At 75.6% G+C, this 57,312-nt stretch carries 47 protein-coding genes; 17 read left to right on the plus strand and 30 right to left on the minus strand.

Features of this window, described 5'->3' with window-relative positions; translation table 11 throughout:
- Positions 1 to 209: 209 nt before the first annotated feature.
- Both ACWDXC_RS18530 and ACWDXC_RS18535 read left to right on the plus strand, forming a co-directional pair.
- Positions 210 to 1,220 (plus strand): beta-ketoacyl-ACP synthase 3, encoded by a 1,011-nt coding sequence (locus tag ACWDXC_RS18530; RefSeq protein ID WP_449983451.1) that lies wholly within the window; start codon positions 210 to 212, stop codon positions 1,218 to 1,220.
- Positions 1,221 to 1,844: 624 nt separating this feature from the next.
- Positions 1,845 to 2,351 carry a response regulator transcription factor gene (locus ACWDXC_RS18535; protein ID WP_364182549.1) on the plus strand — a complete coding sequence of 169 codons (507 nt, stop codon included), beginning with the start codon at positions 1,845 to 1,847 and terminating at the stop codon, positions 2,349 to 2,351.
- Positions 2,352 to 2,431: 80 nt separating this feature from the next.
- On the opposite strand, the gene ACWDXC_RS18540 is transcribed toward ACWDXC_RS18535, so the two are convergent.
- Positions 2,432 to 3,394, minus strand: coding sequence for an esterase/lipase family protein (locus tag ACWDXC_RS18540; protein WP_449983197.1), 963 nt, complete (start codon positions 3,392 to 3,394; stop codon positions 2,432 to 2,434).
- A gap of 55 nt (positions 3,395 to 3,449) precedes the next feature.
- Entirely contained in the window at positions 3,450 to 5,963 is a 2,514-nt protein-coding gene (locus ACWDXC_RS18545) for an MMPL family transporter (protein ID WP_449983200.1), read from the minus strand.
- A 184-nt stretch (positions 5,964 to 6,147) separates the two neighbouring features.
- Between ACWDXC_RS18545 and ACWDXC_RS18550 the strand changes: the two genes are divergently transcribed.
- From ACWDXC_RS18550 to ACWDXC_RS18575, 6 genes are all read left to right on the plus strand, one after another.
- Entirely contained in the window at positions 6,148 to 6,426 is a 279-nt protein-coding gene (locus tag ACWDXC_RS18550) for an acyl carrier protein (RefSeq protein WP_449983202.1), read from the plus strand.
- Positions 6,427 to 6,467: 41 nt separating this feature from the next.
- On the plus strand, positions 6,468 to 7,754 hold the full coding sequence (locus tag ACWDXC_RS18555; RefSeq protein ID WP_449983204.1) for a WS/DGAT domain-containing protein: 1,287 nt from the start codon (positions 6,468 to 6,470) through the stop codon (positions 7,752 to 7,754).
- A gap of 38 nt (positions 7,755 to 7,792) precedes the next feature.
- The gene (locus ACWDXC_RS18560; RefSeq protein ID WP_449983207.1) at positions 7,793 to 9,523 is read left to right on the plus strand and encodes an acyl-CoA dehydrogenase family protein; all 1,731 of its coding nucleotides are present in this window, start codon (positions 7,793 to 7,795) and stop codon (positions 9,521 to 9,523) included.
- On the plus strand, positions 9,496 to 10,302 hold the full coding sequence (locus ACWDXC_RS18565) for an SDR family NAD(P)-dependent oxidoreductase (protein WP_219513247.1): 807 nt from the start codon (positions 9,496 to 9,498) through the stop codon (positions 10,300 to 10,302). Before ACWDXC_RS18560 ends, ACWDXC_RS18565 begins: the two co-directional genes overlap by 28 nt.
- A gap of 164 nt (positions 10,303 to 10,466) precedes the next feature.
- Positions 10,467 to 11,483 carry a 3-oxoacyl-ACP synthase III family protein gene (locus ACWDXC_RS18570; RefSeq protein ID WP_449983211.1) on the plus strand — a complete coding sequence of 339 codons (1,017 nt, stop codon included), beginning with the start codon at positions 10,467 to 10,469 and terminating at the stop codon, positions 11,481 to 11,483.
- Positions 11,480 to 12,424 carry an ACP S-malonyltransferase gene (locus ACWDXC_RS18575; RefSeq protein ID WP_449983214.1) on the plus strand — a complete coding sequence of 315 codons (945 nt, stop codon included), beginning with the start codon at positions 11,480 to 11,482 and terminating at the stop codon, positions 12,422 to 12,424. Before ACWDXC_RS18570 ends, ACWDXC_RS18575 begins: the two co-directional genes overlap by 4 nt.
- Positions 12,425 to 12,429: 5 nt before the next feature.
- On the opposite strand, the gene ACWDXC_RS18580 is transcribed toward ACWDXC_RS18575, so the two are convergent.
- From ACWDXC_RS18580 to ACWDXC_RS18590, 3 genes are all read right to left on the minus strand, one after another.
- Positions 12,430 to 18,627: an SDR family NAD(P)-dependent oxidoreductase gene (locus tag ACWDXC_RS18580; protein ID WP_449983217.1), complete on the minus strand. Its 6,198-nt coding sequence runs from the start codon at positions 18,625 to 18,627 to the stop codon at positions 12,430 to 12,432.
- A gap of 27 nt (positions 18,628 to 18,654) precedes the next feature.
- Complete coding sequence (locus ACWDXC_RS18585) at positions 18,655 to 19,824, minus strand: geranylgeranyl reductase family protein (RefSeq protein ID WP_449983219.1); 1,170 nt, start codon at positions 19,822 to 19,824, stop codon at positions 18,655 to 18,657.
- An 88-nt stretch (positions 19,825 to 19,912) separates the two neighbouring features.
- On the minus strand, positions 19,913 to 20,374 hold the full coding sequence (locus tag ACWDXC_RS18590) for a MarR family winged helix-turn-helix transcriptional regulator (RefSeq protein WP_449983222.1): 462 nt from the start codon (positions 20,372 to 20,374) through the stop codon (positions 19,913 to 19,915).
- Between the two features lie 63 nt (positions 20,375 to 20,437).
- On the opposite strand from ACWDXC_RS18590, the gene ACWDXC_RS18595 reads away from it, so the two are divergent.
- The gene (locus tag ACWDXC_RS18595) at positions 20,438 to 21,559 is read left to right on the plus strand and encodes an FAD-dependent monooxygenase (protein WP_449983225.1); all 1,122 of its coding nucleotides are present in this window, start codon (positions 20,438 to 20,440) and stop codon (positions 21,557 to 21,559) included.
- 9 nt (positions 21,560 to 21,568) lie between these two features.
- On the opposite strand, the gene ACWDXC_RS18600 is transcribed toward ACWDXC_RS18595, so the two are convergent.
- Positions 21,569 to 22,405 (minus strand): helix-turn-helix transcriptional regulator, encoded by an 837-nt coding sequence (locus ACWDXC_RS18600; RefSeq protein WP_449983228.1) that lies wholly within the window; start codon positions 22,403 to 22,405, stop codon positions 21,569 to 21,571.
- A gap of 100 nt (positions 22,406 to 22,505) precedes the next feature.
- On the opposite strand from ACWDXC_RS18600, the gene ACWDXC_RS18605 reads away from it, so the two are divergent.
- Positions 22,506 to 23,507, plus strand: coding sequence for an aldo/keto reductase (locus ACWDXC_RS18605; protein ID WP_449983231.1), 1,002 nt, complete (start codon positions 22,506 to 22,508; stop codon positions 23,505 to 23,507).
- A gap of 44 nt (positions 23,508 to 23,551) precedes the next feature.
- Positions 23,552 to 24,139 (plus strand): histidine phosphatase family protein, encoded by a 588-nt coding sequence (locus ACWDXC_RS18610; RefSeq protein WP_449983234.1) that lies wholly within the window; start codon positions 23,552 to 23,554, stop codon positions 24,137 to 24,139.
- Positions 24,140 to 24,196: 57 nt separating this feature from the next.
- Here ACWDXC_RS18610 and ACWDXC_RS18615 read toward each other — a convergent pair whose 3' ends face one another.
- The 13 genes from ACWDXC_RS18615 to ACWDXC_RS18675 form a co-directional block, all read right to left on the minus strand.
- Entirely contained in the window at positions 24,197 to 25,705 is a 1,509-nt protein-coding gene (locus ACWDXC_RS18615; protein WP_449983237.1) for a pyruvate, phosphate dikinase, read from the minus strand.
- The gene (locus ACWDXC_RS18620) at positions 25,702 to 26,337 is read right to left on the minus strand and encodes a transcriptional regulator (protein WP_449983240.1); all 636 of its coding nucleotides are present in this window, start codon (positions 26,335 to 26,337) and stop codon (positions 25,702 to 25,704) included. The genes ACWDXC_RS18615 and ACWDXC_RS18620 overlap by 4 nt, the downstream gene beginning before the upstream one ends.
- A complete protein-coding gene (locus tag ACWDXC_RS18625; protein ID WP_449983242.1) occupies positions 26,334 to 27,443 on the minus strand; it encodes a TetR/AcrR family transcriptional regulator in 1,110 nt (369 codons plus the stop codon). Before ACWDXC_RS18625 ends, ACWDXC_RS18620 begins: the two co-directional genes overlap by 4 nt.
- 79 nt (positions 27,444 to 27,522) lie before the next feature.
- On the minus strand, positions 27,523 to 27,945 hold the full coding sequence (locus ACWDXC_RS18630; RefSeq protein WP_449983245.1) for a S26 family signal peptidase: 423 nt from the start codon (positions 27,943 to 27,945) through the stop codon (positions 27,523 to 27,525).
- Complete coding sequence (locus ACWDXC_RS18635) at positions 27,942 to 29,798, minus strand: ABC transporter ATP-binding protein (protein WP_449983248.1); 1,857 nt, start codon at positions 29,796 to 29,798, stop codon at positions 27,942 to 27,944. Before ACWDXC_RS18635 ends, ACWDXC_RS18630 begins: the two co-directional genes overlap by 4 nt.
- Positions 29,795 to 30,430: a peroxiredoxin family protein gene (locus ACWDXC_RS18640; protein ID WP_449983250.1), complete on the minus strand. Its 636-nt coding sequence runs from the start codon at positions 30,428 to 30,430 to the stop codon at positions 29,795 to 29,797. The genes ACWDXC_RS18635 and ACWDXC_RS18640 overlap by 4 nt, the downstream gene beginning before the upstream one ends.
- 22 nt (positions 30,431 to 30,452) lie before the next feature.
- Complete coding sequence (locus ACWDXC_RS18645) at positions 30,453 to 30,989, minus strand: MauE/DoxX family redox-associated membrane protein (protein ID WP_449983253.1); 537 nt, start codon at positions 30,987 to 30,989, stop codon at positions 30,453 to 30,455.
- 86 nt (positions 30,990 to 31,075) lie between these two features.
- A complete protein-coding gene (locus ACWDXC_RS18650) occupies positions 31,076 to 31,279 on the minus strand; it encodes a hypothetical protein (RefSeq protein WP_219510097.1) in 204 nt (67 codons plus the stop codon).
- A gap of 117 nt (positions 31,280 to 31,396) precedes the next feature.
- Positions 31,397 to 31,918, minus strand: a complete 522-nt coding sequence (locus ACWDXC_RS18655; RefSeq protein ID WP_449983256.1) for a TlpA disulfide reductase family protein — start codon at positions 31,916 to 31,918, stop codon at positions 31,397 to 31,399.
- A 219-nt stretch (positions 31,919 to 32,137) separates the two neighbouring features.
- Positions 32,138 to 32,524, minus strand: coding sequence for a VOC family protein (locus tag ACWDXC_RS18660; protein ID WP_449983259.1), 387 nt, complete (start codon positions 32,522 to 32,524; stop codon positions 32,138 to 32,140).
- Positions 32,521 to 32,814, minus strand: coding sequence for an ArsR/SmtB family transcription factor (locus tag ACWDXC_RS18665; RefSeq protein ID WP_364182618.1), 294 nt, complete (start codon positions 32,812 to 32,814; stop codon positions 32,521 to 32,523). Before ACWDXC_RS18665 ends, ACWDXC_RS18660 begins: the two co-directional genes overlap by 4 nt.
- A 41-nt stretch (positions 32,815 to 32,855) precedes the next feature.
- Positions 32,856 to 33,524: a response regulator gene (locus ACWDXC_RS18670; protein WP_449983263.1), complete on the minus strand. Its 669-nt coding sequence runs from the start codon at positions 33,522 to 33,524 to the stop codon at positions 32,856 to 32,858.
- Entirely contained in the window at positions 33,521 to 34,630 is a 1,110-nt protein-coding gene (locus ACWDXC_RS18675; protein ID WP_449983265.1) for a sensor histidine kinase, read from the minus strand. Before ACWDXC_RS18675 ends, ACWDXC_RS18670 begins: the two co-directional genes overlap by 4 nt.
- 112 nt (positions 34,631 to 34,742) lie before the next feature.
- Here ACWDXC_RS18675 and ACWDXC_RS18680 point away from each other — a divergent pair, with 112 nt between their 5' ends.
- Both ACWDXC_RS18680 and ACWDXC_RS18685 read left to right on the plus strand, forming a co-directional pair.
- Positions 34,743 to 35,678, plus strand: a complete 936-nt coding sequence (locus ACWDXC_RS18680) for an ABC transporter ATP-binding protein (RefSeq protein ID WP_449983268.1) — start codon at positions 34,743 to 34,745, stop codon at positions 35,676 to 35,678.
- Positions 35,675 to 36,439, plus strand: coding sequence for an ABC transporter permease (locus ACWDXC_RS18685; protein ID WP_449983271.1), 765 nt, complete (start codon positions 35,675 to 35,677; stop codon positions 36,437 to 36,439). Before ACWDXC_RS18680 ends, ACWDXC_RS18685 begins: the two co-directional genes overlap by 4 nt.
- A 5-nt stretch (positions 36,440 to 36,444) precedes the next feature.
- Here the strand turns inward: ACWDXC_RS18685 and ACWDXC_RS18690 are convergent, their stop codons facing one another.
- Positions 36,445 to 37,428: an endonuclease/exonuclease/phosphatase family protein gene (locus ACWDXC_RS18690; protein WP_449983274.1), complete on the minus strand. Its 984-nt coding sequence runs from the start codon at positions 37,426 to 37,428 to the stop codon at positions 36,445 to 36,447.
- A 64-nt stretch (positions 37,429 to 37,492) separates the two neighbouring features.
- Positions 37,493 to 38,410, minus strand: coding sequence for a glycoside hydrolase family 16 protein (locus ACWDXC_RS18695; RefSeq protein WP_449983276.1), 918 nt, complete (start codon positions 38,408 to 38,410; stop codon positions 37,493 to 37,495).
- A 133-nt stretch (positions 38,411 to 38,543) separates the two neighbouring features.
- Here ACWDXC_RS18695 and ACWDXC_RS18700 point away from each other — a divergent pair, with 133 nt between their 5' ends.
- Complete coding sequence (locus ACWDXC_RS18700) at positions 38,544 to 39,014, plus strand: TspO/MBR family protein (RefSeq protein WP_449983279.1); 471 nt, start codon at positions 38,544 to 38,546, stop codon at positions 39,012 to 39,014.
- 9 nt (positions 39,015 to 39,023) lie between these two features.
- Here ACWDXC_RS18700 and ACWDXC_RS18705 read toward each other — a convergent pair whose 3' ends face one another.
- The 5 genes from ACWDXC_RS18705 to ACWDXC_RS18725 are packed head-to-tail and all read right to left on the minus strand — an operon-like array spanning position 39,024 to position 51,643.
- Entirely contained in the window at positions 39,024 to 39,944 is a 921-nt protein-coding gene (locus tag ACWDXC_RS18705; protein ID WP_449983280.1) for an alpha/beta fold hydrolase, read from the minus strand.
- On the minus strand, positions 39,941 to 40,912 hold the full coding sequence (locus ACWDXC_RS18710) for an NAD-dependent epimerase/dehydratase family protein (protein WP_449983283.1): 972 nt from the start codon (positions 40,910 to 40,912) through the stop codon (positions 39,941 to 39,943). The genes ACWDXC_RS18705 and ACWDXC_RS18710 overlap by 4 nt, the downstream gene beginning before the upstream one ends.
- Entirely contained in the window at positions 40,909 to 42,564 is a 1,656-nt protein-coding gene (locus ACWDXC_RS18715; protein WP_449983285.1) for a fatty acid CoA ligase family protein, read from the minus strand. Before ACWDXC_RS18715 ends, ACWDXC_RS18710 begins: the two co-directional genes overlap by 4 nt.
- Positions 42,558 to 43,577, minus strand: a complete 1,020-nt coding sequence (locus ACWDXC_RS18720; RefSeq protein ID WP_449983288.1) for a 3-oxoacyl-ACP synthase III family protein — start codon at positions 43,575 to 43,577, stop codon at positions 42,558 to 42,560. The genes ACWDXC_RS18715 and ACWDXC_RS18720 overlap by 7 nt, the downstream gene beginning before the upstream one ends.
- An 11-nt stretch (positions 43,578 to 43,588) precedes the next feature.
- Positions 43,589 to 51,643, minus strand: coding sequence for an SDR family NAD(P)-dependent oxidoreductase (locus ACWDXC_RS18725; protein WP_449983291.1), 8,055 nt, complete (start codon positions 51,641 to 51,643; stop codon positions 43,589 to 43,591).
- Between the two features lie 257 nt (positions 51,644 to 51,900).
- Between ACWDXC_RS18725 and ACWDXC_RS18730 the strand changes: the two genes are divergently transcribed.
- Positions 51,901 to 52,497 (plus strand): DUF6230 family protein, encoded by a 597-nt coding sequence (locus tag ACWDXC_RS18730; RefSeq protein ID WP_449983294.1) that lies wholly within the window; start codon positions 51,901 to 51,903, stop codon positions 52,495 to 52,497.
- A 2-nt stretch (positions 52,498 to 52,499) separates the two neighbouring features.
- Complete coding sequence (locus ACWDXC_RS18735; RefSeq protein ID WP_449983297.1) at positions 52,500 to 53,360, plus strand: DUF6114 domain-containing protein; 861 nt, start codon at positions 52,500 to 52,502, stop codon at positions 53,358 to 53,360.
- Here the strand turns inward: ACWDXC_RS18735 and ACWDXC_RS18740 are convergent.
- From ACWDXC_RS18740 to ACWDXC_RS18750, 3 genes are all read right to left on the minus strand, one after another.
- On the minus strand, positions 53,347 to 54,372 hold the full coding sequence (locus ACWDXC_RS18740) for a zinc-dependent alcohol dehydrogenase (protein WP_449983299.1): 1,026 nt from the start codon (positions 54,370 to 54,372) through the stop codon (positions 53,347 to 53,349). The genes ACWDXC_RS18735 and ACWDXC_RS18740 overlap by 14 nt on opposite strands.
- Positions 54,372 to 55,220 (minus strand): fumarylacetoacetate hydrolase family protein, encoded by an 849-nt coding sequence (locus tag ACWDXC_RS18745; RefSeq protein ID WP_449983302.1) that lies wholly within the window; start codon positions 55,218 to 55,220, stop codon positions 54,372 to 54,374. The genes ACWDXC_RS18740 and ACWDXC_RS18745 overlap by 1 nt, the downstream gene beginning before the upstream one ends.
- Before the next feature lie 95 nt (positions 55,221 to 55,315).
- Positions 55,316 to 56,182 carry a tryptophan 2,3-dioxygenase gene (locus tag ACWDXC_RS18750; RefSeq protein ID WP_449983305.1) on the minus strand — a complete coding sequence of 289 codons (867 nt, stop codon included), beginning with the start codon at positions 56,180 to 56,182 and terminating at the stop codon, positions 55,316 to 55,318.
- 147 nt (positions 56,183 to 56,329) lie between these two features.
- Between ACWDXC_RS18750 and ACWDXC_RS18755 the strand changes: the two genes are divergently transcribed.
- The gene (locus tag ACWDXC_RS18755) at positions 56,330 to 56,776 is read left to right on the plus strand and encodes an Lrp/AsnC family transcriptional regulator (protein ID WP_449983308.1); all 447 of its coding nucleotides are present in this window, start codon (positions 56,330 to 56,332) and stop codon (positions 56,774 to 56,776) included.
- Positions 56,777 to 56,911: 135 nt separating this feature from the next.
- On the opposite strand, the gene ACWDXC_RS18760 is transcribed toward ACWDXC_RS18755, so the two are convergent.
- Positions 56,912 to 57,289, minus strand: a complete 378-nt coding sequence (locus ACWDXC_RS18760; protein WP_449983311.1) for an SgcJ/EcaC family oxidoreductase — start codon at positions 57,287 to 57,289, stop codon at positions 56,912 to 56,914.
- Between the last annotated feature and the right edge of the window lie 23 nt (positions 57,290 to 57,312).

The raw sequence follows: 57,312 nt of genomic DNA on the forward strand, positions 1-57,312 counted from the left end.
GAATAAGGACTTGGTTTAGCGGAAGAAATGCCGGAAATGTGCTGGAGGCCAAAGTCCCTCCGGGCCCGCGAAGTCGCCGGTAGTCCCGGTGCACAGGGACTTTCTGCACTTGTCACGCTGTCGAAAGAGTTCCAGAATCACATCAGGAACGACGTGTTATCCATCGGCAGGAGGTAGTCGTGACGGCCGAATCGGTCCCGAAAGGCGGCATGCGCGGATCGCGAATAGCCGCGGGTCCCAGGCTCGCCATTCCCGCGCGTATTCTCGCGGTGGGCGCGTACCGGCCCGGGCGAGGTGTCGCCAACGCCGAACTGAGCCGGACCCTGGACACCTCCGACGCCTGGATCGTCAAGCGGACCGGCATCCGCCGCCGGTGCGCCGCCTCGCCCGGCGAGACGGTCGTGACCATGGGGGCCGCCGCGGCGGAGAAGGCCCTGGCGGCGGCGGGCCGGAGCGTGGACGCCGTGGACTGCGTCGTGGCGGCCACCATGAGCTACACCGGGCAGAGCCCGTCCGCCGCCGTGCAGATCGCGCGAGAGCTGGGCGCGAGGCGCGTCGGCGCGTTCGACGTCTCCGCGGCCTGCGCCGGCTTCAACTACGCGCTCGACGTGGCCAGGTCGCTGATCGCGGGCGGCTCGGCCAGGCATGTGCTGGTCGTGGCGAGCGAGCGGATGTCGGACCTGATCGACCCCGGCGACCGCACCACCGCCGTGATCTTCTCCGACGGGGCCGGCGCCGCCCTCGTCGGCGCGTACGGGGAGCCGGGCATCGGGCCGATGGCGTGGGGGAGCGACGGCTCGCTGGCGAGCGTGGCGGGACAGGACCTGACCTGGGCGCACTTCCGCGACACCCCCGGCTGCCGGGGGCCGTACTTCCGGATGCGGGGGCCCGAGCTCTACCGGTGGGCGATCAGCGAGATGCCCGCCGTGGCGCTGCGGGCCGTCGACGCGGCGGGCCTCGACCTGGCGGACCTGGCGGCGTTCGTCCCGCACCAGGCCAACCTGCGCATGATCGAGGCGATCGCCGACCGGCTCGGCCTGCCCGGCCATGTGGTCGTGGCGCGTGACGTCGAGGACCAGGGCAACACCTCGGCGGCCTCCATCCCGCTGGCGATCTCGCGGCTGAAGGAGGAAGGCGCCGTGGCGTCCGGGGCTCCGGCGCTTCTGCTCGGTTTCGGCGCGGGGGTCGCTTACGGGGCGCAGGTGATTCGACTGCCCTGACTCATCCATTTACTGGCGGTAAATCATCAGAGTTGGCAGCTTATGCCGTATTTCAGGCAGTGGGGATCGGCCGGACACAAAAGCATCTCGAGCCTCACGGGTTCTCTGGCCCGCGCCAGAACCGCGATGTTAAATGCAGTGGGTGGTCTGCCAGGCGTTTCTCGGCGCGGGGGCTAACGGGGCGCGTGCACGCCACCCGGATTGGAGCCGCATGAGACGACGTCACCATCGCACGGACAAACCCGAAGCGACCGCCGCCCGCATGCCCCGCGCGATTCCGTACGGCAGGATCGGACCGGACTTCCGGAGGGACCCCCGGGAGCGCTCCCGCCGGTCCCCCCGGCACCACGAGCGCGCCCGCCGCGGGATCGCGTACGCGACACGGTGCGCGCCGGCGATAGCGCGGGCGCGGGCCCGCAGGCGACGCCGCGCCGCCGCCGGCGGCGCCCAGCGCCCCACGCGGGCGCCGGAGGTGGGGCCCGGGAGGATGGCCGGGCGACACCCCCGCCCGCGTGGCCCGCCTCCCCGGGCGACCGGTGACCGCGCCCGCCCGCGGATCGCCTGAGGTGGGGCATCGGTACGGTCCGTCGTCCCCCCGACGGGCACAGACGAGAAAGCAGCCACATGACAGAGAACCAGAGCGCCAGCAGACGCGTGCTGAGCGGCTTCGCGAAGGTGAGTCCTTTCAGCGGGGCGCCAAGTGTCTCCTGGTCCCGGTCATCGGCCATCAAGGACATCGAGGAAGCGATCGAGTTCGTGCGCCACGGTCTGACCCGCCAGCGGGAGGCTCTGCGGATCCTGGAGCGGACGCGCGAGCAGATGCTGCACGAGGGGCCCGCCGCCGGGCCCCGCCAAGCGCGCCAGCACGGGAGCCCGGCGCCTACCCCGGTGGCAGGAGCCGAACGGCACGGGCTCACCAGCCAGGAGATCAGGGTCCTCTCACTCATCGGAAGGGGCATGTCGAACAGGCAGATCGCGGGCGCCCTCGACATCGCCGAGAAGACGGTCAAGAACTACGTGCACGCCATCTTCCGCAAGCTCGACGTGCGCAGCCGCACCGAGGCCGCGCTCTTCGCCCTCAGGGAGGGATGGGTGATCGCGGAGGAGTCACGGCTGCGCGACTCCGGCTAGCGGTCGCGATCCGAGCGGGGGCGAGGTCACCCGGGACCTCGCCCCCCACCCGCACCCGGTCCCGTCCTTCCGTGCCCGGCTCAGGGGGTGAGCGGGGCGCCGGCGACGGGCACGACCGGCAGGCAGACCGGGGCGCCGCCGCTGCCGGGCGACAGCGCCTCCTTGACGTAGTGCAGCGCCCTCGGGTCGTAGATCATCGCCAGGTGCTCGGTCAGGTCGATCGCGCACCCGTCCTGCAGCACGATGTTGCGCACCTCGGCCCCCGGCCCCGCCGACAGGAACGTCGACCTGAACGGCGTGGCGATCTCGTCGTAGCGCGTCGCCAGCACCGTGTAGCGCACCCCGGGCATCGTGTCGCCGCCCCGGTTGAGCTGGATCATGAACTCCGACCCGGTCGCCTGCTGCACCGCGGCCCGGCTGATCGCGGCGCCCGCCAGATGCCGCACGCCGAGGACGTCCAGCGTGCTCATCACGCCGGACGCCGTCGTGCCGTGATGGGTGGCGGCCAGCGACACGAGCTTCGACACCTTGTTGCGCCAGGGCCTGCGCGCGTCGGCGCCGCCCTCGTAACGCAGGTACCAGCGCGGCATCATCCCGCCCTGCGAGTGGCCGACCAGCGCCACCCGGCGGGCGCCCGTGGCCGCCAGCACCCGGTCGACGAACCGGGCCAGCTCGCGCGCCGAGCGCCGGATGTCGCCGGTGCCCTTGAGCGGGCTGCCGGGCGGCGCGCCGTAGTTGATCGCGAAGACGCAGTGGCCGGCCCGCCTGAGCTCGGGCGCCATGTAACGCCAGGAGTCGTACGCGTTGCCGAACGTGCCGTGGACGAGCACCACGGGCTCGGGATGGCGGCGCGACGGGCGGCACGACCAGTCGTTGGCGCCGGGCGGCGGCCGGTCCGGGTCGGTCAGGGAGAGTGCCAGGTGGACGGGGAAGACGCCCCGCAGGTCCGCGGCCCGGGCGGGCGCGGCGGAGAGGGCGGGCACAGCGGTGACGGCGGCGGCGGTCGCCGCGGCGACCAGGAGCACGGTGAGGCCGAGGCGCATGACAGGTCCCGGGAAACTCGACGGTTACAAAAGGTAGGTGAATGGTAACCGTACGTCAAAGCCGGGGTGGCATCAGCGCGGCCAGCACCCGCCGGACCGCCGTGGGCCGGGGCGGCGGCCCCGCCGGCGGGCCGGACTCCGAGACGCCGAAGCGCGCGTGCAGCCGGGCCAGCGGCGCGGGGGCCCACCAGTTGGCCGTCCCCGTGAGCCGCATGAACGCGGGCACCAGCAGGCCGCGCACCAGCGTCGCGTCCACCAGCACGCTGAGCGCCAGGCCGACCCCGATGATCTTCAGCACCGTGTTCGTGGAGAACGCGAGCACGCCCGTCGACACCGCCACCGCGAGCGCCGCGACGCTCACCAGCCGCCCGGTCCCCGCTATGCCCCTGACCACCGCCGCCGTGTGGTCGCCGGTCGCCAGATGGTGCTCCCGGATGCGCGACAGCAGGAACACCTCGTAGTCCACCGACAGCCCGAACGCCACCGTGACCGTGAGCAGGATGGACACCACCTCCACCTGGTGCGTCATCGTGAAGTCGCCGAGCAGCCCGCGCAGGTGGCCGTCCTGGAAGATCGCGACCAGGGCGCCGCAGCTGGCCGTCAGGCTCAGCGCGCCCACGGCGACGGCCTTGACCGACACCAGCACGCCGCCGGTGAACAGGAACAGCAGCATCAGCACCGTGGCCGCGATGAGGCCGCCCGCCAGCGGCAGCCGATCGCGCAGTGCCCGCAGCGTGTCGACGGCCTGCGGCGTCGGCCCGGCGACGAGCCGCCTGCCCGGCGAGCGCACGTCGCGGACCCGGTCGAGCAGCTTGCGGGCGTCCGCCGACTGGGCGTCGTGCGGGCTCGACACGCTGACCAGCGTCGCCGCGCTGCCGTGGTAAGCCCCGGCGAGCGCCTTCCCGGCCTCCGTCTTCTCAGCCTCAGCCTTCTCGGCCTCCGTCTTCCCGGCCTTCTCCCCGGCCGCCGGCTCGGCCGCGGACGGGCAGGGGGTCTTCTTCAGCGCGTCGCCTCGGTGGTGGACGCCCGTGGCGGTCCGCACGGCGGTCACGTCCGGCAGCGCCGCCAGCCTGCGCGCGTACGTCTCCAGCCGGCGGCACCCGGCGGGCCGCGAGCTGTCCAGGTACGGCAGGACGACGTGCAGGTCACGGTCGAACGGCTGGGCGAAGTCCTGGTGGATGCCGCGCGCCGTCCGGTGGGACTCGGTGCCGGCGGGCAGCACCCGCTCGTCGGCGATCCCGAAGCGCACCCACAGGAACGGGGCCGCCATCAGCAGCAGCACCAGCGCGCACGCCCCGCCGACCAGCACCGGCCGCCGCGTCGACAGCGCGGCCACGCGCCGCCAGGCCGCGCTCTCCGGCACCGCGCACCGGTGCCGCGAGCGCCGGAACGCCACCCCGCGCAGCGCCTCCCCGCAGTGGGCGCACCGCTCGGCCCCCGGCCCGAAGCCCAGGACCGGCCGCCGACGGCCGTTGCGCGCCCTGGCCCGCCGCGCGCGTCGCAGCCACGCGATCGGGTCGCCCGCGGTGATGCGCTCGCCGACCACGGCCAGCAGCGCCGGCAGGATCAGCATCGTCGCGGCCGCCGCCATGAGCACCACGACGATCGTCGTCATCGCGAGCGACCGCAGCACGCCCAGGGGCAGCACCAGGAGGTTGGCCGTGGCCAGCGCCACCGTGAGGGCCGAGAACAGCACCGTGTGCCCGGCGCTCGCCATCGCCCGCTCGACCGCCTGCCCCACCGTGCACCCGCGGGCCAGCTCCTCCCGGTAGCGAGTGGTGATGAACAGGCTGTAGTCGATGGCGAGCCCGAGCCCGAGCGCCGTGGTGAGGTTCGGCGCGAACACCGAGACGGGAGTGAACTCGCTGAGCAGCACCAGCGCCGACAGCGTGGCCACGATCGTCAGGCCGCCGATCGCCAGCGGCAGCAGCGCCGCGTGCACCGACCGGAACGCCAGCAGCAGGATGAGCAGGAGCAGCGGCACGGTGACCAGCTCGGCCCGGTGCAGGTCGTCCTTGGCCAGCCGCAGGAACTGCACCGACGCCCACGCCGGCCCGGTCGCCTCCACGGTGAGCGATCCCGCCCGCTCGGCCAGCGCCGGCACGATCCGCTCGGCCGTGCGGGCGGCCCGCGCGTCGTCCCCGGACAGGTCCACCCGCATCAGCGCCGACCGGCCGTCGCGGGCGCGCAGCGCCGGATCGCGGGTCGTCCAGTACGACTGCACCCCCGCGACGCCGGGCCGGTCGGCGAGCCACCGGTCGAGCCGCGTGGCGGACCGGGCGACGGCCGGGGCGTCGACGTCCTCCTTCGCGCTCACCCGCAGCACGAGGTCGGCCGGCTTCACCGGGAAACGCCGCGCCATCACCGCCTCGGCCCGCGCCGCCTGGGTGCCGCGGACGGTGTAGCCGCCGTTGGACAGCCGGTCGTCGAGCTTCATGGAGGCCAGCCCGAGGACGACGGCGAGCAGCAGGGCGAACGACAGCATGCGGCCCCGGTGTCTCACGCACCAGCGGGCGTAGGCGGCCAGCGCGCCCGCCCGGGGCGGCACCCCCGGCCGCCTCGCCGTCATCGGCCGTGAAGGGAAGCGACTGTGGGTGCTCAAACGTGCCCTCCGGATTTCGGCGGAAGCGGGCCGCACGCCTTTTGCGGCGACAATTAATTCTCCCCGCCGGGCCCGGAAAAGCGACAGGAACAAAGACACCGGGACTTTCGGCAGAATGGCCGGGCCAGGTCACGGATCATAAACTGCGGCCATGACCGAGGAATTCACGCTGGACCGGCTCAACCGAATCGTCGGGGAGGACTCCGACGTCCTGATCTCGCCGGAACAGGCGGGCGCCGCCTTCGCTGACCTGGGCCTCGACTCCCTGGCGCTGGTCGAGCTCGCCGAACGTCTCGTCGACGAATACGACGTGCCCGCCCCCGAGGACGTGTACCGGGACCTGGGCACCCCGGAGCTCGTCCTCGACTATGTCAACCGACATCTCGGAAAAGGCAGGCAGGCCGGTGACGAAGAATTCGCGTGCACCTAGCGAGTCGATTTCACGCGGACACGGAAGGGGCGCGTAAAGACGTGAGCACCATTTCTGTCAAGAACGAGGACCGCGAGGTGCCGATGGGCCCCGTCGACCGGTTCTTCGTCTCCGGTCTCGGCGGGCAGGTCACCGACGAGACGACCATGTACATCGGCGGGATCGTCCGCATCCCCGGGACCCCGCCCGGCGTCGGCGACCTCCGCCGCCTGGTGGCCGCCCAGACCCGGCGCGTCCCCGTGCTGAGCTACCGCGTGAACCGCGAGAAGCGCGCCTGGACCGTGTGTGACGGCTTCACACCCGGCGACCACGTGGTGGAGTGCCGGCTGCCGCCCGGGGCCGACGTGACGTCACAGGCCCTGGAGCTGATGGCCCAGCCGTTCCCCGCCGACCGGCCGCCCTGGCGGCTGGCGCTCATCCACGGCTACCCCGAGGCGGGGGAGGAGGAGCAGTACACGCTGTGCTACGCCGCCGATCACGCCTTCCAGGACGGGATGTCGATCAGCGCGACCGTGCACGCGCTGTTCGGCGGCGGCGCCCTGCCCGTGCCGCGGGCCGACGAGTACTTCACCGCGATCCGCCCCCGCCGCTGGCCCGCCCCGTCGGACCTCGCGGTGCCCCTGCGGCGCGTGCCGGTCCTGGAGCAGTTGCGCGGCCCGTTCACCGGCCGCCGCGAGATGCTGACCTTCCGCTTCGACCAGGACGCGCTCAACGCCACCGCCAAGGTGACCGGGGCGACCCGCAACCAGGTGTGCCTGGCGGCGCTGACCGGGGCGCTGCGCGACTGGGCGCCCGCCGAGTGGGCCGCGCCGGTCGGCCCGGGCCGCCGCCGCGGCCTGCCCGTCGCCGTGCCGCTCAGCCTGCGCGCCGGACGCGGCAGCGGATGCCTCGGCAACCAGGTCACCGGCCTGCACATCCACCTGCCCTGCCACCGGCCCTCGCCGGTCGAGCAGCTCGACCGGATCGTCGCGCAGACGAACATGGAACGCCTGCAACGCCACCGCGAGCTGCACCGCGCGCTCCTGCCCCGGCTGCCCTACGCGGCGGTACGCCCGCTCCTGGCGAGGCTGTTCGACCCGCACTACACCGCCATGTTCATCACGACCGTGCGGATGGGCCCGCTCCGCCTCGGCGACCTGCCCATCCGCGACGTCTGGGGCATCCCGCCGCTGCTGCCCGCCCAGCCGCTGATGATCGTGCTCTTCCAGTACCGGGACGGGATCATGCCGTCGCTCCTGTTCGACACCGCCGTGCCGGGCTGCGACCGGCTCGCCGAGCTGTGGAGCCGCCACGTGGGCGTCCTGCACGACGCCGTCACCGCGCCCTGACGGCGACCCCGTACTGACGAACCCCCAGAGGAGTCACCGTGGATCTGATCACGTTCGTGCGGGGCGGTCTGCCGGACGAGCCGCACGCGCGGCTGCGCGAGGCGATACCCGCCGCCTTCTTCGGCTACCCGCGCGTCCTGCCGCCGCCGGACCGCCACGCCCTCACCTACGAGCGCTTCCGGCACGCCGGCACCGCCGCGCCGCCCGCCCGGGAGCTCCTGGAGGACCCGCGGGCCCTGTGCGCGCTGCTGGAACGGGCCGCCGTCGCCGACCCGGCGCTCTTCCACGTCATGCTGCTGCACTACACGCTGACGCTGGTGCCGGTCCTGCGCTTCGGCGACGAGCGCACCGAGCCCGTACGGCGGCAGCTCGAGGGAATGGAACGCTTCGGCGTCGTCGCCATGACCGAGGCCGGGCGCAGCAACAGCCACCTCATGCCCGCCACCGTCGCCCGCCTCGACGCCCGCGACGGCTCCTTCGTCCTGACCACCCCCGACCCGGCGGCCGTGAAGTTCCCCACCACGGCGGGCCACCCGGCCGTCCCCAAGCTCCTCACCGTGTACGCCCGCCTGGTCGACGACGGCGGCGACCGGGGCGTCTTCCTCTTCCTGGTGCCGCTCGGCGACGGCTCCGTGCCGGAGGGCGTCACGGTGCTGCCCGCCGCCGACAACCACGCGCTGCCCCTGGACTGGGCGGCCGTGCGCTTCGACGGGCTCCGGCTGCCCGCCGGATCGTGGCTGGCGGCGGGCGCGCGCGTCACCGACGCCGGCGTCGTCCACGACCCCCTGGCCGCGACTCGGCCCGCGCTGTCGATGTGCGCGGCCCCGTACGTGTGGCGTGGCGTCATCGCGGCGAGCGCGGCCGTCACCCGCGCCGGCGCCGCCGTGCTGACCCGGCACTCCGCCGGCCGCCCCACGCAGGGACGGCTGGCCCGCGGCCGCCCGCTCATCGAGCACCGCAACCAGCAGGAGGCCGTGCTCACCACGCTGTCCAGGGCGTACGCGCTGACCGCCGTCGCCAACCGCGTCAAGACTGGCGTGACCTGGACGGAAGGCGGCGCCGAGTCCGCCCCGACCTGGGCCCCGTGGGCGTCCGTCGACCTGATGCTGCCGCTGCTCAAGGCCGCCGTCACCGCGCTGGCCGAGGAGACGGCCGGCCTGTGCCGCACCCACTGCGGCGCGCCCGGCTTCGTCGCCTCCGGCAGGCTCAACGGCTACCGGGGACTCGCGCACGGCTACATCAGCGCCGGAGGGGACAACCAGCTCATCCTCTTCGACGTCGCGCGCGCCATGGTCGAACGCGACCGCTACGACCCCCCGGAGCCCGCCCAGGGCGCCCTCGACCTGTCGCTCGGCGGCTGCCTCGACGCCGCCCGCGCCCTGGAGACCCGCCTCCTGGACGACCTCGCCGCCCGCGTCGGCGCCCCCGGCCCCTCCGGCGGCTGGGACCCGCACCTCCCGCAGGCCGCCAGGACCGCGACCGCGCTGGCCGACCGCGTCGTCCTGGAGATCCTCCAGGACGGCCCGCCGCGCCTGCGGCCGCTGCTGAGCTGGTACGCCCTCGACTGGGCGGACCGCCGGGCCGGTCTCCTGCTGGACGAGGGGATCGCCACGCCCCCGCTCATGTCCCGGATCAGGGCGGCCCGCGACGAGCTGCGCGCCGAGCTGATGCCGCTGACCTCCGAGCTGGTCGACGCCTTCGAACTGCCCGAACTGCACGAACCTCCCCTTTGGAGCACCGCATGGACCTCACCGGCAAGTCAGCGCTGATCACCGGCGCCTCGCGCGGCATCGGCCGGGCGATCGCGCTCCGCTTCGCCCAGGCGGGCGCCGACGTCGCCCTGCTCGCCCGCGGCGCGAGCGCGCTGGAGGACGTCGCCGCCCTGGCCGGCAAGCACGGCGTCAGAACCCTCACCCTGCCCTGCGACGCGAGCTCCGTCAGCGCGATCGACGCCGCCTTCGCCCGGGCCGTCGACGGCTTCGGCCACCTGGACATCCTCGTCAACAACGCCGGCTCCGTCGGCGGCGCGGGACCGTTCCTGGACCTCACCGACGAGGACTGGCAGCACGTGCTCGCCGTCGACCTCACGGCGGTCGCCCGGTTCCTGCGGCTGTTCGGGAGGCACGCCACGGCGCGCGGCAGCGGCTCCGTCGTCAACGTCTCCTCCGTCGCGGGGGAGCGGGGCTGCCCGATGCTGTCCCACTACGGGGCGGTCAAGGCCGCCGTGAACTCCCTCACGCGCACGCTCGCCGCCGAATGGGCCGCCTCGGGCGTACGGGTGAACGCGATCCAGCCGGGCTGGGTGGCCACCGACCTGACCGCGTCCTTCCACGGCGACCGGCAGGCGTCCGAGGCGCTGATGCGCGCCGTGCCCGCCCGCCGCTGGGCCACCCCGGAGGAGATCGGCGACGGCGCCCTCTACCTGGCCGGCGACGCCGCCTCGATGGTGACCGGGACGATCCTGACGATCGACGGCGGCATGACCGCCTACAACGGCGGCCCCGCCCTGATCGACCTCCTCGCCCTCGGCCGCATCGACATGCCCTGACCCCCGGCCCCCCTCCGAAACCCCTGCCTTTCCCCGAGGCGCCCCCCTGAAGCCCTGCCTCCCCGGAGGCGCCCCACCCCCCTGAAAGCCCTGCCTCCCCGGAGGCGCCCCACCCCCTGAAGCCTTGCCTCCCTCTGGAGGCGCGTATGAGAGAGGTGAACGGCTTGATCTCCCAACCGGGAATCGGCGTGCTCGGCACCGGCGCCTACGTCCCCGACGCGGTGCGCACCAACGAGGAGGTCGCCGAACGGGCGGGCGTGCCGCCGGAGTGGATCGCCGAGCGGACCGGCGTGCTCCGGCGGCACGTCGCCGCCCCCGGCCAGGCGAGCTCGGACCTGGCCGCGCACGCGGTGCGGGCGGCGCTGCGCGACGCCGGGCTGGAGCCGGGCGACCTGGACCTGCTGATCCTGGCGACGTCCACGCCGGACGAGCTCGGCCCGTCGACCGCCTGCCGGGTCCAGGCGGCGCTCGGCGCGGAGAACGCTGTCGCGTTCGACGTCTCGGCGGCGTGCGCGGGCTGGCTGTTCGGCGCCCGGGTCGCGTGCGACTGGCTGCGCGCCGAGCCGAGGGGACGCCGTGCCGCCGTCGTCGGCGTGGAGACGTACTCGCGCTTCCTCGACACCGGCGACCGCGCGACGGGGGTGCTGTTCGCGGACGGGGCCGGAGCGGCGATCCTCGGCCGGGTGCCCGGCGGCCACGGGTTCGGCCCGATCACGCTCGGGTCCGACGGCACCCGCGCCGGCGACGTGCTGATCCCCGGCGGCGGCAGCCGGTTCCCGGCCTGCCGCGAGACGCTGGAGCGGGGCCTGCACCTGATCCACATGGACGGCCGGGCGGTGCGCAAGTTCATCCTGGAGATCTTCCCGCTGGCCGCCGCCGAGGCGCTGCGGAGGTCGGGCCTGACCAGGGACGACATCGCGCTGGTCGTCACCCACCAGCCCAACCCGGTGCTGCTCCGGCAGGCGTGCGCCGAGGCCGGGTTCGACCCCGCCCGGCTGGTGATCGTCGCCGACCGGGTGGGCAACATCGGCGCCGGATCGCTGCCCTACGCCCTGGCCGACGCGCACCGGCAGGGCAGGCTCAGCCCGGGTGACCGGGTGCTCGTCGTCGCGTTCGGCGCGGGGCTGACCTGGGGGAGCGGCGTGCTGACCTGGTCCGCCGACGGATCGGGGTCGCGTTGACGCGGGCGGCGCAGGCGGGGCCGGTGTTCCTGGTCCCCGGCCAGGGCGGTGACCCGCGCGGCGCGCTGGCGGACGTGCACGACGCATCGCCCGCCGTCCGCGCGGCCTGTGACCAGGTGCTGGACGAGATCGAGGCGGTGATCCCGGATGCCGGGGCGGGGCTGCGCCGGGTGCTGCTCGACCGGTCGAGGTCCGTGCGGATGGAGCCGGGGGTGCCGCAGCTGGCCGGGTACGCGGTGTCGGTCGTCGTGGGCCGGGCGCTGTCGGCGCGGCTGACCCCGTACGCGATCGTCGGGCAGAGCTTCGGCGAGATCGCGGCGCTCGTCTGCGCGGGCGCGTTCGACGTCGCCGACGGCGCCCGCGCGGTGCGCGCGCTCAACGCGGCGTTCCGGCAGGTGGAGGGGCGCGGGGCGATGGTCCTGCTGCCGGAGCTCGGCGAGGAGGCGTGCCTGCGCCTGCTCGACCGCGCCCGCCTGCCCGAGCTCCGGCTCGCCTGCGTCAACGCGCCGGACCAGACGATCGTGAGCGGCCCCGTCGAGGCGGTCGAGGCGCTGCTGGCGTTCGGCGGGACGCCGATGACCCGGCTCGCCGTCCCGTACGCCTCGCACCATCCCGCGCTGGGCGCGGTCGCCGGGCGTTTCCTGCGGGGGCTGCGCCCGCTGCGGCAGCGTCCGCTGCGGGTGCCGGTCCACTCGCCGGTCCACGGGCGCGCGTACGACGACGGCGAGGACCTGCGCCGGGCGCTGGCCGGCTGCGTGACGCAGCCGGTGCGGCTCCCCGAGACGCTGCGGCGTCTCGGCCCCGGCCTGCGGTACGTCGAGCTGAGCGCCGGGGACGCGGTCACCCGCTGCGTGCGCGCGACCCTGCCCGGCGTCCGCGCGTTCGCCCCGCTGGCCGGTGACCGGGACTGGCTGCTGGCCACGGCCGCCACGGGAGGCTGACCGGCTCACCGCCCCCCGGCGAGCAGCCCGTCCAGGTGCGCGGCCAGCCGGGCGGCCGACGGGTGGGCCCAGACGGCGGCGGGCGTGAGCGTGATGCCCAGCGCCTTGGCCAGCCGGTGCGCCAGCGCGACCGCGAGCAGGGAGTCGAGCCCGAGGTCGGTGAACATCGCGTGCGCGGGCACGGCCGGGGCCTGCGTGCCCAGCAGCGCGGCCAGGACGCGGACCACCACGTCCTGGACGAGCTGCGTCCTGGCGGGCCCGGGCGGGTGCGCCAGGACGGACCCGGCGTCCGGCTCCGCGGCCTCCCGCCCGGCGCCCAGCTCGGCCAGGAGCGGGGCCTGACCGGCGGCGGGGAAGAGCCGGAACATCAGCTCCGGCTGGTAGACGAACATCCCGGTGTTGACCCGGCCGTGGCGCAGCAGCTCGCCCAGCGCGGCGAATCCCTCCTCGGTGCCGATCGTCGCGAATCCCCGCCCGGCCAGGTCCGTCGCCCGCCCGGCCTCGCCCCACGCGCCCCAGTCGACCGAGAGCGCGGGCAACCCGCGCCGGTGACGCCAGTGGGCGAAGGCGTCCACCCACGCCCCGGCCGCCGCGTAGCTCGCCTGTCCCGGGTTGCCGAGCATGGCCGCCATGGAGGAGAAGATGACGAACCAGTCGAGCGCGGCGCCGGCCGTGGCCTCGTGCAGGTTCTTCACGCCGGTCACCTTGGGGTGCCACACGCGTTCCAGCCGCTCGGGGGTGAGCGAGGTCAGCGGCGCGTCGTCGAGGACCACGGCCGTGTGCAGGACGCCGCGCAGGCGCTCGCCCGCAGCTGCGACCAGGCGGCGCGCGGTGGCGGGGTCGGCGACGTCGCCCCGCACCACCTCCACCTCGCATCCGGCCGCGCGGACCGCCGCCACCGTCGCGCGCTCGCGCTCGCCGAGCTCGCCCCGCCCGCCGAGGACGACCCGGCCGGCCCCCGCCTCCGCCAGCCAGCGCGCCGCCTCCAGCCCCAGCCCCCTGGTGCCGCCGGTGACGACGTACGCGCCGCCGCGCCGCACCACGTCGTCCCGCTCGGGCGCCACGACTCGCACGCGCCGCCCGGGCTCGGGGAAGGTGAGCACGATCCGGCCGATGTGGTCGCCGGAGGCCAGCCGCTTCATCGCGGCAGCCGCCTCCGCCAGCGGGAACGTCGTGATCTGCGGCAGCGGCAGCCGCCCGGCGGCGATCTCGGCGATCGCCTTGACCGCCGGGTCCCGGATGGCCGCCGGCCGCTCGACCGCCGCCAGCGCGACGTCGACGGCCGCGTACGTGTTGCCCCGGCGGAACGTCCTCAGGTCGACGCGGGCGCCCTCGTGCAGGTCGCGCTTGCCGATCTCGACGAATCGCCCGCCGGGCGCGAGCAGCGTCAGCGACGCGCGCATGGCGTCGCCGCTGAGCGAGTTGAGCACCACGTCGACGCCGCGCCCGCCGGTGACGCGCAGCACCTCGCCGGCGAAGCCGAGGCCGCGGGAGTCGAAGACGTGCTCGACGCCCTGCCGCCGCAGGTGGCGGCGCTTCTCCTCGGTGCCGGCGGTGGCGATGACCTCAGCCCCGAGCAGCCGCGCCACCGCGACCGCGGCCTGCCCGGTGCCGCCCGCCGCCGAGTGCACGAGCACCGTCTCCCCGCGCGCGAGCCGCGCCACGTCGGCCAGGCAGTGCCACACCGTGCCGTACGTGGCGGCCACCGGGGCGAACGTGACCGGGTCGGCGTCGGCCGGCAGGCGCACGGCCAGGTCCGCGTGGACGAGGCAGTGCGAGCCGAGCGAGCCGGTCCCGTGCGGCGTCAGCGCCGAGATCCGGTCGCCGGGCCGCAGGTCCTCGACGCCCTCGCCGACGGCCACCACCACGCCGGTGGCGTCGGAGCCGAGCTCCGGCGTGCTGCCGTCCTCGGTCGGGTAGACGCCCAGGGCGATCATGACGTCGCGGAAGTGCACGGTCGCCGCCTGCACCCGCAGGAGCACCTGGCCGGGTCCCGGCGAGGCGGGCGGCTTGCCGGTCGCCACCAGCCGCACGCCGTCGAGGCCGCGCTCCGGATCGGCGCGCAGCGCGTACTCCTCCCGCCCGACGACCGCCTCGACGGTGCGCGAGGGCGGCGCGGGCCGCGCGCCCAGCGGGGCGGGCACGAGCCGCGCCACGTACCGCTGACCGGCACGCCAGGCGACCTCGGTTTCGTCGCCGCCGGCCAGCACCTCGGCCGCTACGGCGGCGAGGCCGCCGAGGGGGCCGCCGGCGGTGTCATCGGTGTCCACCCAGCTCACGGCGGCGTCGGGCTGCTCGAAGGAGGCGACGCGCAGCAGGCCGCGCAGCGCGCACACGTCGGGGTCGACCGGGTCGCCGTCGAGCACCGGCCGGGCCAGGCGGCTCACCAGCCACAGGCGCGGCGGGCTGCCGGTCCGCGCGAGCGCGCCGAGCAGCGTGGTGACCTCGGCCAGCCTGTCCAGCCCGTCGAGCCGCCCGGTGGCGCACCAGACGACGGCCCGCGCGGCCGGATCGACGTCCTCGCCCGCCGGGTGCACGCTCACCGTTTCGGGGCGTCCGCGCGACAGGGCCTCGGCCAGGCGTTCGGCGGTGCGGTCGGGGTCGCCGGGCTCGCCGATCACCGCCCACCGGCCCGTGGCCGCCTTCCTCGCGCCGGGCGGGTCGGCCGGGCGCCAGGCGAGCTCGACCAGCTTCCCGTCCAGCGTCCGGGCCCGCGAGCCGCCGGAGGCCCGGACGAAGTGCAGGCCCTCCAGCGCGCCCACCCAGCGGCCGTCCTCGGCGTACAGGTCGGCGCGGCCCGTCGCCGTGTCGCCATCCGCCCGCACCTCGGCCCGGACCCAGGTGATCAGGCCGGGCTCGTCCGGCAGGACGATCGCCGCGACGCGGTCGGGCAGCCACGGCCGGCCGGGGCCCGCCGCGCTCTCGCCGTCCTCCACCAGGCCGACGGCCGCCGACAGGATGCAGCCGTCGAGCAGCACCGGGTGCACCCGGGGCGCCCCGGCGCGGATGACGGCCTCGCCGGGCACCCGCAGCCGGGTCACGCCGTCCGGGGTGACGGCCGCGATCGAGCGGAAGGCGGCCCCCGACCCCAGCCCCATGCGGGAGAGCGCCTCGTACAGGGCCTCCGGCTCGTCCTCCGCCACCACGGGCGGCACGAGCGGCGGCCGGTCGCCGGGCGGCCTGGAACGGACGACGGACGCCGACGCGACGAGCTCCCACGTGCCGCCGTGCCGCCGGGAGATCTCCACGTGCGCCCGCTCGCCCGAGACCGTCGCGCTGACGTGGACCGGCACGCTGGCCCCGAGCGGCAGCAGGCGCTCGAACCGCACCTCGCTCACGCGCAGCCGCCCGGTCGGGCACTCCAGCAGCTCACCGGCGGCCGACAGGACCAGCTCGACGTACGCCGCCCCGGGCACCACCGGGCTGCCGTGCAGCGTGTGCTGGCCGAGCCAGCCGACCCGGTCCGTGCCCAGGTCGGCCTCCCACACGTGCCGGGTGCGGTCGCCGGCGTCGGGGTCGTGCACCGCCACCCGCGCGCCCAGCCACATGTGGCCGGAGGCCGCGCGTCCGCCGCCGGCCGGCTCCCAGTGGCGCGCCCGGTCGAACGCGGTGGGCGGCAGCACGACCGGCGCGCCACCGCCGTTGACGGCGTCCAGGTCGACCGGGGCCCCGGCCAGGTGCAGGGCCGCCGCCGCCCGGCACATCGCCGCCCGCCCGTCGCGGTCGCGCTCCAGGGACGCCACGGTGGTCACCGGCGCGCCCATCGCGGCGGCGGTCTCCTCCACCGCCTGCGTCAGCAGCGGGTGCGGCGACACCTCCAGGAACAGCCGCCGCCCGTCCTCGATCAGCGCCTGGCACGCCAGGTCGAAACGTACGGGATTGCGGAGGTTCGCGGTCCAGTAGGCGGCGTCGAAGACGACGGTACGGCGCGGGTCCTCGCTCGTGGAGTAGAACGGCACCTCCGGGGCCGCCCCCGCCAGCCAGGACACCTCCGCCGCGAGATCGTCGAGGATCGGCTCCACCTGCGGCGAGTGCGCCGCCACGACCACGGCGATCCGCCGGCAGAACACGCCGCGCTCCTGCCAGCGGCGCATGAGGTCCCGGGCCGCGTCGGCGCGCCCCGCCACGACGGTCGAGGACGGGGCGGTCACCACCGCCACCGACACCCCCGGCACCCCTTCGATCTCGGCGGCGACCTGGTCGGCGGGCAGCGCCACGCTGACCATGCAGCCGCCCGCCACCCGCTGCAGCATCGCCGACCTGATCAGCGTGATCCGCATGCCGTCCTCGGGCGGCAGGATGCCCGCGGCGACCGCGGCGGCGGCCTCGCCCATGGAGTGCCCCACCACGGCGGCGGGCCGCACCCCCCAGCGCCGCCACATCGCGGCCAGCCCGGTCTGCACGGCGAACACCAGCGGCTGCACCTCGTCCATCCGCTCGCCGCACTCGCCGGAGGCCAGCCGCTGCCGCAGCGAGAACCCCGCCTGCGCGGTGACCAGCGGGTCCAGGCTGTCGATCGTCTCGGTGAAGGCGGGGTCGCGGTCCAGCAGCGGGCGCGCCATCCCCGCCCACTGCGACCCGTGCCCCGAGAACACCCAGACCGGGTCGCCCGCGTGCCCGGCCGCTCCCGTCAGCACCCGGTCGTCGTCGCGCCCTTCGGCCAGCGCCCGCAGCCCGGCCACGAGGTCGTCCCGGCCCTCGGCGAGCACGCAGGCCCGCCGGGCCAGCGGGCTGCGCCGCACCGCGAGCGTGTGCGCCACGTCCGCCGGCTCCGGGGCGTCCTCCGGGGACGCCTCCAGGTGGTCGGCCAGGCGGGCGCTGGTCGCGGCCAGGCCGCCCGGGGTCGCCGCCGACACCGGGTGGACGCGCGTACGGGCGGGGGCGGCGGGCCGGCGGGGCCGCCGGGCGGGGGGCTCCTCGACGACGACGTGCGCGTTGGCTCCGGTCACGCCGAACGCCGACACGGCGGCGCGGCGCGGCCCCGGCGCGTCCTCCCACGGCGTCGTCTCCGTGGGCACGTAGAACCGGGTGCCCTCGGCCCGCACGGCGGGGTTCCACCGCTGGAAGTGCAGGTTCGCCGGGATCAGCCCGGTGTGCACGGCCGTCGCCGCCTTGATCAGCCCCAGCACCCCGGCCGCGCTCTCCGGGTGCCCGATGTTGGTCTTGAGCGAGCCGAGCGCGCACGGCCGCTCGGCGGCCCCGTAGACGTCGTCGACCGCGGCGAACTCGATCGGGTCGCCGACCGGCGTGCCGGTGCCGTGCGCCTCGACGTACTGCACGTCGCCCGGGGACAGCCCGGCCACGCGCATCGCCGTGCCCAGCACCGCCCGCTGCGCGGCCCGCGAGGGCTGCGTGATGCCCCGCACCCGGCCCGCGTGGTTGATCGCCGTGCCGGTGATCACGGCGAGGACCCGGTCGCCGTCGCGCACGGCGTCGGGCAGCCGCTTGAGCACGACCATCCCGCAGCCCTCGCCCCGGACGAACCCGTCGGCGCTCTCGTCGAACGCCGCGCAGCGGCCCCGCGCCGACAGCGCCCCGGCGCGGGCGAACCCGATGATGCCCGCCCACTCCAGCTGGATCGTGACCCCGCCCGCCAGCGCCAGGTCGGTCTCGCCGTCGTGCAGCGACCGGCACGCCAGGTGCACCGCCACCAGCGAGGACGCGCACGCGGCGTCCACCGCCAGCGAGGGCCCGTTGACGTCGAGGAAGTACGAGATCCGCCCCGGCGCCCCCGACGTGACGGCCGAGATCCCCTGGTAGATGTCCACGTCGTGCAGGGTGAACCGCTTGGCGTAGTCGGTGCTGGAGATGCCGACGAACAGGCCGGTGGCCGAGCCGCCGAGGGAGCGGGGCGCGATCCCGGCGTTCTCCAGCGCCTCCCATCCGGTCTCCATCAGCAGCCGGTGCTGCGGGTCCACGGAGGAGGCGTCCTTGACGGGGATGCCGAAGAACGCGGGGTCGAACAGCTCGATCCCGTCGAGGAACGCGCCGTTGCCGAGCATCCCGGTGGCGGCCAGGTCGGCGGGGACGACGCGCTCGTGCTCCGCCCACCGCGGGCCGGGCTCGGACCCGGCCACGGCGTCGCGCTTGTCCAGCAGCAGGCGCCACAGGCCGGCGGCGTCGGTCACGCCGCCCGGCGCGCGGCACGCGGTTCCCACGATGGCGACCGGGACCTGCCGGCGGTGCTCGTTCGGCGGGCTCACATGCGTGTCCTCTCTGTCGGCGGGCGTTCAGGCCAGGCGGCCGAACGCCCGCAGGGCCGCGCGGGCCACTGGATGGCGGACCAGCGCGGGGATCGTCGTCTCGCCGTTGACGTAGCGGTCGAACATCCGCCAGACCGGCGGCACCCTGGTCAGAGCGCCGTGCACGAGGCCGGGACGCCGCATGAACAGGTTCATGACCTGCCGGGAGGCCGCCATCTCGGCGCCGAGCGTGGCAGTCACCGTACGGGTGTAGTCGTCGGCGGCCCGGGTGACGGCGGCGTCGTCGTCGGCGGCGGCGATCAGCGCGGCCGCCTCGCCCGCCCAGGCGCCGGAGCGCAACGCGAACGAGATGCCCTCGCGTGACCAGGGGTCGCACAGTCCCGCCGCGTCACCGGCCACGACGACGCGGCCCCGGGCGAGCGGAGAGTCGGGGTGGCGGCAGCGCGTCAGGTGGCCGGTGTCGTGCAGCGGCTCGGCCTCGGCGAGCCCGTGGCGCGTGAGGAAGTCGCGCAGGTAGGCGCGGGTGGCCTCGCCCTGGCCGCGGGAGGCGACCACGCCGGCGGTGCAGATGTCGCCCTTGGGGAACACCCAGCCGAACGAGCCCGGCAGCGGCCCCCACTCGATGAGCATCCGCCCGCGCCAGCGGGCCGCCGCGTCGTCGCCGACCGGCACCTCGGCCTCCAGCGCCAGGTCGATCTGCTCGCAGCGCACCCCGACGTGCCCGGCGATCCGGCCGGCGCTGCCGTCCGCGCCGACCAGGGCCCGGGCGCGGATCGTCTCACCCCGCGAGGTCCGTACGCTGACCAGCCCGTCGTCCTCCAGCCCGGCGATCGGCGTGCCGTCGCGGACCTGGGCGCCCGCGTCGGCGGCGGCGACGGTGAGGGCGGCGTCCAGCTCGTCGCGGAACACCATCTGGATCGGCTGCTCCCCGGCGGAGGTGAGCGCGCGGCGCCTGCGGCCCTCCCAGGTGAACTCGAACGTCCGGGCGACGTCCCGGACCCGGACCGGCAGGCCGTCGGGCAGCGCCGCCCGGGCGCCGCCGATCAGGCCCCCGCCGCACGTCTTGTAGCGCGGGATGGTGGCACGTTCCAGCAGCAGCACCGCGCATCCCGCCTCGGCCGCCACGCGGGCCGCCGTGGCGCCCGCGGGACCGGCGCCGACGACCACCACGTCCCAGACTCCGTGGATGGCGATCACCCCCTCCTTCCGGACGGTAACCGTCCGTGAGGAGCCGCCGGAACGCCCGGGAAGGCGAAGGGTTGATAACCGGAGAGTGACGAATTGATTACGGAGAGTGTTCGATGCCCTCGCGCAGCTCCCTGGTCGCCGAGCGGTAGGCGCGGGCGACGCCGCCGAGCATGCCCAGCATCAGTGGCACCTGCTCCGGCGAGTAGTGTGCGGCGATCTTCTCCAGGTGCCGCTCGGAGGCGATCCGGGTGGCGTGGTAGGCGGCCATGCCCTCCTCGATCAGCTCCACGGTGACCGTGCGGCGGTCGCGGCGGCCGCGCACCCGCCGCACGTAGCCGGCCTTCTCCAGCCGGTCGATGAGCCGGGTCGTGGAGGCGGACGGCAGGCCCAGCTCCTCGGCGATCGCCCCGACCGCGAGGGGGCCGCGCATCTCCAGCAGGATGAGGGCGGCCACGTCCGCGTGGTGCACGCCGAGCCGGTCGGCGACGGCCTCGATGTGCAGCATGACCGCGATCAGGAACTCGCGGAAGATGTCCTCTTCTGGATGCTTGTCGGTCACCCGGCCCAATGTACTTCACATCGATGTATCTTTGAATCGGAGAGATTCCGGTTTGGAGAGATAATGGACGTTCTTGTCATCGGCGCGGGAGTGGGCGGCCTGGCCGTCGCCCGGAGCCTGCTGGCCACCGGGCACCGGGTGCGGATCTTCGAACGGGCCGAGTCCATGCGGACCGGCGGGGCGGGGCTGAGCATCTTCAGCAACGGCGCCGCCGTGCTGCACGACCTCGGCGTCAGCCTCGACGGCGCGGGCGGGAGGTTCGACCGCATCGACGCGATGACGTCGGACGGCCGGCTCCGCCTCCGCTCCGACATGGCCCACGCGGAGGCGCGCTACGGCTTCGCCAACAAGTCGGTCTCGCGCCGCGTCGTGCTCGAACGCCTGGCCGAGGGGCTGCCCGGCGACCTGATCCGTTTCGGCACGGGCTGCCGCGGCGTCACCCAGGACGCCGACCGGGTCACCGCCGTCTTCGACGACGGCTCGACCGCCACGGGTGACCTGCTCGTCGGCGCCGACGGCCACCACTCCGTCGTCCGGCGCGAGCTGTGGGGAGACGTGCCCATCCGGACGGCCGCCTTCGGCACCTGGCAGGCGCTCAGCCGGATCGACATCGACCTGGCCCGCACCCACGTGCACCTCATGATCACCGGCCGGGAGGGCGCGTGCGGGCTCATCCCGGCGGGCGACGGGAACCTGCAGTGGTGGTTCGACGTGCGGTGGAAGCCCGGCGACCCGCGCCCCGCCGCGCCGCTCGCCGAGCTGAGGCGGCGCTTCGGCCACTGGGCCTCGCCGGTGCCCGAGGTGCTCGCCCAGGCGTCCGAGTCCGACCTGGACTTCTTCGGCCACCACTGGCAGAAGGTGCGCCGCGAGTGGGGCAAGGGCCGCGTCACCCTGGTCGGCGACGCCGCCCACCTCATGCCGCCGACCCTCGGGCAGGGCGCCAACCAGACGTTCGAGGACGCCTGGGTGCTCGGGCGCGAACTCGCCAAGGGCGGCGACGTGGCGCAACGGCTGCGCGCCTACGAACGGGCCCGCTACAAGCACGTCTCCCTGGTGTCCAGCCTGGCCCGGCGCAGCCCGGCCAACTGGCGGATCCCGCCGGTGATCGGGCGGCTGTTCTCCGAGACGTCGCAGAGCGGGATGCTCGCCCGGTTCAGCAACCGGCTCACGGCCGCCGCCCCCTGAGCGCCGCCGTCACCGGGCCGGTCGCAGGTCCTGCGTCCCGATGACGCGCAGCAGGTCGAGCTTCTCCTTCGCGTCGGTGCCCTCGGTCGGGAAGAACGCCAGCACCTTGAGGTCCGCCTCGGGAGTGAGCAGGACCTCGCACGTCAGGTGCAGCAGCCCGACCTCCGGGTGCGCGAACCGCTTGCGGTCGAACCGGCGCACCGCCACCTCGTGCCGCTCCCACAGCTCGCGGAACTCGGCGCTGCGCCTGAGCAGCCCGCGCACCAGCCGGACCACGTCCTCCTCGCCGGCGCGGCGCGCGTACGTCGCCCGCAGGTCGGCGACGTGCGCCTGCGAGTGGCGCGGCCAGTCCTCCTCCGGGAAGCGGTCGCGCGCACCCGGCTCGGTGAACCACCGCCAGATGATCTGCGCCTGCCCGGGGTGGCGCGGGCCGAGCACGACGTCGGCGAGCGCGTTCTGCCACAGGACCTCGTTCAGGTCGGTGCAGATGCACACCGGCACGTCGGTGAGCCGGTCGGCCAGGCTGATCAGGCCGGGCCGGATGTGCCGGCCGGCCCGGCGCGCCGGGGGAGCGAGCCCGGCCAGATGGTAGAGGTGGTCGCGCTCGTCCAGGTCGCAGCGGAGCGCCCGCGCCAGCGAGGCCACGATCGGCTCCGACGGGTTCGCGCCGCGCCGCTGCTCCAGCCGGGCGTAGTAGTCGGCGGACATGCCGGCGAGCTGCGCCACCTCGTCCCGCCGCAGCCCCGGCGTCCGGCGCCGCACGCCGGCCGGCAGGCCCACGTCCGCGGGGCGCAGCAGCTCGCGGCGCCGGCGGAGGAAGTCGGCGAGCCCGGCACGGTCGATCACGCCTCCAGTCTAGGGACGAGGCCGCGCCCAGCCAGGGACGGCCTGTCCCTGGCTGGGCCGTGCCTGGCTGCGCCGCGCGGCGGTGCGCACAGTGGGAGGCATGACGACGAAGACCCAGCTCACCTCCCGCCGCCTCGGCCGCACCGGCCCCGCCGTCTCCTCGCCCGGCCTCGGCGCGATGGGCCTGTCCGGCGCGTACGGGCCCGTGCGCGACGACGACGGCGTACGCGTCCTGCACGCCTACCTGGACGCCGGCGGCACCCTCCTGGACACCGGCGACTTCTACGGATCCGGGCACAACGAACTGCTGATCCGGCGCGCGCTGGCCGGGCGGGACCGGGACGAGGTCGTGTTCTCGGTCAAGTTCGGCGCCCTGCGCGGCCCCGACGGGAGCCACGCCGGGTTCGACGCCCGCCCCGCCGCCGTGCGGAACTTCCTGACGTACTCGCTCCGGCGGCTCGGCGTCGACCACGTCGACGTCTACCGCCCGGCCAGGCTCGACCCGGCCGTCCCCGTCGAGGAGACCGTCGGCGCCATCGCCGAGCTGGTCGAGCAGGGGTACGTGCGGCACGTCGGCCTGAGCGAGGTCTGCGCCGCGACCATCCGCCGCGCCGCGGCCGTCGCCCCCATCTGTGACGTGCAGCTGGAGTACTCGCTGTTCAGCCGGGGGATCGAGGACGAGATCCTGCCCGCGTGCCGCGAGCTCGGCATCGGCGTCACCGCGTACGGGGTGCTGTCGCGCGGCCTCATCGGCGGCGGGACCACCGGCGGCATGCGGGCGGCGTCGCCGCGCTTCCAGGACGGCAACCGCGAGCACAACGCCGCGCTGGCCGCGCGGCTGGCGGACCTGGCCGCCGCGAAGGGCGCCACGATCGCGCAACTGGCGATCGCGTGGGTCGCCTCCCGCGGCGAGGACATCGTGCCCGTCGTGGGCGCGCGGCGCCTCGACCAGGTCGGCGCGCTGGTCGACAGCGTCCGCGTCTCCCTCGGCGATGACGAGCTCGCCCGGATCGAGGAGCTGATCCCGCGCGACGCCGCCAAGGGCGACCGCTACCCCAGCAGGCACATGGCCGACCTGGACAGCGAACGACCGCTAGGATGATGCCATCATCTGAATGTTGACAGCATCGGAAAAGGCGGGCGGGCATGGCGACAAGGCATCTGTACGTGGCGAGACACGGGTCGGCGGACGCGTTCGGGACGCTCACCGACGTGGGCCACCGGCAGTCCGAGCTGCTGGGGGACCGCCTCGCCGCCCTGCCGGTCGACGCCGTGTGGCACTCGCCGCTGCCACGCGCCGTCCGGTGCGCGGAGATCGTCGGCGGGCGCCTGCCCGGCGTCCCCGTACGCGAGGCCGCCGAGCTGGTGGACCACGTGCCGCACGTGCCCGAGGAGATGCCCGCCGAGTGGGCGGGGTTCTTCGACGGGTACGACCCCGCCGAGGCGGCCGAGGGCGCGAGGCTCGCGGCGGCGCTGATCGGCCGGTTCGCCAGGCCCGCCGAGACCGAGACCCACGAGGTCCTGATCACGCACGCCTACCAGGTGGCCTGGCTGGTGCGGCACGCCCTCGACGCGCCCCCGGCCCGCTGGCTGGGCCTCAACTGCGGCAACGCCGCGCTCACCGCGATCGACTTCCACGACCGCGCCGCCCCGGCGGTGCTGCTCTACAACGACATGGGCCACCTCCCGCCGGACCTCCGCTGGACCGGCTTCGGCCCCCGCATCCGCCCCTGAGCCCGCGCGCCCCCGGCGGGGGCCGGGGGGCTCAGGGCGTACGGGACCGGCCGGCCCTCAGGGGGTGCGGAGGGCGGCGTGGGCGGCGGCGAGGCGGGCGGCCTCGTCGCCGGCGGGGTCGCCGCCCGACACGTCGTCCGCCCAGGCGAGCAGGCGGCGCAGGTGGGGGCCGGCTTCGTCGGTGGAGACCGGGGCGGAGCCGAGGGCGACCTCGCCGCCGGAGCCGTCGATCGTGACGAGCGCGCCCTCCTCGATGACCCGGCCCCCCGCCGTCACCGACCCGGCGCCGACGACCAGCCCGGCGACGCCGACGACGGCGGGCTTGCCCATCGACCGGGCGACGACCGCCGCGTGGCTGGCGGGCCCGCCGCGCGCGGTGACGATCCCCGCCGCGGCGGCCAGGCCGCGCATGTCGTGCGGCGACGTCTCCGGCCGCACGAGGATGACCGGCCCCGAGGCGGCCATCCGCACCGCCGCCTCGGTCGACGTCGCCACCCTCCCGGCCGCCACGCCCGGGCACGCGCCCACGCCCCGGGCCACGACGGCGGCCCGCGCCGAGGCCGCCAGGCGCGGCGTGCGCACGTGCCGGAGCTGCTGCGGCGACACCCGCAGCAGCGCCTCCCGCCGGCTGATCAGCCCCTCGCCGGCCAGCTCGGTGGCGACGCGGACGGCGGCCCCGCCGGTGAGCCCGCCGGGCCGGACCTGCAGCATCCACAGCTCCCCGGCCTGGAAGGTGAACTCGGCGTAGCACGCGTCCCGGTAGTGCCGCTCGACCCGGCGCAGCGCGTCGGCCAGCGCGGCCCACACGGCGGGCTCCCGGCCGGCCAGCTCGCGCAGCGGGAGGGTGAGCGACCGGCCGGAGACGACGTCCTCGCCCTGGTGGCCGAAGAGCACGTCGCCGAACGGGGTGTTCTCGCCCGTGGTGGGGTCGCGGCTGAAGGCGACCCCGGTGCCGCTGCGGCCGTCGCGGTTGCCGTACACCATCGCCTGCACGATCACGGCCGTGCCGAGGTCGTGCGGGATGTCGTGCAGCTCACGGTACGTGCGCGCCCGCGGCGTGTCCCACGAGGCGAAGACGGTCTGGACCGCGAGCTCGAGCTGCGCGGCGGGGTCGCCGGGGATCGCCAGGCCCGCGTCGCCGGTGGCGGCGGCGAGGCTCGCCAGGAACCGCCGCCGCGAGTCCTCGGCGAACCGGACGTCGCCGGTCTCGGCCGCCAGCCCGGCCGCCGCCTCGGCGGTGAGGCCCAGGTTGAGCACGGTGTGCATCATGCCGGGCATCGACACGCCCGCCCCGGAGCGCACCGACACGGCCAGCGGGATCCCCGGCCCGCCGAACCGGCGTCCCGTCGCCGCCTCCAGGTCGCGTACGGCGCTCGCGAGCTCGTCGGCGAGCCCGACGGGCAGCCGGCCGTCGCGCAGGAACGCCCGGCACGCCTCGGTGGTGACCACGAACCCGGCGGGGACCGGCAGCCCGAGCCGGTGCAGCGTCACGAGGCCGTGCGCCTTGGCGCCGATGACGGCGGCGCTCTCCCCGGTCCGCGCGGAGAGCGGGCGGATCCACCTCATCGGGGGATCCCCAGCGTCACGAGCAGGTCCTCGTGCAGCTCGGCCCACACCGCGTGGTAGGAGGCGGTGCCGTCGGCCAGGTAGCGCCGTTCCCCCGCCCGGGCCCGGCCGAGCGCCTCGGCGAGCCGGACCCGGTAGCGGCCGAAGCGCGGCAGCGCCCCGGCCAGGTCGGCGCAGACGGCCTCGGCCCGCCGGTCGAGGTCCTCGAACCGGGCGACGACGCGGGCGTCGTAGGACGGGTCGCTGTGGTCGTTGGCGGCCAGGACGCCGTCGACGGGCCGGAGCTGCCAGGCGGCGCAGAGGTCGAGCAGCTCGGGGTTGAGCACGAGGAAGCGCTCGAACGCGGCGAGCAGCGCGGGACGGGTCCCGGCCGACTCCAGCTCGGCGGCGATCCGCTCGGCGTTCGCGGCGCGGCCGGCGTCGGTCAGCCCCCACGCGGCGAAGGCGCCGGACGTGCGCGTGACCAGCCCGGCGACGGCGAGGTCGATCAGCTCGGACTCGGTGGTGGCCTCGTCCAGGCCGGTGGCCGCGGCCAGCCGCTCGACGGCGCACCAGCCGGCGCAGCGCAGCGTGTGCAGCAGCACCGCGCCGTGCTCGATTCCGGGGAGCCCGGTCCCGTGGAGCCCGCTCATGCGCCGGCCCCCCGAGGGTCGTGCGCGCTCTCGCCGGTGGCCGCGGCGTAGGCGGCGCCCCGGCCCTGGCTGCGGGCGACGACCATGCCGTCGCGGACCCGTACGGCCGCTTCCGTCTGGTCGTCGTACCCGTTCACGCCGAGGGCGGCGGCGGCCACCGCGCCGTCGCTCACGATCAGGCGTACGTGCCCCCACGCCTCGGGCGTGAACACGCGGCGCAGGCACGCGGCGAGGTCGCTGACCCGGAGCCGGACGAGGCTGCCGGTCTCGGCCGGGTCGGCGGTGACGACGGCCACCGTGACCTGCTCGCCGGGCCGGGCCGAGCGCACGGCCTCCTCGGCGGCCGACAGGCGCCGCGCGCCCAGCGCCACGACGAGGCCGTCGGCGCCCAGGTCGGCGGGGCTTCCGGTGAGGTGGTCGAGCAGCCCGGTGGGCGGGTCCCACGGCTCCCGGCACCGCTCGGCGAGCCCGACGAAGGTCAGGTACGGCGGGTCCCAGGTGTCGCCGAGGCCGCGCTCGCCCGCCAGCCCGGCCAGGTGCTCGCAGGCGAGCGCCCGGTCGAACGGGTCGCCGAAGCCGGGCGCCAGCTCGGCCATGAGGCCGGAGCCGTTGAGCATGGTCAGCACCAGCTCGGCCAGGCGGACGCGGCGCGGGGCGCGGGGGTCGGACTCGCACGACTCCAGGCCGAGGGCGAGCAGCAGCGCCTCCAGGCGGGCGAGCTGCGCCAGCACGGCGCGGCCCGGCTCGTCGTCGACGACGCCCACGAGCGAGCGCAGTTGCAGGCGGCCGCCGGCGGCGGGGTCGTCGACGAGGGGCAGCCGCTCCAGCCACGTCCTGGCGAACGCGCCGAGCGCGCCCGGCAGCGACGCGGCGGGGCTGGGCGCGGCCGGGGGCGCGTTCTCCACCAGGTCGACGAGCACGGCCAGGTAGAGCGCGCGCTTGCTGGGGAAGTTCGAGTAGACGGCGCCGCGGGTGAGGTCGGTCCGCTCGGCGATCCGGTCGACCTTGGCCGCCGCGTAACCGTGCTCCACGAACTCCTCCCGCGCCGCCGCCAGCACCGCCGCGCGCGTGCGCGCCTGCTGCTGGGCGCGTGTCAGCCGGACCATCGCCACACCTCTCCTCCGACGACTGCAATCCAAATGTTCATGCAATCCAGATGATAGCGTCATCCGAGATGTGGTGGGGTCATCGTGACAGCCGTAGCAGCATCACCCCGTACATCAGCTCCGCCGGGCAGAGCCCCCACTGCTTGGAGTCCTCCGAGCCCGGATGCTCCCCGAGCAGCACCAGTGCCCCCGGCGGCACCCGGTCCGGGAGCCCGGCAGGCGCCCACGGCGGCATCGGGTCGCCGGGCGCCGCGGCGACCCGCTTGACGTACCAGCCGGCCCCGGCGGTCCCGGCCCAGCCCGTGCCCGGCGCGGGCCGTCGCACGACCACGATCCGGCCCGCCCGCACCCGGCGACGGCCGCGCAGCACCAGCAGGACGTCCCCGTCGGACAGGACCGGCGACATGCTGCCGCCCCGCACGGTCACCGTGGACAGCAGCAGCCGCGCCGCCACCGCGCCCCCGGCCAGCAGGACCACCGCGCAGGTCAGGAACAGGCTCACTCGGCGGCCACCGGGTCCTCGCGGTAGCCCGCCGCCTGGGTGCGGAACAGCCGGGCGTACGCGCCGTCCGGCGACGCGGTGAGCGAGGCGTGGTCGCCGCTCTCCAGCACGCGGCCGTCCTGCACGACGACGATCCGGTCGGCCCGGCGCACGGCGCTCAGCCGGTGGGAGACCAGCACGCTCGTGGAGCCCGCGCGCAGCTCCCGCAGCCGGTCGTGGACCGCCGCCTCGGCCTCCGCGTCGAGGCCGGAGCTGGGCTCGTCCAGGATCATCAGGTCGCGGCCCTGCCGCATCAGGCCGCGCGCCAGCGCCAGGCGCTGCCACTGCCCTCCCGACAGGTGCACGCCGCTCGCCGGGCCGTCGCCGTCGTCCTCCTCGCCCGCGTGGAAGACCCGGCTCAGCAGCGTCCCGTAGCCCGACGGCAGCCGTTCGACGACCTCGTGGACCCCGGCCCGCCGGGCGGCGGCGCGGATCCGGTCCCGGTCGCCGAGCGCGGCCAGGTCGCCCAGGCCGATGTTCTCGGCGGCGGTCAGGTCGTAGTCCATGTAGTCCTGGAACACCGCGCCGATCCGCTCGCGCAGCCGCGCCACCGGGACGTCCCGCACGTCCACGCCGTCCCACAGGATGCTGCCGCGCTGCGGGTCGTAGAAGCGGCAGAGCAGCTTGACGAGCGTGCTCTTGCCGGCGCCGTTCAGCCCGACGATCGCCACGCTCGTCCCGTACGGGATGGTCAGGCTCAGCCCGCGCAGCACCCACGGCGAGTCCTCGCCGTAGCGGAACCACACGTCGCGCAGCTCGATCCCGCGCGCGAGCGGGGCGAGCCCGCGCGGCCGGGCGGGCACGGGCAGGTCGTCCGCGACCCCCGTCACCGCCAGGTAGTGGTGGAAGACCAGCGCCGACTGGTGCCCGGCGGCGATGCCCTGCACCAGGGCCGCCAGCCCCGACTGGACCCCGGCCAGCGACGCGATGAAGATCGACACGTCGCCGACGCCGATGCTCCCGCCCGCCGCGGCGTGCACCGCCCACACCAGCCCGCCGGCCGACAGCAGCGCGCCGAGCACGGCGAGGGACACCTGGACGCGCACCACGCCGCCCTCCAGCCGGTCCTCCGCGCGGTTGGCGGCGCGCAGCTCGGTGAGCATCCGGCCCTTCAGGAAGCCGCCCAGCCCGAACAGGCGCACCTCCTTCGCCGCCTGCAGATCCGTGAGCAGCATCTGGTAGAAGAGCTTGCGCCGCATGCCGGGGCTCGTCCGCCACATCAGGCCCGCCCGCCGCCTGCTCAGCGCCAGGTGGGCGGCCATCGCCGGGGCGGCGGCCAGCACCGCGACCCCCGCCATGACCGGGCTGATCGCCACCAGCGCGCCCAGGAACCCGAGGACGCCGAGCGCCCCCTGCACCGTGGCCAGGCCCATCTGGACGAGCTGGTCCGGGGCGTGCTCGGCCGACTGCTGGGCCAGCCGCAGCCGGTCGTGGAAGCGCGGGTCCTCCAGCCGCGCCAGGCCGCTCATCCCGTTGACGGCCTCGAACAGCCGGTCGTGCGACCGCAGCCCGATGGCCCGCCGGGCGCGCCCCTGCGCGTACGCGGTGACGGCGGAGGTCGTGGCCAGCGCCACACCCAGGGCGCCGATCCCGGCCGCCACCCACACCAGCGCGCCCGCCCTGGGGAAGGGGGAGGCGAGCTCGTCGAGCGCGACCTTGGTCAGCCAGGCGGCGGCCACCGGGGCCGTGCCGCCGACCACCGCCGTGACGCCCTGCACGAGCAGCATGCCGGGGCAGGACCGCCAGGCCAGGGCGTACGCGGCCGCCATCGCGCGCAGGATGGAGACGCCCTCCGCGCCGTCGCCGCCCCTCACCGCGCCGCCGTCTCCCCGTCCCGCATGTCCATCCGTACGCCGTCCCGTAAGTCCCGTACGTCGTCCAGCGCGGCGAGGCCGACGCCGGCCGTCACGGCGATGCCGTCGGCGTCGTAGTGGGCGAACCCGGGGTAGTAGCGTGCCCCGAACCGGGCCCCGACCGGCGCGTCGAGGAACTCGGGCACCACGTGGTCGGCGAGGTCGCGCAGCCGGGCGGCCAGCTCGCTCCCGGCCGCGTCGACGCCGACGACCGTGGCCAGCACCCGGCCGCCCGCCTCGCGGACGCGCCGCGCGCGCTCGGCGAAGGCGGGCAGGCTGTCGTCGCAGCCCGAGCAGTCCAGCGACAGGAACGCCACCAGCACGGGCCGGCCGATCAGCGTCTCGCGGGTGACCGCCGAACCGTCGGCGGCGACGGCGGAGAACGCGGGCATCCGGCTGCCCGGCGCGATGCCCAGATCCGGCGCGCCGTCGTGGCCGTGGTGATCGTGGTGGCCATGGTGATCGTGGTGGTCGTGGGCGTCCGGCGGGGAGCTCGTCAGGCTCCGCCAGCGGCGTACCAGGGCCAGGGTAAGCACCGCGTTCAGCGCGGTGATCGCCGTGACCAGGACGAGTCCTGCGGCAAGGTGTTCCACGGAGGTCCCTTCCGGCGCCGCCTCAGCGGCCCCCGGCCGACGAGGGAGAGGCGAAGAGCGAGGCGAGGTCGTCGACGAAGACGATCAGGGCGGTGAGCACGCCGGCGGAGACCACGGCCAGCACGATCCCGGGCACGCCGGACGGCACCCCGCCGCCCGCCGGGAGCGTCACGGCCGCGCCCGTGACCGCCGCCGCCAGGAGCACCGCGTTGCGGGCGATGTGCCGGACGCCGAGCGGCGCCTGGCTCGCGCCGAAGCAGGCGCAGGTCACCCGCTTGCCGCGCGCCACGACCAGCACCGGGACGGCCGTCAGCCCGAGACAGAGCGCCGTCGCGGCCACGAACCCCGCCGTGACCGTGGGCGGCAGCGCCAGCAGGAGCGCGACCAGCAGCTCGGCGGCCGGGACCAGCACGGCCAGCGGCCCGCGCAGCCGCGCCGGGACGACGTCGAAGCCCGCCAGCGAGGCGGCGAACACCCGCGGGGAGCGCAGCTTGGCCACCGCCGCGAGCGCCAGCACCGCCACCAGGGTGAGACGGCAGGCGAGCGAAACGTACAGCACGAAAGCTCCAGGAAGCTCCGGGAAAGGGGGCACGCGCGCGGCCGCTCTGGCGGGTGCGGCCGCGCGCGTTCAGCTCACGCGGGGGATCAGCAGTAGTTGTGGCTGTAGCTGTACCAGGCGCCGCAGTGCTTCACGCAGGCGCCGTTGAGCGAGCAGGTGCGGCCGAAGCACACGCCGCCCTGGACCTTGTACTCCATCCACGACTCGGGGGTGCATCCGGCGTCGGCGGTGGCCTTGGGGAGCAGGGTCTCGACCGCGCGGGTGACACGCCGGGTCAGGCTCTGGATCATGCCTCTCCTCTGGGGTGAGTGGATCGGTTCTCCGCACGCGGGCTCCGGACCACGGATAGGGGGTGTTCACCGTGGCCGGCAGCCCGCGCGGGCTTGGGGGGCGGCCTCCGGGAGGCGCTAGGGGGCGACCAGCTCGGTCCGCAGGGCGGCGACGCCCGCGCCCGCCGTGGTGACCACGCCGTCGGGTCCGTACCACGCGTAGGTCGGGTAGTTCCTGGCGCCGTAGCGCCGGGACAGCTCGGCGCGCGCGTCCTCGGCGATCACGAGGTCGACCGTGTCGCGGAGCATCGCGGCCAGCTCGCTGCGGGCCGCGTCGTCGCCGTGCACGACCGCCAGGGAGATCCCCCCGGCGGCGCGCAGCCGCTCGGCGTGCGCGGCGAACAGCGGCACCGCCGTGACGCACGCCTCGCACGTGAGCGAGAAGAATCCGACCAGGGACTCCTTTCCGAGCAGCGTGCGCTCGGTCACCGTGGCGCCGTCGAGGGCTTCGGCGGAGAAACTCGGAATTCGATCGATGGTCCGGACGATTCCCCGGCCGCCCGCGCCTCCGGCCGGTCCCAGCTCGCGCCACCGGCGGAGCAGGACCAGCAGGATCGCGAGGTTGACCAGGCCGATCACGCCGACGAATACCAGTCCCACGACAGCGAAAATCACGACAGGCGTCCTCCGAGCCTAGGGGCATCGGTGGCGGGGGCCACGCGTCGATGATCTATCAAAAAGAACGTGACCGCAATGCCCAGTTTGGGGTGGAGTTTCCGCCTGTCAAATGCGGAGTTTGGATATCGGGGACGAGTGGGTAAGAAATCTTTTCCGCATTTACGCCTGCCGTCGCCCGGCCGGGGGAGGCCGGGCGCGGGGTCACTTGCTGTGCGCGATCTGGATGAGGTTGCCGCAGGTGTCGTCCAGGACGGCCGTGGTGACCGGGCCCATCTCCAGGGGCTCCTGGGTGAAGGTGACGCCGAGCGCGCGCAGCCGTTCGAACTCGGCGGTCACGTCGTCCACGGCGAACGACGCGGCCGGGATGCCGTCGGCGGCCAGCGCCGCCTTGTAGGGCTTCACGGCGGGGTGGCCGTCGGGCTCCAGCAGCAGCTCGGTGCCGTCGGGGGCCTCGGGCGAGACGACGGTGAGCCAGCGGTCCCCGCCCAGCGGCACGTCGTTCTTCTTCACGAAGCCGAGCACGTCGGTGTAGAAGCGCAGCGCCTTCTCCTGGTCGTCGACGAAGACGCTCGTCAGGTGGATCCTCATGGGTTCTCCTCAGGTGTGCGGGGCTTGAGCCATCGGGTCATGGCGCGCTCAAGCGGTTCGGTGTCGAGGTCGTGGAACTTGTAGCGGCCCTGGCGGCGCGTCCGGACCAGGCCGGCCGACTCCAGGACGGCCAGATGCTGGCTGATCGCCTGGCGGGTCAGGCCCGATCCGTGCTCGGTCACCAGGCGCGCGCAGATCTCGAACAGCGTCTGGCCGTCCCGTTGCACCAGCGCGTCGAGGATGCGCCGGCGGGTGGGATCGGCCAGGGCCTTGAAGACATCATCCGCCATGCGCCCCACAATAGGCAAGTCGCCACTTGCCTATCAAGCGGTCAGCCGAGGAGGTCGGCGTGCAGGGCGCGCAGCACCGCGTTCGTCCGGTCGCGCGCCCCCAGCTTGAGCAGCACGGTCGAGACGTGGTTCTTGACCGTGCCCTCGGCCAGGAACAGCGCCTGCGCGATCTCCCGGTTGCTGTAGCCCTCCGCGACCAGCCGCAGCACCTCCAGCTCCCGCTCGGTGAGCGGCTGGACGGCGGGCAGGCCGGCCCCGTCCGGCGGACGGCGGCGGCGCACCGCCCGCATGAGCCGGTCGGTGATCGACGGCGAGATCAGCGTCCCCCCTCCGGCCAGCACCCGGATGGCCCCGGTCAGCCGCTCCAGCGTCACGTCCTTCAGCAGGTAGCCGCCCGCGCCCGCGCGCATCGCGTCCAGCACGAGCGTGTCGTCGTCGAACGTGGTCAGCACGAGCACCGGCGGCGCGCCGCCCGCCCGCTCGCGCAGCGCGTCGAGCGTCCAGAGGCCGTCGTGACGCGGCATGCGCAGGTCGAGCAGGACGACGTCCGGGGCGTGCTCCTCGATCGCCGCCAGCGCCGCCATGCCGTCGTCGGCCTCCCCGGCCACCTCGATGTCCTCGGTCAGGTCGAGGAGGCTGCGGATGCCATGCCGGACCAGCGTCTGGTCGTCGACGACGATCACCCGGATCACCTGGGTCACCCCGGTCACCGCCCCGGCACCGTGGCGGTCACGCGGAACCCGGAGCTGCCGTCGAACCGCACCTGGCCGCCCACGGCGTCGACGCGCTCGCGCAGGCCGCGCAGCCCGTTGCCGAGCCGCAGCAGCGGGCTGCCGCGCCCGTCGTCGGCCGAGGTGAGCCGGACGCCCCCGTCGGGCGCGCTCTCGATCCGGACGCGCAGCGAGGTCGCCCCGGCGTGCCGGATCGTGTTGGTGACGATCTCCTGCACGACGCGGACGAGCGTCAGCGTCACCTCCTCGCAGGGCCGCACGTCGTCGTCGATCCGCAGGTCGACGTCCAGCCCGGGGATGTCGCGCACCACGGCGCGCAGCGACGCGCGCAGCTCGGGGGCGTCGGCGCGGAGCCGGCCCACGGTGGCGCGCACGTCGCTCAGCAGCGTGCGGGCCACCTCGCCGGCGCGTTCGACATGGGCGCGGGCGGCGTCGCCCTCCTGGTGGCGGGCGACCTCCAGCTCCAGCGTGAGCGCGGTGAGCTGGTGCCCCATGAGGTCGTGCAGCTCGCGGGAGATGCGCAGGCGTTCGTGGGCGCGGGCGGTGTCGGCCAGGATGACGCTCGCCGCGCGCAGCTCGACGTGCGCCTCGGCCAGCTCGCGGCGCATCCGCTGCTCCCGGAGGATCGACAGCGAGCTGAGCAGCCCCGCCACCTGGATCAGCAGGTAGAGCAGCGTCTGCAGGCCGATGGAGGTGGCATCGGCGCCGGCCAGGCCCGCGGTCACGGCGATGACGACGCTGTTGAGCGCGATCACCGCCGGGGCGGCCCAGGGCGGGGCCACGTACGCGCCCATGGTCGCGGTGCAGACCAGCAGGATCGGCAGCCATCCGGCGTTCGGCGCGGTCAGCAGCGTCAGCCAGCCCAGCACGATCGACGCGCCGTAGCAGGCCCGCGACAGCAGGGGGCGGCTGTCCTCCCAGAGCGCGGCGCCCATCAGCGTGGCCAGCAGGAGCGCGAACTGCACCCCCCACACCGGCAGCGGGACGCGCGTCCCGGCCGCGCCGAGCAGCGTCGGGCTGCCCACCGCGACACACACCAGCAGCATCGCCAGGCCCGCCCACGTGTCCGGCTCGATTCGCCGCATGACGCCACTGTAATGGCGACTCCCGGCAGGCCGGGGGTGCCGAAAGTCATGGCCGCCGATGCTGACGATCGGCACGGGCGCCGGTGGGCGGCCCCCGCCTAACGTCCGGGACATGTCATCAACGCCCGCCGTCGAGGCGGAACGACTGCACAAGCGCTACGGGCCCAAGGTCGCCGTCGAGGACGTCAGCCTGACGATCGACGCCGGGGAGATCTTCGGCATCCTCGGACGCAACGGGGCGGGCAAGACGACCACCGTGGAGCTGATCGCCGGGCTGCGGCGGCCCGACCGCGGCGCCGTCCGCGTCCTCGGCCTGGACGCCCGGCGCGACCGGGCCCGGCTGCGCCAGGTCCTCGGCGTCCAGTTGCAGGACGCCACCCTGCACGCCGCGCTCACCGTGTCCGAGCTGGTCCGCCTGTACGCGACCTTCTACCGCGACCCGGTGCCGGCCGGGGAGCTGATCGAGTCGGTCGGCCTGACCGCCTCGGCCCGCAACCGGTTCGAGAGCCTGTCCGGCGGCCAGCAGCAGCGGCTGTCGATCGCGCTCGCCCTCGTCGGGCGGCCCCGCGTGGTGATCCTCGACGAGCTCACCACCGGGCTCGACCCCGAGGCGCGCCGCCAGATGTGGTCCACCGTCGAGCGGATGCGCGACTCCGGCGTGACCATCCTGCTCGTCAGCCACGCGATGGAGGAGGTCGAGCGGCTGTGCGACCGGGTCGCGCTGCTCGACGCGGGCCGGGTCGTCGCCCTCGGCTCGCCTGCCGGGCTCGTCGAACGCGCCGGGTTCGCCCAGCGGATCACCTTCCACGCGGCGACGCCCGTACCGGAGGGCCTGCTGGAAGGGGTTCCCGGCGTCGAGCGGGTGCGCGCCGACGGCGGCCGGGTCGTCGTCGAGGGGCACGGCGAGCTGCTGCAGGCCGTCAGCGTCGCGCTCGTGCGCGCCGGCGTCGTGGCCACCGGGACCCGCAGCGAGCGGGCCGGGCTGGAGGACGCGTTCGTCGCGCTGACCGGGCACCGGCTCGGCGCCGAGGAGGAGGACGCCCGATGACCGACGTCACCGCGCACCGGCCGGGCCCGCGCGCCTTCGCCACGCTGCTGGTCTGCGAGCTCAAGATGGTGGCCCGCGACACCGCCGGGCTGATCGTGCCGATCGGCCTGCCGATGCTCATCCTGGTGATGAACGCCTCCGCCGCCGGGGGTCAGAGCGTCGGCAACGGCCGCACCGCGCTCGACGTGTACGTGCTGCCGCTGGTGTTCACGATGGTCGCGGCCACCACCGGCGTCGTCAACATGCCGAGCTTCCTGGCCTACTACCGGCGCAGCGGCATCCTGCGCCGCCTCGGCGTGACGCCCGCCTCGCCGCTGATGGTGCTGGTCGCGCAGGGCGCGGTCGGGGTGGCGCAGATCGCCGTGGGCATCGCCGCCGCCTGGGTGCTCGCCCTGCTGGCCTTCGGCGCGAACCCGCCCGTGCGCGCGGGCGCCGCTGTCGGCGTGCTGGCGCTGATGGTGGCCGCCATGTACGCCGCCGGGCTGATCGTCGCGGCGCTGTCGCCCACGCCGAACTCCGCCGTGGCGATCGGCCTGACCCTGTTCTTCCTGCTGGGGGCCACCGGCGGCATGTTCGGCGGGCGCGACAGCCTGCCGGGGCCGGTCGCCGCGGTGGGGGAGTGGCTGCCGTTCGGCGCCGGGGTCGAGGCGCTGTCGGCGGCCTGGGCGGGCGCCCCGGTGCAGGGCGCCCACCTGATCGGCCTGGCCGGCTGCGTCGTCGTGGGGACGGCCGTCGCCTCAGCCTTCTTCCGCTGGGACTGACCCGCTCACGGCTTGCTGAGCTTGATCAGGAGGGCGTCGTGGTCGGTGTGCGTCATCCCGAACGTGGAGCGGCCGGTGAAGGCGAAGTCGTTGCTGAAGATCACGTGCTGGACGTCGCCGTCGCCCTTGCGGACGTTGCCCGCGGGCACGCACTTCTGGACGTTCTCCGGGTCGGAGGTGTCGTACTCCAGGTTGAAGTCACCGCCGACGACCGTCTTGCCGGAGATGCCCTCCTCCGACCTGATGTACGGCACGGCGTCGAACATCAGCGCCCGGCACTGCGCCAGCGCGATCGCCTCGCTCGCCGCGCTCAGGTGGGTGGCGCACGACAGGTGGTCGCCGATCGCGTACGCGCAGGCGAACGTGCGCGCCTCGTTGCCGCTGTCCTGCGTCGTGTACTGGCCGGCCCAGCCTTCGGCCCCCTGCCACAGGTCCGCGGGGACCCGGCCGAGCACCGCGTTGCCGTACGTGCCGCCGTTCGTGCAGGTGATCGGCTGGCCGGTGGCCTTGTTGAGCGCCGGCTGGAAGACGGAGTACGTCCAGTCGTCCGGCCACGCCTCGGCCAGCGACGGCTGCAGGTAGTCCGGCAGGTCGACGGAGCAGATCTCGTTCAGCGTCACCAGGTCGGGGGCCAGCACGTAGATCAGGTCGCCGCCCTCGAAGACGGCCTGCCCGTCGGCGTAGCAGGCGGCCTTGCCGCTGTTGCACAGGTTGAGCTGGAGCTCGTGGAACGCCCGCGCGGCCCGCGCCCGCTGCGGCGAGGCGGTCCTGGCCGTGCCGCCGCGGGCCTTCGCGGTCAGCTCCGCGGCCTTGGCGCCCATCGGCGGGAGGCTCGTGACGGCCAGCGGCTCCACCTTCACGGGCGCGGCCCCGGCGGCGCCCGCGGCGCCCGGCGAGGTCATGGCGAGGACCAGCGCGGACGCCGCCGTCAGGGCGGTCACCAGGCGGCGGGCCAGTCGGCGGGCGGGTCGGCGGTGTGCGAGTTTCACGAGCACTTCCTCCATCTGTCGTGTGACGTGGCGGGAAATGACGGTGATGATCGGACCGGTGCCGCTACCAGGCGCGGGTGCGCCCCACCCACACGTTCCGGGCGCGCAGCAGGGTGTCGCCGGTGGGCCCCGGCAGCTGGTCGGCCCAGCCGGCGTCGCCGGGCCCGTCCAGCCCGGAGGCGTACGAGCCCATCTGCAGGTTGATGATGAGGCGCTGCGGGACGCCGGCCCAGTTCCTGCCCCGGTGGGTGGCCACCCACGTGCCGTCGAGGTAGTAGTCGATCATGACGTCGGGGCCCTGCTTGTACATCCACACCCGGTACGTGTGCCAGGCCGCCGGGTCGGCGACGGGGACCTTCGCCCGGGTGACGAAGTGGTCGCCGCCGGACTCCTCGCCCTCGTCGCCGCTGGAGGTCTTGTTCCAGGTGTTGAAGAGGTTCGTGGAGTCGCCCACGTACTCCAGGATGTCGCTCTCCGGCGGCCACGCCGGCCACTCGCCGGTCGTCCAGAACGCCGGCCAGACGCCCGGCCCGGTCTGCGCGCTGAACTCGCCCTCGATGTCGTACTCGGGGAACTGGTCGTCGACCAGGATCAGCTCCTTGGCGTGGACGGCGCCCGAGCGGTACCAGAGCGGGGCGTGCGGCGCGTGGGGGCTGGTGCCCTGAGCCGCCGCGAGCCGGGTCGCCGTCAGGGTGAGCACGCCTCCCGACAGCGCGATCTGGTCGGCGTGCATCAGCGCGGCGCCGTTGTGCGTGTCCGCGTCGCCGTCCCACGGGTAGAGGCGGTTCCACTCCTGGTCGAACGCGGCCCAGCTGCTGAAGGAGGACTTCTCGATGATGTTCTCCCACGTCGCCTCGGCGCGGCGGGGCCGGGGGCCGGGCGGTGAGGCGGCGGCCCGCGCCCCGGTGGGGAGGGCGGCCAGCCCCAGGGACAGGCCGCAGACGGTCAGGAGCCGACGCCGGTCGATGCCACGCTCAGCCATGGTTCCCTTCACCGGGGGTCAGTGATCATGGTCAACCGGCATAAGTATGCCCCAGGATGTGCGGTTCCGCGAGAGGGGGATCGCCGGCCCCTGACCGAGGTGCGGGAGCGCGGTCCGAGGGCAGGAGGTCGCCATGAGAGGGAAACTCCTGCTGAAGACCGCACTCGGGGTCACCGCCGCCGCCGTCGCCGGAACGCTCGCCACCGACGCGCGCTCCGCCTGGTACCGGCGGCTGGCGAAACCGTCGTGGCAGCCCCCGCCGCAGGCGTTCGGCCTGGTGTGGACGCCCCTGTACGGGCTCATCACCTACGCCGGCGCCCGGGCCCTGTCGAACGGGCGGGAGGAGGACCGGCGGGCGTTCCGCGGCGCGCTGGCCGCCAACCTGCTCCTCAACGCCGCCTGGCCGGCCCTGTTCTTCCGGGCGCACGCTCCGCGCGCGGCGCTCGCCGAGATCGCCGTGCTGAACGCCTCCAACGCGCTGCTCGTCCGCCGGGGCTGGGCGGCCGACCGCCGCGCCGGGCTGCTCCTGCTGCCCTACGCCGGATGGACGCTGTTCGCCACCGCGCTCAACGCCGCCATCGCCCGCAAGAACCCCGGAGCCTGAACAGCCGGGTCAGGCGGACCCGGTCAGGAACGCGCGGATCTCGGGGACCAGCTCCTCGTGCGCGTCCTCCAGCACGTAATGCCCGGCCCGAGGGTAGACGCGCACCCGGGCCGCGGGCAGGCGGCGGCGCCACTCGGCCAGCACGGCCGGGTCGAACACCGGGTCGCGCAGCCCCCACCCGACGAACGCGGGCAGTCCGGCGAACAGGTCCAGCCGCCGGGCGGTCCCCTCCAGCAGCGGCCACGCCGGATCGCCCGGCCGCAGCGGGATGTCGTGCACGAACCGCTGCACGGCCACCCGGTGCGCGGGCCGGTCGTACGGGGCCAGGAAGGCCGCCCGCACGTGCGCGGGCATGCGGCGGCGCACGCCGAGCGGACGCCAGGTGGCGGCCCGCGCGAACAGGTTGTGCCGCAGGAACAGCCGCGCCCCCAGCCGGGTGCGGCGCAGCACCCACAGCGGCGCCCGCAGCGGCAGCCGGACCCGCTCGCCGTGCGGGTTCGGGAAGGCCGCCGTGTTGAGGATGACCAGGCGGGCGACCCGGCCCGGGTGGCGGCAGGCCCACGCCATGCCGATCGGCCCGCCCCAGTCGTGCATGACCAGCGTCCACCCCCGGCCGGGCGCGCCCCGGCGGGCGATGAGGTGCCCCACCAGCGCGTCCAGGTCGTCGACGCGTGAGGCGAGCGTGTGCTCGTACTCCTCGGCGGACGGCTTGTCCGACAGGCCCATGCCGAGATGGTCCGGCGCCACGCAGCGGAACCGGTCCCGCAGCGCCGCGACCGGCCGCCGCCACAGGTAGCTCCAGGACGGGTTGCCGTGCACGAACAGCACCGGCGGCCCCGCCCCCTCGTCCACGTAGTGCTGGCGCAGCCCGCCCCGGGACGGATGCGCGTACCAGTGGGACGTGAACGGGTAGCCGGGGAACCGGGTCACGGGGCCTCCGAAAGGTGCGCGGCCAGGCGGGCCAGCCCGTCGGCCATGCTCACGCGCGGCCGGTAGCCGAGGTCGCGGCGCGCGGCCGAGATGTCGAACCAGTGCGCGGTCGACGCCTGCTCCACCAGGAACCGGGTGAGCGGCGGCTCCCAGCCGTCCCGCACCCCGGCCAGCCGCTCCAGGACGAAGGCCGCCGCCCGCGCCGCCCGGACCGGCAGCCGCCGCCGCACCGGCGGCAGCCCGGCCGCGGCCAGCAGCGCGTTCACCCACTCGCCGAAGCCGCACGGCTCGCCCTGCGTGACGAAGTACGCCCGCCCGCACAGCGGCGACCCGGGCCGCAGCCGGTCCAGGGCCAGCACGCAGGCGTCCGCCGCGTTGTCCACGTAGACGGTGTCGATCGTCCGGTCCTCGCGGCCCAGCAGCCACAGCCGCCGCCGGTTCGCCACGAACCCGGGCAGGAAGTGCGGATCGCCCGGCCCCCAGACCAGGTGCGGGCGCAGCGCCACGGCCGGGACGGGCCCGGCCAGCACGATCCGCTCGGCCATCGCCTTCGTGCGCGGGTAGGCGGCGGTGAACCGGGTGGCGTACGGGACGGACTCGTCGACGCCCTCCAGATCGCGCCCGTCGTGGACGACGCTCGGCGACGACACGTGCACCAGCCGCGCGCCGGCGGCCGCGCACGCGTCCAGCACGTTGCGGGTGCCGTCCACGTTGACCTCGCGGAAGTCCCGGTACGCGCCGTACGCCCCCGTCATGGCCGCGCAGTGCACCACGGCCTCGCAGCCGTCCACGGCGGCGCGCACGGCGGCCGGGTCGCGGACGTCGGCCAGGCGCTGGGTGACGCCGAGCGCGTCCAGCCCGGCGTGCCGGCGGCGGTGCAGGGCGCGCACGGTGTCGCCGCGCCCGGCCAGGAGGCGGCACACCGCCAGGCCGAGGAAGCCGCCGCCCCCGGTCACCAGGACGTTCACAGCCGCCGCCCGGCCCAGACGCCGAGCAGGTCGCGGCGGATCTTGCTGTTGTGCCGGGCGTCCACCGGGAACCGCGGATGCGCCAGCACGTCCCGCAGCCCCGCCGTGGCCGGGTGCCGCGCGGCCTCCGCCAGCAGCGCGGCCCGTGCCGCGCCGGGCCGGACGCCGTCCTCGGGCTCCACCACCAGCACCGGGCGCGGCCCCGCGCCCACCAGCGCGACCCGGCGCGCCCCCGGCGTCCCCGCCAGCAGCGTTTCGACGTGGTCGGGGTAGAGGTCGCCGCCCGGCGCGCGGACGCGCTCGGACCTGCGGCCCGCGAACCACAGCCGGCCGTCCTCGTCCAGCCGGCCCAGATCGCCCATCCGGTGCCAGACCCGGTCGCCGTCCGCGATCCTGGCCAGGGCGGTCGCGTGGGGATCGTCCAGGTACGGGTCGCTGACGGCGGGGGAGGAGACCACGATCTCGCCCACGGTGCCGGGCGGCGCCGCCAGGTCGTCGTCCCACCGGGCGATCGGGTCGTCGGTGACGCCGATGACCCGGACCTCGACCCCCGGCAGCGGCGCACCTAGACAGGTGCCCATCCCCGGGTGCGCGGCCAGCGCCGCCGTCAGCTCACGCCCCTCGATCGCGGCCACGGGCAGGCACTCGGTCGCCCCGTACACCGACAGCACCCGCGCCCCGCCGGGCAGGCAGGCGCGCACGCGCTCCAGCGTCGGCAGCGACAGCGGCGCGCCCGCCACGGCCACCGTGTCCAGCGAGCCGAGCACCAGGCCCCGGGCCGCGCAGTGCCGGGCCAGCCGGTCCAGCAGCGCGGGCGCGGCGAACGCCGCCGACACCCGGTAGCGGCGGATGTCCTCGGCCAGCGCCGCCGGGTCGAACCGCAGCGGGTGGCGCGGGTCCAGGTCGGGCAGCACGGCGGTCGCGCCGAGCGCCGCCGCCCCCAGCGCGAACGGGACGAACGTCGACAGGACGGACGCGCCCGCGCGGACGGCGTCCAGCCCGGCGAGCAGGTCGAGCTGCGCCGTCAGATGCCGGTGCCGCAACGGCACCCCCTTCGGCGGGCCGGTCGACCCGGACGTGTACGCGATCAGCGCCAGATCATCGGGCCCGGGCGGTGGCGCGGGCGCGGTGGCGGTGGCGGTGGCGCCCGCGTCGGCACGGGCCTCGACGCCCGCGTTGGCACGGGCGGTGGCTCGGAGGCCGTCGAGGGTCGGGCCCGGCCAGAACCGGCGCGGCCCGACCGTGATCGTGACGCGGCTGGTGCGCCGCGCCCAGCCCAGCGCCAGCCGGGCCGCCTGGGCGAGCGGCACGCCGATGAACGCCTCCGGCTCCGCCCGCTCCAGGCACCGCCGCACCGCCGCCCACGGCAGCCCCGGATCGACCATGACCGGCACCGCCCCCAGCCGCAGCAGCGACAACGCCAGCACGCCGAGCTCCACGCCCGGGAACACCAGCAACACCGTCCGCATGCCCGGACGCACCCCGGCGAGCGCCAGCGCGGCCGTCGTCTCCCGCACCGCCTCGGCCGTCTCCGCGTAGCTGACCGCGTGCGGCGTCCGCCCGCCCACCTGGCAGGCGACCGCGTCCGGCCGGTCGGCGGCCCACCGCTCGGCCCGGGTGACCAGCTCGCTCACCGGCGCCGGCGTCACCACCGCACCACCACCGTGCCGGCGCTGAACCCGCTCGCCAGCCCGACGAGCGCGACCAGGTCGCCGCGCCGCACCCGCCCCGAGGCGACCGCCTGGGCGAGCTGGACCGGCAGCGTCGCCGCCACCAGGTTGCCGTGCTGGGCGATGGTGACGACCACCTTGCCCTGCGGGATCCCGACGTGGTCGCAGAACTTCCACAGCGCGGGCAGCGACGCCTGGTGCACGCACACGGCGGCGAAGTCGTCCCAGGTGAGGCCGAGCGCGGCGAGCGGGTCGGTGAAGACGGCGTGGTCGGTCGCCTCGATGCCGCGCACCAGCTCGACGGCGTCGACGGTGAGCGGCCGGATGACCGGCCAGTCGGACGCCGGGTCGGAGGTCAGGTTGAGCAGCGGCACGGTGGCGGCGTCCCACCCGAGCGACTGGGCGGCGAACCGGTGGCCGAGCACGCCCGGCTCCGCCGAGGGCTCCAGCAGCAGCGCTGCCCCGGCGTCCGACACCGTGTAGGCGGCGGCGATCGTCAGGAACTCGTCGGCCCCGGACAGCGTCCACGGCATGAACGCGGTCGGCAGCTCGCCGCAGCAGATCAGCACCCGCCGGTGGCGTCCCGTGACGATGAGCGCCTCGGCCACCTGGATCGCGTTCAGCACGCTGTTGCAGGCGTTGCGCACGTCGAACACCGGGCAGCCGGCGCCCAGCTTCGCCGCCACGATGTGCGCGGTCGCCGGTTCGATGAGGTCGATGGTCACCCCCGCGTAGACGAGCAGGTCGAGGTCGCGCGCGTGCAGGTCGTGCTCGGCCAGCAGCGCGCGGGCGGCGTGCGCGGCCAGGTCGGACGGCATCTCGTGCGGCGGCGCGACGTGCCTGCGCCGCACCCCGCTGGCCTTGTGGATCACGCTCCGGGGCAGGTCCATCCCCGGGTTGCGGGCGGCGAGCCGGTCCTCCAGCTCGGCCGTGGTCATCGTGGTCTCGGGCAGGTGGGCGGCCACTCCGGCCACCCGGGCGTGAACGGCGGTCATGCGCCTCCTCCTCAGGAAGCCGGGCGCGAGGCCTGCAGCCCCAGGTGGAGGAGCACCGTGCGGGCGATGTCGCTGACGGTCCCGGCCCCGCGGATCAGCTCCATCGGCGGGATGTCCACCGCGAACGCGTGCCGCATCGACAGCAGGAGCTGCGTGGCCATGAGCGAGTCGAGGCCGTACTCGTCCAGCCGCCGGTCCGGGTCGATGTCGGCGGCCGGGACCAGCAGCACCGACGACAGCAGCTCGGTGATCTGCTCGACGACGTACGCGTGCGCCTCCTCGGCGTCCATCAGGGCCAGCTTCCCCAGCAGGTCCTCGACGTCGGGCGCCTGGTCGGCGCCGGGCGGCAGCACCGCCGACAGCCACGGCCGCCGCAGCCCCGGGAGCGCCTGGCGCAGCCTGGCCCAGTCGCAGCGGCCGATCACGGCCACGTCGGAGCCGTCGGCCAGCATGTCGTCCACGGCGGCCAGCGCCACGGCCGGGTCCATGGAGCCGATGCCGAGCCTGGCCAGCGCCTCCGCCTGGGTGCCGTGCGCCAGCACGCCGGTGCCGGCCAGCGCGCCCAGGCACACCGCGAGCGCGGGCAGGCCCCTGGCCCGCCGCCGCCTGGCCAGCGCCTCCAGGAACAGGTTCGCCGACACGTACGGCGACTGCCCGATGTTGCCGATCGTCGTCAGCGACGAGTACAGCACGAACGCCTCCAGCGGCAGCCCCGCCGTGAGCTCGTCCAGCACCAGCGCGCCGGCGATCTTCGGCCGCAGGACCTCCCGGAACCGGTCGTCGGACAGGTCCGCGAGCGCGGCGTCGTCGAGCGTCATGGCGGCGTGCACGACGCCGCGCACCGGGTGCCCCGCCTCGTCGAGCTCGCGCAGCAGGCCAGCCACGGCGTCGCGGTCGGCGACGTCGGCCGCGTGCGCCGTGGCCTCCGCGCCGAGCTCGCGCAGCTCCTCCAGCAGCGCGTCCGCCTCCGGCGTGGCCGCGCCGCGCCTGCTCACCAGCGCCAGCCGCCGCACCCCCGCCCCCGCCAGGCGCCGCGCGGTCTCCGCGCCGAACCCGCTCAGGCCACCCGTGATCAGGTACGTGCCCGAGCCCCGCCGCACGGCGGGACGGAAGCGCACCAGGCCCGGCTCGTCCCGTGGATCCAGCGAGACCACGACCTTCCCGATATGCCGGGAATGCCGCATGAGCGCGAACGCGTCCGCCACCCGCTCCGCCGGGAACACCGTGTGCGGCAGCGGACGCATGTCCGTCACCGTCAGGAGCGTCGCCATGTGCTCGGCCATCAGCGCCGGGTCCTTCCACATGAGCGTGCCCACGTCCACGCCGTAGAACGCGATGTTGTCCCCGAACGGCCGCAGCGCCAGATGCCGGCTCTCGTAGATGTCGCGCTTGCCCAGCTCGACGAAGCGCCCGCCGTGCCGCAGGCACTCCAGGCTCCGGCTCACGGCCTCCCCGGCCAGCGAGTTCAGCACGATGTCCACGCCCCGGCCGCAGGTCAGCTCCCGCACCTGCTCGGCGAAGCGCAGGCTCCGCGAGTCCAGCACGTGCGCCGCCCCCAGCGCCCGCAGCAGGTCCCGCTTGGCCTCGCTGCCCGCCGTCGCGATCACGTGCGCCCCGGCCGCCCGCGCGTACTCCAGCGCCGCCAGCCCGACCCCGCCCGCGCCGCCGTGCACCAGCACCGTCTCGCCCGCCCGGATCCTCGCGCAGTGATGCAGCGCGTGATGAACGGTCGAGTACGGCATCGGCAGCGTGGCCGCCCCGGCGAAACCGAGCCCGTCCGCGATGCGGATGGCCGTCCACTCCTCGATCACCGCATGGCTGCCGAACCCCACCGGCCCGGCCGCCGCCACCCGGTCCCCCGGGCGCAACCGCGTCACGCCCGGCCCCACGGCCACGACCGTCCCGGCGCACTCCAGGCCCAGCTCGTGCCCGCCGAACACGGCCTCCACGGCCTCCGACGGCAGCAGGCCCACCGCGAACATGACGTCCCGGTAGTTCAGCCCGATCGCCCCCACCTCGACCAGCGCCTGCCCCGGGCCCGGCTCCGGCCGCGCGGTCCGCTCCCACACGAGCTCGTACGCCAGCCCCGGATCCCGCACCGCCAGCCGGTACGCGTCCCCAGCGGCCGCCCGCACGGCCGGCGGCGCCGACCGCACCAGCCGAGGCGTGAACCGCCCCGCCCGCGCCAGGAGGATCTCGTCGTCGTCGCCCGGCTCCAGCAGCTCCGCCGCCAGCCGCTCCGCGTCCCGGCGCGCGTCGCCGCCCCGGTGCAGGCACACCCGCCGGGCGTCCAGCCGCGGCTGCTCGTTCCCCAGCGACCGCACCGTCCCCCACGTGGCCGCGTCCTCCGCGTGCACCTCGCCGCCCTCCGGCTCAGGCAGCGCCCCGCAGGGCCGGGCCACCAGCCACAACCGCACGGGCAGGCTCTGCGGCAGCTCCTCACAGGCCACCGCCAGCCCCCGGAGCACCCCCGCCCGCCGTACGACCCGCCCCACAACCTCATGCGGGACACCGACGTCCAGCGCCCCGCCACCCTCGGCCGGCCCGGCGACCTCCTGCGGCACGCCGCCGTCCGGGGGTGTGGTGGCTGACTGCGGCTCGGTGGCGCCTGCGGGGGTGTCCGGTCGGGCGGGCTCGCCCAGGATCAGGGCGTACGTGATCCTCTCGGCTGTGGAGGCGTGGGCGGCCCAGGCGGCGGGGTCGTCGCCCGGAGGGGCCACCACCGCCTGGCCGCCGCGCTCCCGCAGCAGCGCCGCGAGCTCGGCGACCACCGGGTCGCCGGAATCCTCCGCGATGAGGACCCAGGTGCCGTCAGCCCCGCCGTCAGGCAGCGCCGCCCGGTCCGCGGACGCGCCGGCGGGGGAGGTCGCGAGCAGCACCGAGAAGCCGCCCACCTCAGGGTCCTCCTCGGGCCCGGCCCGCACCACATCGGCGTAGCCCGCCTCGGCCAGCAGCTCCGCCCACTGCCGCGCGGATCGCGTCGGCGCGTCCGGCGGCGCGTCCCGGAACTCCGGCGTCAGCTCCGGCAGCGGCAACGGCGGCCCCTCCCGGTGCGGCACCGCCGCGAGCAGCTTCCCGCCGGGCGCGAGCAGCCGCCCCAGCCCGCGCAGCGCCCCGGCCACGTCCCGGGCCGCATGCAGGCACCCGCCCGCCACCACCAGGTCGAACGCGCCTTCCGCATACCCCTGCTCGCCCGGGTCCACGTCCAGGTCGAGCAGCCCGAACTCGACGACGTCGGCCCCGGACAGCCGCTGCCGCAGCCGGGCCAGCGCCGGTTCCGCCACGTCGGTGACGGTGTAGCGGGTCCGGTCGACCGGCAGGACCGGCAGCAGCGCCGCCGTGGTGCCGCCGGTGCCCGCCCCCACCTCCAGCACGCGCAGCGGCCGATCCACCGGCCACCCCTGGACGACCTGCTCGACCAGGGCCCGCGCGATCCGGTTCGTGAACAGGCTCACCGGCCCGATGTCGTGATACTGCTCCAGCAGGTCGGCGGCCCCGTCCGCGCCGAGCACGTCGGCCGCCTCGACCTCCCCGGCCAGCACCTCCCGCAGCCGCGTCGCGGCCCGCACCGCCAGCGCCGTCTGCGCCGGGAACGCCGCCCCGGCCTCCACCAGCCTCCGCAGGTCCGGCGCGCCCCCGGCCAGGCGTACGCTCCCGTCGCCGTGCCGCTCCAGCACTCCGTACCGCTCCAGCAGCGGCAACGCCGCCCGCACCAGCTCCCGATGCCGCGGCTCCCGGCACACGGCGACCAGTTCCTCCACGCCCAGCCCCCCGCCGCCCGGCCGGTTCGCACCGGTCGGCCGGTTCCCGGTGGGCGACGCGCCCCCGGCGGCCGGCGTGCTCTCGGCGGCCGGCGTGCTCTCGGCGGTCGGCGCGCTCTCGGGGGCCGGTCCCTCCGCCGCCGGTCCGTCTCCGGTGGCCGGTACGTTCTCGGCGGCCGGTTCGGCTTCGCCGGTCGTCAGGGCCGCCAGCGCCGCGGCGAGGGCGTGGGCGGAGGTCTCCTCCAGGAGGGCCGCGTACGCCGGATGGCGCAGGTCCCGCCAGGCGGAGTGCGCTTCGGCCAGCCGGTCGGCCGCGCCGGCGAGCAGCGCGGCCGGAGAGGGGCCGGGCCAGGCGGCGGCGGGGTCGGTGGGGCGGGGGGCCGCGCGCAGCTCGACGTGGTAGCGCTCGGGCCGGGTCGTGTGGGTGCCCGGCATGCGGCGCAGCCGGACGCCGTCCATCTCGGCCGCCACCCGGCCGTCCGTCCCGGTGATCGTGATGTCCCAGCACACCTCCTCCAGGCTGCTGGAGCGTTCCCGTACGTGCAGGAGGCCCTCCGGGTCCGGCCTGCCCCACACGCGGACGGCGCCGATCGCCGCGGGCATGTAGCCGGTGCCGTCCACCAGCAGGTCGACCAGCCACAGCACGCCCGCCTGCAGGGCGCTGTCGAGCAGCACCGGGTGCGCCTCGTAGCGCTCGTCCTGCTGGTCCGGGCAGGTGTACGCGCCCAGGACCTCACCCGGTGCCCGCCACAGCCCCGTGAGCACCCGGAACGTCGGCCCCCACGCCATCCGCCCCTCGGCCGCCCGCGCGTAGTAGGCGGGCACGTCGACGGGCTCGGCGACGCGGGCGCGCAGCTCGGCCAGGTCGAGCGGCGGCGGGGCGGCACGCAGCAGCGGCCGCACCCGCGCCCGGAAGTGCTCGCGCGAATGCTGCCCGCGCCGATTCGTGCTCGACACGGTGATCATGCCCGTCTCTGCGGACAGCGACGTCTGCACGCAGACCGGCTCCCCGCTCGGGGGCGGCACCACCAGGGCGCGGGTGATGCTCGCCCGGTCGATCTCGACCGCCTCGGCCGCCTCCGGGATCGCGTGCCGCCCGGCGGCCAGCGCCATCTCCAGGTAGCCGGTCGCGGGCATCACGGCGGCCCCGGCCGCCCGGTGGTCGTTCACCCACGGCACCCGTACCTGGTCGATCTCCCCGTACCAGGACGGTTCGAGCGTCGGCAGCCGCTGGCCCAGCAGCGGGTGCACGATCGCCGGGTCGCCGATGGAGCGCGCCCAGCTCAGCGGGCCGCCGGTCCAGTGGCGCTGCCGCTGCCACGGGTAGGCGGGCAGCGACCGCACCACGCCGGGGCGCGGGAAGTACCGGTCCCAGTCGATCTCACCCCCGGCCGCCACGACCCCCGCCACCGCCGCCCCGACCGCCGCCGGCCCCGCGGCCACCCCAGCCCCGGCTGCCACCTCCACCGGAGCATCCGTGGCGAGGGTTTCCCCCGGGCCGTCCGCCGGAGCGGGGTGCGCGCCGTTCGCGGGGGCGCCCTCCGCCCCGGGATCGGGCGCGTCTCCCGTGCTGCTCGCCGGGGCGGTTGCCGCGCTGTCCGTGGTGGCGTCTTCCGCGCCGTCTGCCGGGGCGTCTTCCGTGCCGCCGTCACCCGGGGCCTCGTTCGCGGGACCCGCCGGGGACCGGTCCGCTCCCACGGCGGGCGTGTCCTCTGCGCCGTTCGCGGGGGACTGCGGGGTGTCGGGTGCGGGGTCGGTCGCCGGGGGGCGGTGGAGGGTGGGGATGAGGGCGGTGCGGGTGTGGGCGGCGGCGGAGAGGCGGCGCAGGTAGGAGCGGAGCACCGGGTGGGGCCCGACCTCCACCAGCACGTCGAACCCGTCGGCGAGCACCCGGTCCACCGCCTCCGCGAACCGCACGGGCCGCCGTACGTTCTGCCACCAGTACGTGGCGTCGAGCTCCTCGCCGGTCAGCGTCTCGCCCGAGACCGTCGACACCATGGGGATCCGCGCCCGAGACGGCCGCAGCCCCTCCAGCGCCGCGCAGAGCGGTTCGCGTACGGCGTCCATGGCGGCGCTGTGGAACGGATAGTCCACGTCCAGCTCGCGGTAGAAGACCTCGCGCGCCGCCAGGTCCTCGCCCAGTAGCTTGAGCGCGCCCTGGGGCCCGGCGACGGTCACGTCCCGGGCGGTGTTGACGGCGGCGACCTCCACGCCGGGGTAGCCGGCGAGGAGCTGCCGGGCCTCGGCCTCGGGCAGCCCGACGGCCGCCATCCGGCCCTGGCCGCGCGTCGCCGACTGCGCCAGCCCGCGGGCGGCGATCACCCGCGCCGCCTGGGCGGCCGACAGCGCGCCGGAGGTGTACGCGGCGGCGACCTCGCCGACGCTGTGCCCCAGCACCGCCCCGGCCCGTACGCCCGCCGCCTCCAGCATCGCCGCCACCCCGGCCTGCACCGCGAACAGCAGCGGCTGGGCCACCTCGGTCGCCGACAGCCGCCACCGGTCGGGCGGCAGCTCCAGCTCGTGAAGCACCGACCAGCCGAGCCGGTCGGCCAGTTCGCCGTCGACGGCCTCGACGGCCTGCCGGAACGCGGGTTCGCCGAGCAGGTCGGCGCCCATCCCGGCCCACTGCGACCCGTTGCCGCAGAACACCAGGGCGACCCGGCCGTGCTCCACGGCCTCGCCGGTGACCGCCCTGGGCGCCGATCCGCCCGTACGGGCCTCGTCCCCGGTCGCGTACAGCCTGGACAGGCCGCCCGCCGCCTCCGCGGGGGAGGCGGCGAGCACGACGGCGCGGTGCCGGTGCAGGCCGCGGCGGCGCGCGGCGGTGTAGGCGACGTCGTAGAAGCCGTCCGCGCCGACCGTCTCCAGGTGCGCGGCGGCGCGCGTGACGGCCTCCGTCAGCGCGCCGCCGGAGCGCGCGGACACGACGACGGGCACCGGGACGGCCCCCTCCACCCGCCCCGGCGCCCCCTCCGAAGACACCCCCACCGAAGGCGGCGCGGCGACGGCCACGTGCACGTTCGCGCCGCCGAACCCGAACGAGTTCACCCCCACCACCGTCCGCCCGCCCGTCTCGGGCAGCGGGCGCGGCTCGGTGACGATGCTCAGCCCGAGCCCGTCGAAGTCGATGGCGGGGTTCGGCACCGAGGCGTGCAGGGACGCCGGGATCGTCCGGTGCCGCAGCACGAGCAGCGCCTTGAACAGCCCCGGCATGCCGGAGGCGGGCTCCAGGTGGCCGAGGTTCGTCTTGACCGAGCCGATCGGCAGCGGGCCGCCCGACCGGGCCGTGCCGAGCGCCCGTCCCAGCGCGCCGCACTCGGCGGGGTCGCCGGCCTGCGTGCCGGTGCCGTGGGCCTCCACGTACGCGACCTCGTCCGGGTCGACGCCGGCCTTCCAGTACACCTGGCGCAGCAGCGCCTCCTGCGCCTCGGTGCTCGGCAGCGCCAGCCCCATCGTGCGGCCGTCGTTGTTGGCGGCGGCGCCGACGATGACGCCGTGCACCCGGTCGCCGTCGGCGAGCGCGTCGTCCAGCAGCTTGAGCACGACCACGCCGCCGCCCTCGGCCCGGACGAACCCGTCGGCGTCGGCCGAGAACGCCCGGCACCGCCCGGTCGGCGACAGCATCGCCGCCTGGCTGAACCCGATGAACCCCATCGGGTTGAGCAGCACGTTCACGCCGCCGGCCAGCGCCGTGCTGGCGGAGCCGTCGGCCAGCGCCCGGCAGGCCCGTTCGACCGCCTGCAGCGCCGACGAGCACGCGGTGTCGATGCTCATGCTGGGCCCGCGCAGGTCGAACGCGTGCGAGAGCCGGTTCGCGGCGATGGACAGCGCCATGCCGGACATCGTGTACGGGCCCATCCCGCCGGGTTCGAGCGCCTGCAGCACCCCGTACGACGGGTCGGAGACGCCGACGAACACGCCCGTGTCGCCGCCCGCCAGGCGGGCCGGGTCGATGCCGGCGTCGTCGAACGCCTCGGCCGCCATCTCCAGCAGCAGCCGCTGCTGCGGGTCCATCGAGGCGGCCTCCTTGGGGGAGATCCCGAAGTAGGCGGCGTCGAAGCCGGTGACGTCGTCGAGGAAGCCGCCGGCCCGCGTGTAGCTGCGGTCGAGGCGCGGGATGGACTCGTCGACGTACCGGTCGGCCTCGAAGCGGTCCGGCGGCACGGTGCCGACCAGATCGTCGCCGCGCAGCAGCGCCTGCCACAGTCCGTCGAGGTCGCGGATGCCGCCGGGGAGCCGGCACCCCACGCCCACGATCGCCACCGCCTGGCGCGGCCACGCCTGCCCGTTACCGCCTGCGCTCATTCCGTCACCCTTCTGCTCGTCCGCGACCCCATGGCACCACAGCCATACGTGACCGAATAGCGACTGTTCGTGTTCCTCCCTGGTGACGGTGATGCCTCCCGTTAAGGGATGGTGTGGTGGGCTTTGGAAATCTGGCCAGTGTCGCCGAGAGTAGTCAATTGTGTGCGATGGGTCTCTATACTGTGGCGTGCCGGTTCGCCCGTTCCGGCGACCACACCGCACCTGAGCGGAGGCGGGACGTGATGTCAGGTGAGCCGGTGCCCGGTCCGGCGGGCGGCACCCGGTGGCGCCGCTTCGCCGCCGTGCTCGTCCCCGCGCTGGCGGCGGCCGCGCTCCTCGTCGGCCTGACCGGCACGGGCGGCGTGGCGGCGTCCTTCGCGCTGTCGGGCGAGCGGTTCAAGGTGTCGGCGGACCGGCTCGTGGGGGAGGGGTTCGCCCAGTACGGCGACGTGGCCGCGACCACCGCCGGGCAGCGGCCGGTCCTCGTCTCGGTGATCGGCAGGGCGCGGATCACCGGCCTGTGCCAGTCCGCGCTCGTCCGCACCCCCGCCGGGCCCGTCACGTTCCTGGTCAGGGCGGGCGACGGCGAGCGGCCCGTCGAGGTCACGAACCTGGTCATCGACCTGCACCAGCTCTCCGGCGACGCCGAGTTCGGCGACATCGAGATCGGCGTCGACGCCGCCACCCTCGGCGCCCCCGCCGGGCGGACCGGCCGCCGGGGCGACATCGGCCAGCGGGCCGCCACCGTGCGCATCACCGGCCTGCGGCAGACCGCCTACGCCGTCAACGCGGGCACCTTCCGGCTCAACGGGCTGCGGCTGAGCTTCCGGCCCGGCGACCACGAGTGCTTCTGATCATGGCTCGATTCCGCCGGTGGCGCCGCAGCCGTCCCTTCTGGGGAGGGCTGTGGGTGATCGCCGGTGGGGCCGTCATCCTGCTCGCGCCCCTCGCCCCGCTCCCGCTCCTCGTCCGGCAGGGCGTCGCCGGGATCTCCGGCTACCTGGCCGGGCTGCTCCTCGTCGCCGCCGGGCTGCTGAGCTGGTGGCAGCTCGGGCAGCGGGTGTTCCTCGGGATCACCGCCATCGCGCTGTCGCTGGGGTCCTTCGTCACGTCCAACTTCGGCGGCTTCGGCGTCGGCATGCTCGCCGGGCTCACCGGCGGCGCCCTCCTGTGCGCCTGGACCCCCACCGCCCGCCGGGAGCGTCCGGCGCGTGACCCGCTGCGGGCCCTCGCCGCCGTCCCCGTGGCCCTCGTCCTCGCCCTCCCGCACCCCGCCACGCCCGCTGAGCCCGCCACGCCCGCTGAGCCCGCCACGCCCGCCGGGCCCGCCGAGCCCGCTCGGTCCGGCCTCACGGCCGCGCGGCTCACCGTGCACGGCGCGCGGATCGAGGTGGTGCGCCGGCCCGCCGGCGCCCGGCTCAAGCTGTCCATGTCCGCCGTCGAGATCACCGACGGCCTGCACTGGACCGGCGGCCCCGGCCGGGCAGCGCGGCAGCGCTTCGCCCGGCTGAGCCTGTCGGGCGGCGTCGTCCTGTACGTGTCCCGGCTGCGCGCCAAGGTCGGCGGCGTCCCGCTCACGCTCACCCCGGTGCTGCCCCTGCCCGCCCTGCCGCTGCCGTCCATGACGGTCACGGACGTGGAGGCCGACCGGCCCCTCGTCCGCGCCGCCCGCGCCCGGCTCGACGGCCTGACGCAGCGGGCGCTCACCCGCCCCTGACGCGCCGGGGGTCGATGTGCACCTTCGGCCCGGGCCCGGCGCCGGCCGGACGCCGCCCCGCGAGCACGCCGGCCGTCTCGTCGAGCCCGACGGTGGCGGCCACGAGCGGGCGGGGGTCCACGGAGCCGTCGGCGTAGGCGGCGACGGCCCCGGCCAGCCCGGCGGACCCGCCGAGGACGCCGACGACGGTGACGTCCCTGAGCACCAGGTCCCGCGTGTCGAGCGTGGACGGGCTGCCGGACAGGCCGATGCAGACGACGCGCCGGCCGGGTTCGGCGAGCCGCGCCGCGAGAGCGGGCAGCCCGGCCGCGTTGGAGGCGTCGACCACGGCGTCCCAGGGCGCCGGCGGCAGCGACTCCCGGGTCCAGAGGCGGTCGAAGCCGAGCAGCCGGGCGTGCTCCAGGGAGTCCTCGTCGCGCCCCATCAGGTGGACGCCGATGCCCCTGGCCCGCGCGAACAGCGCCACGAGCAGGCCGATCGTCCCCGTGCCCAGCACCAGCAGCCGCTCGCCCGGCTCCAGCGCGGCGGCGCGGACGGCCCGCAGCGCGTTGCCGCCCGGCTCGGCCAGCGCCCCCGCCGCCGGGTCCACGGCGCCGGGCAGCGGGTGCAGCGCCGTGACCGGCACCGCGACCTGCTCGGCGAGCGCGCCGGGGCGGCCCCGGCTGATCCCGAGCTCCGCCACGTCCGCGCACACGTGGTGGCGGCCCGCCAGGCAGCGCGCGCACCGGCCGCAGCCGAGCATCGTGTCGCCGGTGACGCGCCGCCCCAGCCAGGCCGGGTCGACGCCGTCGCCGGTCGCGCTCACCCGGCCGCACCACTCGTGGCCGGGACGCAGCGGATACCGGGACCGGCCGGTGCGCAGGTAGCTCATCCGGCCGCTGAACAGCTCGGCGTCCGTGCCGCACACGCCGGCCCGCTCGACGTCCACCACCACCTCGCCGGGCAGGGCGGCGGGCGGCTCGACCTCCTGGACCTCGGCCCGGCTTGGCCCGGTCAGGACGAGCGCCCGCACTACCGGGGTCCGACGACGCGCTGACGCTGGCTGCCGAGGCGGTCGATGCCCAGCTCGACGACGTCCCCGGGCCGCAGCCAGACCTGCGGGTCGCGGCCCATGCCGACGCCGGGCGGGGTGCCGGTGTTGATCAGGTCGCCGGGCTCCAGCACCATGAACTGGCTCAGATGGTGCACGATCACGTACGGGTCGAAGATCATCGTCTTGGTGGAGCCGGTCTGCCGCCGTACCTCGTTGACGTCCAGCCACAGGCCGAGGTCGCGCACGTCCGGGATCTCGTCCGGGGTGACCAGCCACGGCCCGGCCGGGTTGAACGTCTCGGCGGACTTGCCCTTGGACCACTGGCCGCCGCGTTCCATCTGGAAGGCGCGCTCGCTCACGTCGTTGACCACGCAGTAGCCGGCGATGGCGTCGCGTGCCTCGTCCGGCGAGTCCAGGTAGGAGGTGCGGCGGCCGATGACGACGCCCAGCTCGACCTCCCAGTCGGTCTTGGTGGACCCGCGCGGGATGCGCACGTCGTCGTGGGGTCCGACGAGGGTGTTGGGCGACTTGGTGAACAGGATCGGCTCGTCCGGCACCGGCAGCCCGGCCTCGGCGGCGTGGTCGGCGTAGTTGAGGCCGATGCACAGGATCTGGTGCGGCCGGGCGATCGGCGCGCCGATCCGCTCCCCGGCGAACGGCCGTCGCTCGCCGGTGGCGACCCGCTCGGGCAGCAGGGCGATGCGGCCGGAGCCGAAGAACCGCTCGTCGAAGTCGGGCGTGACATCGGAGACGTCGACGTAGTGGGCGTCGTCCACGCGGACGACGGGCTTCTCGGCGCCGGGCGCGCCGATGCGCATGAGTTGCACGAGCGGTTCTCCTCACGGACCGGCCGGGCACGGGCGGCCCGCGGCCGTTCCGGACGTTAGACGCTCGGCCCGCCGAACGGAAGATCCCCTCCGGTCTACATGTGGGTGCGGGCCGACCACAGCTCGGGGAAGACCACGCGGGTCATGCTGCGCTCCAGCCAGGCCAGCCCGTTGGAGCCGCCGCTGCCCGGCTTGGCGCCCATCGACCTGCGCACCGCCGCCACGTGCTGGTAGCGCCAGTCGCCGAACCGCTCGGCGACCTCGGTCAGCGCGTCGCCGAGCGACCTGAGCAGGTTGGCGGGGGACTCGTCGCGGTAGACCGCCACCCAGGCGCGCTCGACGGCCTCGTGCGGCTCGTACTCGGCGGCGTGGTCGCGGCCGAGCACGCCGGCGGGCAGGTCGTGGCCGTGCCGGGCGAGCAGCGCGACGGTGTCGTCCCACAGGCTCGGCTCGGCGAACGCCCGCCGCAGCGCCTGCCCGCCGGGGCTGCGCCTGAACGGCCGCAGCAGCGCCTCGCTCTTCAGCCCGAGCCTGAACTCCACCAGCCGGTACATGCTCGACTGCAGCCCCGACGCCTCGCCGAGCAGGTCGCGGAAGCGGTTGAAGTCCGACGGCGTCATCCAGCTCAGCCCGCGCCAGCTCCCGTTCAGCCCTTCCAGGTGCAGGCCGGTGCGGCGCAGCGCGGCGACGGCGTCCGGCACCCGGTCGGCGCGCAGCGACTCCTGGGCGCCGCGCAGCTCGTGGGCGACGAGCTTGAAGTACAGCTCCATCACCTGCGTGATCACCAGGAACGACATCTCGCCCGGCGCGTCGCTGAGCGGCCGCTGCAGGCCGAGGAGGGCGCCGGTGCCGACGTAGGAGTCGTACGGGGTCTCCTGCTCGAAGTCGAGGGTCGGCAGCCCGCCCCCGGCCCTGGCCCGCTCGGCCCGTTCACCGGCTGAGACCGGACGTACGCGTGGCATTGCGGCACTCCTCTCGCTTTGTCGGTCCTCTCATGATGCCGAGGCGGCACCGAGTGACGGAATGCCGATGAAATGGCCGTTCCCGGCTCCGGCCTTATATTCGGTACGGATATCCGCCAGGTCACCTTGTGAACGAAAGAGCGTGTGATGGACGCCATGGATTGGGAGCTGCTGCGCGAACTCCAGGAGAACGCGAGGCTCTCCTTCAACGAGTTGTCGCGCCGCGTCCACCTGTCGCCGCCGGCCGTGGCCGAGCGGATCCGGCGGCTGGAGGAGTCCGGGGTGATCACCGGCTACCACGCGACGGTGGACCCGGGCCGGGTCGGCTGGGAGGTGGCCGCGTTCGTGCAGCTCACCTGCTACGGGCCGACGTGCGTGCTGCGTGACCCCGAGGTGGCCGCCTGGCCGGAGATCCGGGAGATCCACCGCGTCACCGGCGACGTGTGCAGCATCCTCAAGATCGCGGTCCCGTCGATGGCGGCGTTCGAGGCGCTGATCGACCGGCTGGCCGTCTACGGGAAGCCGTCGAGCACGATGATCTTCTCGAGCCCGCTGGCGAACCGGCCGGTCGTCGCGGCGCCGCCCGCCCGCTGACCGGGGCGGGCGGCGTGCCCGGTCAGGCCGGGCGGGTGGGCCGGCCCAGGCGGCGTCCCGTCCGCTCGTCGGCCCACACGGTGGCGACGGGCGCCTCGACGACCCCGGCCGCCTCGGCGAGCAGCGTCTTCTTCGTCATGACGCCACCCGGGTGTTCTGGAAGGAGGCGAAGCGCCAGCCCTCGGCGGTGCGCACGGCGGTGAAGCTGACGACCGAGTCGCGCAGGTCGCCGCCGACGCTGGTGCCGCCCCGCGCGATCACCAGCACGGCGCCGTCGGCCAGCGGCTTGACCAGGACGTCGCCCGGGGCGGGCATGGTGGAGCCCTTCAGCGGCCCCTCGAACAGCCACCGGTGCGAGGACTCGATCTCCTCCCGGCCCCTGCTGTGGGTGCCGGCGAACGTGATGTAGTCGGCGTCCTCGGTGAAGAGGGCGGCGTAGGCGGTGGCGTCGCCGGCGTTCCAGGCGCCGGCGAGACGGGTGAGCATGGTGACGATCTCCGCGTCGGCGGACATGGCGCAACTCCTCATGGTCGCGG

This window comes from Nonomuraea sp. NPDC003214 (assembly GCF_053590035.1).

What these genes read in the sequence shown, in the direction of transcription:
- ACWDXC_RS18720 (WP_449983288.1), bottom strand. Translation starts at nt 43,577, where the DNA reads ATGACCGCCGTTCACGCCCGGGTGGCCGGAGTGGCCGCCCACCTGCCC.
- ACWDXC_RS18540 (WP_449983197.1), bottom strand. Translation starts at nt 3,394, where the DNA reads ATGCGCCTCGGCCTCACCGTGCTCCTGGTCGCCGCGGCGACCGCCGCC.
- ACWDXC_RS18530 (WP_449983451.1), top strand. Translation starts at nt 210, where the DNA reads ATGCGCGGATCGCGAATAGCCGCGGGTCCCAGGCTCGCCATTCCCGCG.
- ACWDXC_RS18675 (WP_449983265.1), bottom strand. Translation starts at nt 34,630, where the DNA reads ATGCGGCGAATCGAGCCGGACACGTGGGCGGGCCTGGCGATGCTGCTG.
- ACWDXC_RS18605 (WP_449983231.1), top strand. Translation starts at nt 22,506, where the DNA reads ATGACGACGAAGACCCAGCTCACCTCCCGCCGCCTCGGCCGCACCGGC.
- ACWDXC_RS18695 (WP_449983276.1), bottom strand. Translation starts at nt 38,410, where the DNA reads ATGGCTGAGCGTGGCATCGACCGGCGTCGGCTCCTGACCGTCTGCGGC.
- ACWDXC_RS18610 (WP_449983234.1), top strand. Translation starts at nt 23,552, where the DNA reads ATGGCGACAAGGCATCTGTACGTGGCGAGACACGGGTCGGCGGACGCG.
- ACWDXC_RS18680 (WP_449983268.1), top strand. Translation starts at nt 34,743, where the DNA reads ATGTCATCAACGCCCGCCGTCGAGGCGGAACGACTGCACAAGCGCTAC.
- ACWDXC_RS18550 (WP_449983202.1), top strand. Translation starts at nt 6,148, where the DNA reads ATGACCGAGGAATTCACGCTGGACCGGCTCAACCGAATCGTCGGGGAG.
- ACWDXC_RS18735 (WP_449983297.1), top strand. Translation starts at nt 52,500, where the DNA reads ATGGCTCGATTCCGCCGGTGGCGCCGCAGCCGTCCCTTCTGGGGAGGG.
- ACWDXC_RS18535 (WP_364182549.1), top strand. Translation starts at nt 1,845, where the DNA reads ATGACAGAGAACCAGAGCGCCAGCAGACGCGTGCTGAGCGGCTTCGCG.
- ACWDXC_RS18565 (WP_219513247.1), top strand. Translation starts at nt 9,496, where the DNA reads ATGGACCTCACCGGCAAGTCAGCGCTGATCACCGGCGCCTCGCGCGGC.
- ACWDXC_RS18625 (WP_449983242.1), bottom strand. Translation starts at nt 27,443, where the DNA reads ATGGTCCGGCTGACACGCGCCCAGCAGCAGGCGCGCACGCGCGCGGCG.
- ACWDXC_RS18760 (WP_449983311.1), bottom strand. Translation starts at nt 57,289, where the DNA reads ATGTCCGCCGACGCGGAGATCGTCACCATGCTCACCCGTCTCGCCGGC.
- ACWDXC_RS18545 (WP_449983200.1), bottom strand. Translation starts at nt 5,963, where the DNA reads ATGACGGCGAGGCGGCCGGGGGTGCCGCCCCGGGCGGGCGCGCTGGCC.
- ACWDXC_RS18700 (WP_449983279.1), top strand. Translation starts at nt 38,544, where the DNA reads ATGAGAGGGAAACTCCTGCTGAAGACCGCACTCGGGGTCACCGCCGCC.
- ACWDXC_RS18615 (WP_449983237.1), bottom strand. Translation starts at nt 25,705, where the DNA reads ATGAGGTGGATCCGCCCGCTCTCCGCGCGGACCGGGGAGAGCGCCGCC.
- ACWDXC_RS18650 (WP_219510097.1), bottom strand. Translation starts at nt 31,279, where the DNA reads ATGATCCAGAGCCTGACCCGGCGTGTCACCCGCGCGGTCGAGACCCTG.
- ACWDXC_RS18685 (WP_449983271.1), top strand. Translation starts at nt 35,675, where the DNA reads ATGACCGACGTCACCGCGCACCGGCCGGGCCCGCGCGCCTTCGCCACG.
- ACWDXC_RS18620 (WP_449983240.1), bottom strand. Translation starts at nt 26,337, where the DNA reads ATGAGCGGGCTCCACGGGACCGGGCTCCCCGGAATCGAGCACGGCGCG.
- ACWDXC_RS18755 (WP_449983308.1), top strand. Translation starts at nt 56,330, where the DNA reads ATGGACGCCATGGATTGGGAGCTGCTGCGCGAACTCCAGGAGAACGCG.
- ACWDXC_RS18595 (WP_449983225.1), top strand. Translation starts at nt 20,438, where the DNA reads ATGGACGTTCTTGTCATCGGCGCGGGAGTGGGCGGCCTGGCCGTCGCC.
- ACWDXC_RS18750 (WP_449983305.1), bottom strand. Translation starts at nt 56,182, where the DNA reads ATGCCACGCGTACGTCCGGTCTCAGCCGGTGAACGGGCCGAGCGGGCC.
- ACWDXC_RS18665 (WP_364182618.1), bottom strand. Translation starts at nt 32,814, where the DNA reads ATGGCGGATGATGTCTTCAAGGCCCTGGCCGATCCCACCCGCCGGCGC.
- ACWDXC_RS18725 (WP_449983291.1), bottom strand. Translation starts at nt 51,643, where the DNA reads ATGAGCGCAGGCGGTAACGGGCAGGCGTGGCCGCGCCAGGCGGTGGCG.
- ACWDXC_RS18660 (WP_449983259.1), bottom strand. Translation starts at nt 32,524, where the DNA reads ATGAGGATCCACCTGACGAGCGTCTTCGTCGACGACCAGGAGAAGGCG.